The following is a 54,659-nucleotide window of genomic DNA, read 5'->3' on the forward strand; positions in this document are numbered from 1 at the left end:
TTGAGGCCGAGCAGCAGCTTCTGGGCGCGATTCTGACCAATAATGATCTCTATGATCGTGTCGCCTCGATCATCGGGGCCGAGCACTTTTTTGACCCGGTCCACTCACGGATCTACGAGGTGGCGGCCGCACGCATCGCCAAGAATGCGCTGGCCTCACCCGTAACCCTGAAATCCTTCATGGCCGATGATGATGGCCTGAAGGAACTGGGTGGTCCTGCCTATCTGGTCAAACTGGCCGGGGCTTCGATCAGCGCCTTTGCGGTGCATGATTATGCCCAGATGATCTATGACCTGGCCATCCGGCGCGAGCTGATCCGGCTGGGCCGCGACATCTCGGACAAGGCGGCGCGGGTCGATGTCTCCAGCGAGCCGAAAGAACAAATCGTCGAGGCCGAGCAGCAGCTTTATCAGTTGTCCGAGCAGGGCCAGACCGAACAGGGGTTTCAATCCTTCCTCAAGGCGGTCACAGAAGCCGTCAACGTCACCAACGAGGCCTACCAGCGCGGTGGCGGCATGGCGGGGATTTCCACCGGTCTGGCCGACCTGGACAAGCAATTGGGGGGCCTGCATCCGTCTGATCTGATCATTCTGGCGGGCCGTCCCTCGATGGGAAAAACCTCGCTTGCAACCAACGTGGCGTTCAACGTGGCCAAGGCTTATAAGCGCGGCCAAAAGTCGGACGGAACCGAAGGCGCAGTAGACGGCGGCGTCGTTGGATTCTTTTCACTGGAAATGAGCGCCGAACAATTGGCAGGCCGGGTTCTGGCCGAAGCCTCTGAAATTTCCTCTCACAAAATCCGTCAGGGTGACATGACCGAGGCCGAGTTCCGCCGTTTTGTGGACGCTGCCAAGGAATTGGAAGCCTGCCCGTTATTCATAGATGACACCCCCGCCCTCCCGATCTCTCAGCTCGCCGCGCGTGCGCGGCGGCTGAAGAGAACGCACGGGCTGGACTTGCTGGTCATCGACTATCTGCAGCTGTGTCGGGGGATGTCCGACAATCGCGTTAACGAGATCGCCGAGATCTCGATGGGCATGAAAGCGATTGCCAAGGAACTCAACATCCCGGTTATCGCCCTGTCCCAGCTGTCGCGTCAGGTGGAGAATCGCGACGACAAACGCCCGCAGCTATCCGACCTGCGGGAATCGGGCTCGATCGAACAGGATGCCGACGTCGTAATGTTCGTGTTCCGCGAGGAATACTATAAAGAGCGCGAAAAGCCCGGCGATCACGAGCTGGAGAAGATGGAAGAGTGGAAACAGGCCATGGAGCGCCTGCATGGCAAGGCCGAGGTCATCGTCGGCAAGCAGCGCCACGGCCCCATCGGCACGGTCGAGCTGTCGTTCGAGGCGCAGTTCACCCGCTTTGGCAATCTGGTCAAGCCATGGCAGCAAGAAGGTCATATCGAAGGGTATTGATTGGTCGGCAACTGCCTATAATTGTTTGAAATTGGTTCATTGGGGGTTCATCTCGTCTGTGTTAGGATTTGATGAACCCGTACAGGCCAAGGCCCTGATCCATTGACCGCAATCATCTCTGAAATCAGATATCGAAATGGTCCGGGTTTCCAGCCCAATCAAGACTACATTGAAATCCGCGTTCCTACAGGTGACGATGTTTCAGGCCTGTCGGTGGATGTGTATAACACCAACGGATCCCTGCGCAGTTCGACGGATTTGAGCAACGCCACGATGACCACGGTTGGCAATTTCGACTATTACGTGGTCACGGCCCCCATCAACAGATTCGGCGCTGTCTCGCTGACTGAAAACGGCAATGTGCTGAGCTTTGTGTCCTTCGACCGGGAAGTCACCGCCAACGAAGGCGCTGCAGACGGGCTGACATCGACCCAGGTCGGAACGAACGGAAACGATTCAACCTCGTCCCTCAGTTCAAGGGACGGTGTGAACTTTTTCGTCGATCCAAACCCCAACCCCGGTGCGCCCTGCTTTACCACCGGCACCCGCATCATGACCGATAAAGGCGAGGTTCCCATCGAAGACCTGCAACCCGGCGACCGCGTACTGACCCACAACGGACGCTATGAGGAACTTAGGCTGGTATTGTCTCGGACGCTGCGGACATCGGAATTGATGAAGATGCCGAAACTGCGGCCCGTGCGTATTCTGGCCGGAGCACTGGGGCAGGACCTGCCCCGCCGGGATCTTTTGGTGTCGCGGCAGCACAGGATGCTGACAAGTTCGCCCATCGCGCGCCGCATGTTCGGCGAAGACACCGTCCTGATATCAGCCATCCACCTGACCGCCCTACCCGGTGTTTGTCTGGATGACCAGTTGCCCAGCATCACGTATTACCATCTGATCTTTGAAACTCATGTCGTTTTGTTCGCGGAAGGCGCACCCAGTGAAAGCCTGTTTCTGGGCCCGCATGCCCTGGGCACCTTGCCGCGTGAAGCGCTGCAAGAGGTTCTGACGCTTTTCCCTGATCTGTCCGAGAACAGCACGATGCCATCGTCCTGCCACATCCCCAGCAACAAGCGTCAGAAGAAACTGATCGCCCGTCATGTCAGCAACAATAAACCTTTGTTATGTCGGGCTTCTGCGCGAAACTCAGAGCTTCTCGATCAAAACAGGTAAACGATGCGCGTTCTGTACCTGATTTATGTTTCAGCTCGACACAATTAGGATCAGCTTTTTCAGCAGGTAACGCGCACCGAAAGCCCTGATTTTATATCATACCAGCCAAAATCTGCCGGAACATCGGCATATGATTGCGGGTAAACGCAAGGTTCCTCTTGACCTTGTGCGGCGCAATGGCATGAACGGGATCATGAGTACCGCACGTCTAACAATCAACCTCCACGCACTGACGCAAAACTGGCAGGCGCTGGATGACAAAACCAACGTCGAGACAGCCGCCGTGGTCAAGGCGGACGCCTATGGGCTGGGCTCCGAACCGGTGTCTCGTGCGCTGGCCGAAGAAGGTGTGCAAAAGTTTTTCGTCGCGGTTGCCGAGGAAGGCGTGACAGTACGCCGGGCGGTCGGGCCCGAACCCTCGATCTTTGTGTTCTCGGGCCACATGGAACAGGACGCGGACCTGTTGACAGCGCATAACCTGATCCCGCTGATCAATTCGGGCCCGCAATTTCAACGCCACATGCAGGCATTGCCAGATCATCCGTTCGGCATTCAGCTGGACACCGGCATGAACCGGCTGGGCCTGGAACCCGCAGACTGGGCCGAATTGCGCAGCAAAGCTCTGGCGGCGAACCCTGCCGTCATCATGTCCCATCTGGCCTGTGCGGATGAACCCGAGCATCCGATGAACCGTCAGCAATTGCTGACCTTCCGGCAGATGACTGACGGTGTGACTGTTCCCCGGTCACTGGCGGCGACCGGCGGCACCTTGCTGGGTCCGGAATACCATTTCGATTTCTGCCGTCCCGGCGTTGGCCTCTATGGCGGGATGCCGTTTGCCGGGGCAAGGCCCGTGGTCACTGTTGATCTGCCGGTGATTCAGATTCGTGACGTTGCCGTAGGTGAGACCGTCGGTTACGGCAACAGCTGGTCAGCGCGCCGCCCGTCGCGCATCGCGACCGTGGCGGCGGGGTATGCCGATGGCCTGCATCGCGCAATCGGTGGCGGAATTGATGCATTTGCAGGGGATATGCCCTGCCCCGTGGTCGGACGTGTCTCAATGGACCTGATTACCATTGACGTCACCGACCTACCCTTTAATCCTGAAAGCCTGCGCATCCTCAACGGACACCAGACCGTCGACGATCTGGCCGAGGCCGCAGGCACGATCGGGTATGAGGTGCTGACCTCTTTGGGCAGTCGTTTTTCGCGGGGCTACGTTGAATGAACCCTCTTGATATGCTGGGCGGGCTGGGACGCGCCGTCCTGACCCTGCTGGCAACGTTCGGCCGCGTCGCGCTGTTTGCGCTGGACGCGGTTTCGCATATTTTTCGCCCGCCCTTCTATCCGCGGGAGTTCGCGGTTGCGCTATTGAATGTCGGCTGGCTGTCCTTGCCCGTTGTCGGCCTGACCGCCATCTTCACCGGCGGCGCGCTGGCGCTGCAGATCTACGCAGGCGGCGCACGTTTCAACGCCGAGGCCGTGGTGCCCCAGATCGTCGCCATCGGCATGGTACGTGAACTGGGTCCGGTTCTGGTCGGCCTGATGATCGCCGCGCGCGTGACCTCGTCAATCGCCGCCGAGATTGCCACCATGAAAGTGACCGAGCAGATCGACGCGCTGGTCACCCTGTCCACCCATCCGATGAAATACCTGACCGCCCCCCGCGTTCTGGCGGCGCTGATCACCGTGCCGCTGCTGGTCGGGATCGGAGACATCATCGGCATTGCAGGCGGCTATGTGGTGGCGACCCAGAACCTTGGGTTCAACCCGGCGACCTACCTGCTGAACACGGTCAATTTCCTCGAAATGCGGGATATCGTCTCTTCTCTGGTCAAGGGCGCCGCATTTGGCCTGATCGCGGCCATCATGGGCTGCTTTTACGGCATGGACTCGGGCCGGGGGGCGCAGGGCGTGGGGCGCGCCACCAAATCCTCGGTCGAATCCGCCGCAATCCTGATTCTGGCCGCCAACTTCATTCTGACAGGGGTGTTCTTCTCGCTATGATCCGGATGGAGAACGTACATAAGGCCTTTGACGAGAACCACGTCCTGCAAGGCATGAACCTTGAGATTGCAAAGGGCACCTCGATGGTGATCATTGGCGGGTCGGGCACGGGCAAGTCGGTTGCGCTGAAATGCATCCTCGGCCTGATCAAGCCCGACAGCGGCATGATCTATGTCGATGGTAAAGACGCCAGCAAAGGTGACCGGGATGCGTTTCTGGCACGGTTCGGGATGCTGTTTCAGGGCGCGGCGCTGTTTGACTCGCTGACCGTCTGGCAGAACGTCGCCTTCCGCCTGCTGCGCGGCTCGCTGAAACGCCCTGCGGAAGAGGCGCGCGAAATCGCCATCGAGAAACTGCGCCGCGTTGGCCTGAAATCCGACGTTGCCGACCGCTTCCCGGCCGAGCTGTCCGGCGGTATGCAAAAACGCGTCGGCCTCGCCCGTGCCATCGCCGCCGACCCCGAGATCATCTTTTTCGACGAGCCCACCACGGGGCTTGACCCCATCATGTCCGGCGTCATCAACGACCTGATCCGCGAAATCGTGACCGAGATGGGTGCCACCGCGATGACCATCACCCACGACATGAGCTCGGTCCGCGCAATTGCCGACAACGTCGCCATGCTGCACGGAGGCGTGATCCAATGGACCGGGCCTGTGGGACAGATGGATGCGTCTGGTGATCCTTATGTGGAGCAGTTCATTAGTGGGAGCGCAGAAGGGCCGATCGAGGCGGTGCGGTAACGGACACCATGGCAGTTTTAGAGTTTTCAGCAATTATTAAAGAGTTGGGCTTTTACTACTTTGCGGGAATAGGTTTTGTTCTGTCCGGAATGTTCCCCAGTCTTGGACGGGTCTCCGAAAGCGGAGAAACGTATTCGCAAGCCATTGCATCCTTTCGAAAGCAAAAATTTGGATGGGGCGCGGAGACAAGATACGAAGAAGCAACAACGACCGACACACCTCTAAGGAATATTTTGTCATTGCTAGTGATCGGTGTGATGGCAGTAATCGCGTGGTTTGTGTTGAACAGGCTTCAGAACCCAGTCGCAAGCATTGTGATTGGGTGTTCCTTTTTTCTATTCGGCTTCAAAGTTCGAAGTAATTTCAGAAAACACTGGTCTGGCAGTGCGCTTGAATTCGATTTCGGATGTGTCGCTATGGCCCTACTTCTGTATCTTATCAGTCAAGGATAAATGACCCTCCGCCTCGCCACCCTCTCCCTCCTGATCCTCTACCCCATCGCGTGGTTCGCCCCGCTGATGCGCGCAGGGCTCCTCCCGATCTTCGGCCTCAGCGAAATAAGCGTCATCACTGGGCTCCAGTCCTTGTGGAAATCCGACATTTTCCTCGCGCTGATCGTCACCATCTTCGCCCTCTTCGCGCCCTACATCAAAACCATCGGCACCGCGCTGGTGCAATGGAACCTGCTGGACCCGCGCGTGCAGCCCGCTCTGAATGTGCTCGGCAAGCTTGCAATGGCCGACATATTCCTCATCGCGCTTTACATCACGCTGGCCAAGGGCATCTCATACGCGACTGTCGAGACCGCATGGGGTCTCTACCTGTTTACCGGCTGTATTTTGGCCTCGCTGGCCTTGGGTCATATTACAGAGATGACATTCGGTTCACGAAAAGCTCAGACCTAATTGATTGAAAACGCATTTCTAAGTATCATTTAGATATTTCGAGCAGCAACGTGTTTGTAGTTCACCGGTCCGCAGCGGATCATATCGTGCTTGATTGTCCTCTGCTTTGACCCGGTTTTATTTCGGTTGAAGAAGGAGATCGATGATCATGGCCGCCCTTCATAGAGTTACTCTGCAATTTCAGAACATCTTTCTGAAACTAACCTTTTTCCTGATCTGCGCGGCGGCTTTGTTCGCAGTGACGACCACCGCATTGGCTGCCGCCGGCGTTCTGCCATGGTTGTCAATGCAGGCAGGGTTCGCAAATGGCAGCGTCATAGATGCCGGAATTTACGTTCAATCAGGACTGACCGCGCTGGTCGTTATGCTTGCCTTCTACCTGCCGTCCAACGCACGCATGATGGCGCTGGAGAGTACCCATCGCAAGTTTACCATGAACATGCAGGACGTGGCCGGAGCGTACCAGTTGGCCCATGCCGCCGACCGCAGCGGGGCTTTTGCCCTGTCATCCGAGTTCGATGCGGTCAAGGAGCGTATGGCTTTTCTGCGCGATCATCCCGATCTGCAAGCGCTCGAGCCGCAGGTTCTGGAACTGGCTGCGCAAATGAGCCAGATCAGTCAGGAACTGGCGGATACTTATGGTGACGCCAAGGTCGATCGGGCGCGTGCTTTCCTGAAGCAACGTCAAGAAGAGGTCGAGCAGTTCCAGGCCCGGATCGAGGACGCTCAGACCGTTCAGCACGAGCTGCGCCAATGGACCCGCGATATCGAGATCGAGGAATCCATCGCCAAATCTCAACTGGCCCGGCTGCGCGACGAGCTGTTCGACCTGCTGCCTGAACTGTCGGCCCAACTGCAAAGTTCGTCAGATGACACCGAATCCGGAACGCACAGTGTCATTGCAATGTCTCCCCCTCGCGCCGCCGAATAGGCGCACCAGCGCCCGCCGCCAACGAGGGCCCATCAGGGCCCGAGGCGGCGGCCACCACCGGCGGAGATGAATGCCCGCAAGGGCTTGAAGAACCGCCCGACCTGAGGCACCAAGTGCCGCATGGCAAAGACGAACACTTTCTCCTGCACGGCCTGCGGCGCCTCACATACCCGATGGTCCGGTCGCTGCGACGCCTGCGGTGAATGGAACACGATCGCACAGGACGTCCCGCTTTCAGCCGGGCCCGCCAAGAAATCCCTCGGTGGCAAGCGGGGCCAGTCCATCACACTCACGGACCTGTCCACCGAAGAAACACCCCCGCCCCGCACCCTCTGCGGCGTCGAGGAATTGGACAGGGTGCTGGGCGGCGGCCTCGTCCCCGCCTCTGCCCTGCTGGTGGGCGGAGACCCCGGGATCGGCAAATCCACCCTTCTGCTACAGGCCGCCGCCCGCTTTGCCCGCAATGGCATCAAGACCATCTATGTCTCGGGCGAGGAAGCCAGCGCACAGGTGCGGATGCGCGCGCGCCGATTGGGATTGGAAAACTCTCCGGTCCAACTGGCGGCAGAAACCAATCTGCGCGATATCCTCACCACGCTTGAGGCCGAAAAACCCGGCCTCGCGATCATCGACTCGATCCAGACCATGTGGGCCGACAATGTGGACAGCGCACCGGGGTCGGTGTCACAGGTCCGGGCCGCAGCCCATGAATTGACCACGTTTGCCAAACGTCACGGGGTCTCGATCATCATGGTCGGTCATGTCACCAAGGAAGGCCAGATCGCGGGCCCTCGTGTGGTTGAGCACATGGTTGACACCGTGCTCTATTTCGAGGGCGAACGCGGTCATCAGTTCCGCATCCTGCGTGCCGTCAAAAACCGCTTTGGCCCCGCCGATGAGATCGGTGTGTTTGAAATGACAGGCAAGGGTCTGGCGCAGGTCACCAACCCCTCGGCCCTGTTCCTGTCGGAACGTGGCACACCCAGCCCCGGCTCAGCCGTGTTTGCAGGTATCGAGGGCACCCGTCCGGTATTGGTCGAATTGCAGGCCCTCGTTGCCCCGTCACCCCATTCTCAGCCGCGGCGAACAGTCGTTGGCTGGGACAACGGACGCCTCGCGATGATCCTCGCGGTGCTTGAAGCCCGTTGCGGGATACCCTTTGCGGGGCTCGACGTGTATCTGAACGTGGCCGGTGGCCTGAAAGTATCCGAACCCGCCGCCGACCTCGCCGTGGCCGCAGCGCTGCTCAGTGCCCGCGAAGACACTGCCCTGCCCGCCGACACCGTGGTTTTCGGAGAAATCTCGCTGTCCGGGGCACTTAGACCCGCCCCGCAGACCGAAAACAGGTTGAAAGAGGCGCAAAAACTTGGTTTCACCGCGGCAATTGCTCCGGCGGGTGGCAAAACCGGCACTGTGGCAGGTCTGACACTCACCCGACCCTCTGATTTGGTGGGGTTTGTTGGCGAAACCTTCGGAGCAGGTTAAGGTCGCGCCCCGAGGGGCAGAAAAACAGGCGAGGGCCATGGAAGGTTTTACTATTATTGACGGGGTCGTTGCCCTGATCATCGTGCTGTCGGGCATTCTGGCCTATTCGCGCGGTTTCATGCGCGAGGTTCTGGCCATCGCGGGCTGGGTCGCGGCCGCTGTGCTGGCCTTCATCTTTGCCCCACAGGCTGTGCCTCTGGTCAAGGAAATCCCGGTAGTCGGAGAGTTCCTGCGCGACAGTTGTGAATTGTCGGTTATCACCGGCTTTGCTGCAGTCTTTGCCATCGCGCTGATCGTGGTCAGCATATTCACTCCGCTGTTTTCCTCGCTGGTCCAGCGATCAGCTTTGGGCGGGCTGGATCAGGCGCTTGGGTTCTTCTTTGGAATAGCGCGCGGTATTCTTTTGGTCGCGATCGCGTTCTTTGTCTACGACACGGTGATGACCGGTCAGTCGTACACGCTGGTCGATGAAAGCCGCTCGGCCAAGGTGTTCGAGCAATTCAGCGGTCAGATCGAAGAGCAGAACCCCGAAGCCGCGCTGGGTTGGGTCACCGCACAATATGAAGAACTGGTTGCCAGCTGCACCGCCGGAACCGAAGGTTAAGACCTATAAAGACATGATGGACAGGAAAGCCCGGTCTAGCCGGGCTTTTTCGGCTTTTGGGATCAGATGAACCCTTCACCGCCGCACACTGTGCAGCGCGTGTTTTTCAGCCCGAAACAACCGTCACACCGGCTTGAGATCGGCTTGCCATATTGATCGCGGCTCTTGATCAGCTCACCGCTGCCTTTGCAGATCTCGCAGGGCGCACGTCCGGCCCCGCGGCAACGGTGGCATCGGCGTTTATGCGGTGTCTCTTTCTTTTTGTTGACCTTGTGTTGCCACATGGGGGCATCCAATCTGGTTACTGGTACGCAACAGGAAACAAACTTACGTAACGACAGCACACGCACTCCGGTTTGTCACCTGCTGCGACACAAAATCCCAAAATCAATCAGCATGTGCTCAAGAATGTGATCCTTTGATGACACACGCTGCGTTAGGCATTATGTGAAGGCCGAACCGACATGGAATCGGAGCTGCCGATCTTGCTGTATCTGTTGTGTCTTGTGCTGGCTGTCTTGTCACATGCGGTTTTGTGCCGTCTGGACGATCTGCGACAGACCTCTCAGGTGTCCACATATTGTCAGTCCGGTCTGTTCCATTGAACGCTCTCACCGCCATAACGTCATAGAAATTGGAGCCCGTACATGTGTGGGATTTTGGGGATCGCAAGCAGAACGCATGATGTGTTTGCGGAAATCTATGACGGGCTGCTGATGTTGCAGCACCGGGGACAGGATGCCTCGGGGATCGTCACCTATAATGGCGAATACTTTCGTGAGAAAAAGGCCAACGGTCTGGTCAAGGATGTCTTCAACGCGCAGGACGCCGAGACCCTGTTGGGCAAGGTCGGCATGGGCCATGTCCGTTATCCCACCGCGGGCTCGCTGAGTGCTGCCGAAGCGCAGCCGTTTTTTGTGAACGCGCCTTATGGCATCTATCTGGTCCACAACGGGAATATCACCAACACCGCGCAGCAGCGCGAGAAAGTGACCGGCAAATACAGCCGTCACCTGCGCACCACGTCCGATTCCGAGATTCTGCTGAACGTTCTGGCGGACAAGGTCGCCGATGCGATCAAGGTCAATGGCAACGCGGACCCGATCCGTAACATCTTTGCCGGCGTGAAAATGACCATGGAACGTGTGCAGGGTGCCTATTCCGTCATCTGCCTGATCGCAGGCGTCGGGATGCTGGCCTTCCGCGATCCGTTCGGCATTCGCCCGTTATCCGTGGCCATGCGCGAAAATGACGGTGCCGGGGCGGATTATTCGTTTGCGTCCGAGGATGTAGCCTTTGGCATCAACGGGTTCGAGAAACTGCGCGACCTGCGCCCCGGCGAGGCGATCCTGATCGACCTTGACGGCAAGATGCACGAGTTTCAGGCCGTTGAAGGCAGCCTGACACCTTGCATCTTCGAATATGTCTATCTTGCGCGGCCGGATTCACTGCTGGACGGTGTATCGGTCTACAAGACCCAGATGCGCATGGGTCAAACACTGGCCAAACAGATCGAAGACTCCGGGCTTGAGATCGACCGGATTATCCCCGTCCCCGACAGCGCCCGCCCCGTCGCGCTTGAGGCCGCCAAGATTACCCGCATTCCCTATCGCGAGGGTCTGGTCAAAAACCGCTATGTCGGGCGCACGTTCATCATGCCCGGTCAGGCCGAACGGCAGAAATCCGTGCGCCGCAAACTGAACGCGGTGCCGCTGGAATTTGACGGGCATAACGTGCTGTTGATCGACGACTCGATCGTCCGGGGCAATACGATCAAGAAGATCGTACAGATGTGCCGCGAGGCGGGGGCCAAGAAAGTTTATATCGCCAGCGCCTCGCCGCCGGTGAAATATCCCAATGTCTACGGCATCGACATGCCCACCAAGCATGAACTGATCGCGAACGGCAAAGAGATCGAGGAGATTCGGCAGGAACTGGGGGCAGATGCCCTGTTCTATCAGAATCTGGACGATCTGATCTGGGCGGCCAAGGAAGGCAACCCCGAGATCGAAGCCTTCGACTGTTCATGTTTTGACGGGAAATACATCACTGGCAGCGTCAGCGAGGATTATCTGGAAAGCCTGGAAAACAGCAACCGGGTCAGCAAGAAAAGGCAGGACATGCAGGTTCCCGGAGGGTCCTGGAACGCTGCAAAGCTGGCATCAGGTTAAGGGCTCAGGCTGTGTGGACCCTGCGAATCAAGTGACCTTCAGCGCGGCGATATTGTTACCATCTGCGCGATCCTGACAGGCACCCGAACCAAACCGGTGGAATTCCGCGCACAACTTCGCGGAGAAGAGGATGTGATCGCAAAGAGTTCGCCGGGGCGTCCTGCACATGACCCAACGCGACCGGACGACCGGCTTTTGTTTCCGGATCGCGTTTGATAGCCCCGCGCCTGACCAACCACTCACTACAAGGGGTCGGGCGCTCAGCTCTGACCACAGATCATGTCCAATGCAACTGTCGAAAGCGCGGCCACGCAACGGCGCGCGCTCAAGAGGAATTCATTGTCTCTGCTTGGAGTCTTTGGCCCCAAAACCGAGATGCGCGCATTAATCCGTCTGGCATCGGGGCGCGTGAAAGAGGTCGGGCCCGGCAGCCGGGTGTCTTCAGGCTCGGTCATTGCCATCGATGCAGAGGGCGTGATGCTGCGACAAAGCGGCCAGACCCGGCGGATCACCATCCCCGGCAGCTAATCCTGCCTTGACGCCTTGCGCGCGGCGGGTCAAACCGCAGTCATGACCGATCAGACCAAAATTGCCCTTGTCACCGGGGCGTCCCGTGGGTTGGGTGCCGCACTGGCCGAGGCGCTGGCCCCTGAGTATCATATCGTCGCCGTCGCCCGCACCACAGGTGGGCTGGAGGAGCTGGACGATCGCATTCAGGCCAAAGGGGGCGCTGCCACACTGGCCCCGATGGATATTGCCGATCCGAACGCCATGGCCACCTTGTGCCGCGGGATTCACGACCGATGGGGCAAGGTTGATTTGTGGCTGCATACCGCCATTCACACCTCGGCCCTGACACCCACGCATTTCATTGATCCCAAGGAATGGGCGAAGGCGGTAAGCACCAATGCCACAGCGACCTCGATTCTGATTCCCTATGTCGCGCCCTTGCTGGGAGAAACCGGCCACGCAGTGTTTTTCGACGATCCGAAAGCCGGCGAGAAGTTCTATGGCATCTATGGTGCCACCAAGGGGGCACAGATGGCTTTGGCCCGCAGTTGGGCTGTTGAAACCGAACGAACCGGGCCCCGGGTCTCGATTGTTGAGCCCGCGCCGATGCCCACTGCGGTACGCGCCCGGTTTCACCCCGGCGAGGATCGGGATGTGTTGACCAGCCCGACGGATGAAGCCATCCGGATTTTGGCCCTGCTGTAAGACTGGCCCTTACCGGGCCAGGCCTCCGGCGGGAGTATTTTGGAAAAGATGAAGCGGGCCGATCAGGCGATATGGGTGCCGTTGCGCCCGGCCAGATCGACGACGAACTGCCACGCAACCCGTCCCGAACGTGCGCCGCGAGTGGCTTGCCATTCGATAGCCTCGGCCCGCAAGATGTCGGGGTCCACCGAGACTTTGTAGGCAGCGCAATAGCGATCGATCATCGCCAGGTATTCATCCTGATCGCAGGGATGGAAGCCCAACCACAGGCCGAACCGGTCCGACAGTGAGACTTTTTCCTCGACCGCTTCGGACGGGTTGATGGCGCTGGAGCGTTCGTTTTCGATCATGTCCCGGGGCATCAGATGACGGCGGTTCGAGGTGGCGTAGAACACGACGTTTTCGGGGCGGCCTTCGATGCCGCCGTCCAGAACCGCCTTGAGCGACTTGTAATGCTGGTCATCGTGGCTGAACGACAGGTCATCGCAAAACAGGATAAACCGATGCGGCGCGGCGCGCAGGTGGTTGAGCAGTCGCGCGACCGAACCCATATCCTCGCGTTGCAATTCAACAAGCTTCAGATCGGGATAATCCGAATACAGAGTCCCGTGCACGGCCTTGACGAGGCTGGATTTGCCCATGCCCCGTGCCCCCCAAAGCAACGCGTTGTTGGCCTTGTAGCCCGACGCGAAGCGTCGCGTATTGTCCAGCAGCGTGTCCCGGGACCGGTTGATCCCCACCAACAGGTCCAGATCGACACGATTGACCTGCGTCACCGGCTCCAGCCGGTCCGGGTCGACATGCCAGACAAATGCCGGCGCTACATTGAAATCCGGGGTCGCCAGAGGCGCGGGTGCGATCCGTTCGAGCGCGTCGGCGATACGGTTCAGGGCCTCTTCATTCATATTTGCCTCCGGTCTGCACATGCGCTTTTCAAACCATTTTCCCGCAGTCTCAACAAGGGCGCGGCACGAAAAAGGCGCGCCCGATCCCGGGCACGCCTTTTCGTTTCAGCCGGGCTGGATTACTTTCCGTCTTCTTCCTGCATCATCTCGGCATCGGCTTCGGCTTCATCATCGTAATAGCCGTCGGCGCGGAGTTGTTCCTCGCGCTTTTTCTCGACCCGGGCGACGAGGAAGATGGACACTTCGTAAAGGCCGTAGACCACCACAAACAGGATGATCTGCGTGATCACATCCGGCGGGGTGACGATGGCGGCGAGCACCAGGATGCCAATCACCGCGTATTTGCGAACTTCGCCCAGACCCTGCGCGCTGACCAACCCCGCTTTACCCATCAGGGTCAGCAGCACCGGCAGCTGAAAACACAAGCCAAAGGCGACAATGAACTTGATCGTCAGATTCAGATATTCCTGTGCCGAGCCCTGAAACACCACGCTCAGCGGCGCGGCAGCGGTGCCGTCGGTTACGGCCTCTCCTTCGGCTCCGAATTGCTGGAAGCCCAGAAAGAAATCATAAGCCAGCGGCGTGACCACGTAGAAGGCAAAGCTCGCCCCCAGAAGAAACATGAAGGGCGAGGCCAGCATGAACGGCAGGAATGCATTCTTCTCGGACTTATACAGGCCCGGCGCAACAAAGCGCCACATTTGCATCCCGATATAGGGAAAGGCCAGAATGAAGCCACCCAACAGAGAAACCTTGATCGCGACAAAGAAGCCCTCTTGCGGCGAGATGAAGATCAAACCGCAATCCTGGCCACGCTCTGTAAGAACTTCGCATAGCGGTTGGGTCAGAAAGTTGAACAGCGGCGTGGCCACCGAAAAACAGATGATCATTCCGATCAGAAACGCCACGACGCAGTGAATCAACCGGGACCGCAGTTCCGCCAGATGCTCGATCAAAGGGGCCGAGGAATCCTCGATCTCGTCCGTTTTGGTCATGTCTTGCTTTCAGTGTTCAACGCCGCTTCGGCCTCTTCCGCTTTGGTCAAGGCCTCGGCTGCTTCCTTGGCCTTGCGCTCGGCGGCGGCCCGCGCCGTCGTGGCTTGTATCTTCTTGGCTTGCTCGGCGCGTTCCGCAGCCAGCTTTCCGGTTTCGCTATCCGGATCAAACTTGGTCGGATCAAGCGACTTGGCCACATCGCGCGCGGCCTCGTTCACACCTTCCATAGCCGTGCTGACAGGGTTGGTCGCAGCGTTCAGACCTTTCTTGATCTCGTTCACACCCGCCTGATCGGCAGCTTCATTCATGGCGCTGCTGAATTCGCGCGCCATGCCGCGGGCCTTGCCGACAAAACGCCCGACATTGCGAAACAACACGGGCAGGTCTTTTGGACCCACCACAATCAATGCAACGATTCCGATGACCAGAAGCTCGGTCCAGCCCAGATCAAACATCTATGTTCAGACCTTGTCTTTCTCGGTCTCGGGCGTGACGTCCTTGGCCAGCTCCGATGCGTCCTGTTCCAGCTCTTCCGATCCGTCTTTGACGCCCTTCTTGAATGCGGTGATGCCCTTACCCACTTCGCCCATGAGCGAACTGATCTTGCCGCGGCCGAACAGCACCAGTACCACAACAGCGATCAGCAGCAGGCCGGGAAGGCCGATATTGTTAAGCATGTCTTGTCTCCTTCTGCGTCGGCGCCACGCGCCGGAAATATGATCTGGCCCCGTGTCTACGCCCGGACGGCGCCCGGAGAAAGTGAGACAGATCAAATCCACCATCAAATTCCGGCCAAACCCGCAATTTTTGAGGACTCGCTTTTCTCAACTGACAGGTTTATGTCAGTTGGGAACCGCTAGGAACAGGGCATCAAACCCTGATCAACGGAGACTCAGATGACCCATGTCGCAGAAATCGTCACGTTCACCCTGGCGAATGGCGTAATGCCCGAAGAGTTCGTGCAACTCAGCCAAACGACCGAAGCCTTCGTCCGCGCCGCGCCCGGTTTCGCCCATCGTCAACTGAGCCAAGGCGCGGATGGCCGCTGGACGGATTATGTCATCTGGACCGACATGAAATCCGCAGAAGAAGCCGCCGCAGCCTTCATGCAGCAGGATTTCGCGCCCGCCCTGATGGCCGCGATCAACCCCGAAAGCGCGCAGATGCGCCATGAGACCGTACTATGGAATATGATCGCCTAAACGCGGATCAGGCGGCGTGTCATGCGCCGCACTGACCGCCTGTTCGACATCATCCAGATCCTGCGTGACGGCAAACTGCACCGCGCGCAGGACATTGCGGATCGGCTCGAAGTGTCGGTCCGCACCATTTATCGCGACATGGATACGCTGGTCGCCTCAGGCGTCCCGGTCGAAGGGGAACGCGGCGTGGGCTATATGGTGCGCGAACAGATCACCCTGCCCCCGCTGAACCTGACGCCGACCGAACTCGAAGCCCTGAACCTCGGCATGGCTATCGTGGCCGAGGCCGCCGACCCCGAGCTCAAATCCGCCGCCCAATCCCTGGCTGACAAGATCGACGCGGTCTTGCCGACACAGGTCATTTCCGAAGCTGACACCTGGAAATTCGCCGTCTACCCCTTTGCCGATGCTGCCCGCGGACTGGCCTATATGGCCCCGATCCGCGCCGCCATCAAATCCCGCCAGAAATTGCAGCTCAGCTACCGGCGGATCGACGGCACCCTGACCGAACGCATCATCCGTCCATTGCATATGGAATACTGGGGCCGGGTCTGGACGCTCACCGCCTGGTGCGAATTGCGCGCAGGTTTCCGCGTGTTTCGCATCGACCTGATCGAAGCGCTCTCACCCATACCCGAGATTTTCGCCGATGAACCCGGCAAACGCCTCAGCGATTATACCCCAAACGGCTGACCCGCTTCATCTTTTCCAAAATACTCCCGCCGGAGGCATGGCCCGGCACGGGCCATTTCCGGGTCATTTCAGGAACGGCTCGGGATCAACGGACTCAAACCCTTTGCGCACTTCGAAATGAACATAGGCGTTATCGCCATCCCGAAGCGCTGCAATCTTCTGGCCCCGGCGGACACGGTCGCCTTTCTTGACAGTGATATCGTCGACGTTGGCATAGACTGTCAGCAAATCGTTCTGGTGCTTGACCACGATGATGGGCACCTGATCCGCGTCTGCTGTGATGGCCGCAACGGTCCCTGCCTCGGCCGCCTGCACCGGTGTTCCGGGTGAGGCGGCGATGTCGATCCCCTCGTTCTTGCCTTTGTCATAGGTGCGAATGATGGTCCCGCCGACCGGAAAGGCCAGCGCAGAATTACTCTGATTGGTAGGCGCATCCGCAGTCACATCCGGCGCTGGCGGCGGCGGAGTGATCTCTTCATCCGGCAATGGCTGGGTCGCACTGGGCGGCGTGGGTGTGGGCGAACCCTCACCGGGCTGCGTGACGTTGGTCGCAGGAACAGCGGCGGTCTGGACCGGTGCGGGCTGGTTTTTGATCGGGATCAGCAGAAACTGACCCTCGCGCACCACGAAATCCGGACCCAGCCCGTTCCATTCGGCCAGCGATTCAACCGGCACATCATAGAGCCGCGAGATCGTAAAGGCCGTCTCGCCCCGCTTGACCTTGTGGCGGATCGGCTCCGGCCCCGAAGGTGCGGGCGCGGGCGCAGGTTTGGCCGGCTCCAAAGTCGAGGTCTGAACCGACCCGGTGCTCGGCGCTCCATCAATCGCCGAGCCCGCAAGGGCGGCAATATCAACATTACTTGTCCCACCCACCGAACGCGGCAAGGCAATGACTTCACCGTCCCGCAACGGGTCGCTGATCTGCAAGCCGTTGAAACGGGCCAGTTCGGTCGGGGGTAACCCGACACGCGTGGCGACATCTGTCACCGTGTCGCCGCGCTGTGCGACCGCGACCTGATAGTTTGGATAGGAAATCACCCCCCGCGCATCAGGCACCGGACGATTGGCCGTCGCATTCTGCACCGCATCCGTGGTGGAAAATCCACCCACCTGACCGCGCAAGTCATAATCCAGCGGTCCTTCGCAGGCAGCTAGAACCGCCAGCGCCGCACCACATGCCGCAAATCGACCCAGAGGGAATTTGGAAACTGCTCTCATTTTACTGTCCTCAACACCTGCCCCTGTTTGATCGGGGTTCCAGCGCTTTTCACCGAGTATACCTTTAATTGCCGTCCTTTCCCAGACCTTCCAGCAAAGGAACAAATCGAACGGGTAATAATTCATCATAGTCCAGGCCGGTTTCAGTGCGCGTCACACGGATCAGCGTCTGAACGGCATCTGACTGTCCCACCGGCAACACCATGATACCGCCGATTTTCAACTGCGCCAAGAGTGGCCCGGGAGGGTCCTCGGCGGCTGCGGTCACAATGATACGATCAAACGGTGCCTGTTCCGGCAACCCGAAGGACCCGTCCGACAGCATGGCGGTGACATTGGTCAGACCCAGTTGGCGAAACAACTGCCCGGTTTCCTGAACCAAACGCTTGTGACGCTCGACTGTGTAAACCCGCCGGGCCAGTTTGGACAAAACCGCGGCCTGATAGCCCGAGCCGGTGCCGATCTCCAGAACCGTATCCCGCGCACGGACCTGCAGCGCCTGCGTCATCAGCCCCACGACCGACGGCTGGCTGATCGTTTGTCCGCAGGCGATCGGCAGCGGCGTGTCCTCGTAGGCACGATCCGCAAACAGCCCTTTGACGAATTGCCCCCGGTCAATCTGCTCCATCGCGGCCAGAACGCGCGCATCCGTCACCCCGCGCGAACGCAGGGCAAACAGGAATTGCATGGTGATTTCGGGCGTCAGTCCGGTCATTCGACTACCTTCAGCGCCTCCAGCGCGTCGTGGGCGGTCAGATCGGCGCGCATCGGCGTGACCGAGATGTAGCCTTCCAGATTCACCGCTGCATCGGTGCCAGGGGCAGTCGGGTTGTGCTGATATCCGCCCTTGATCCACAAAAACCGCCGCCCCGAAGGCGAGCTGTGAGGTTCAACGCCAAAATGCGTGTCACGGCGGAACCCTTGCGGGGCCACGCGCCTGCCCAGAACCTCATCTGCAGGAACGGGCGGAAAATTGACGTTGTAAAACAGTTTATAGTCACCCTGTTGGGCCGGGCTGGCCGCGAGAATGCGGCGAACCACGTCGGCACCAAAACGGGTCGCGGCCTCAAACGGATCTTCCAGACCCAGGTTGCGAGGGCCGAAATACTGGGACAATGCAATTGCCGGCACGCCTTGCAAGGCTGCCTCCATCGCGCCCCCAATGGTCCCGGAATACAGCGTATTCTCTGCCGAGTTATTGCCCCGGTTCACGCCGGACAACACCAGATCCGGCGGTGCGTCCTTCATCACGTCATGTAAACCCGCCAGCACGCAATCCGCAGGCGAGCCTTCGGCGGCAAAGCGGCGATCGTCCAGCTTGGCGACCATCATCGGATGGGTGTAGCTGATACAATGGCCAACCCCGGACTGCTCGAAGGCGGGCGCGACGATCCAGACCTCGCCATCCGGGCCCGCCACGTCCTGCGCGATATGCTGCAGCGCGATCAGCCCCGGCGCATTGATCCCGTCATCATTTGTCAGAAGAACTCGCATGCCCGCTCCACCCCCGCGTTTTGCCCTTGATAGACCCGCCCCCGCGCTGCGGCAAGCAGCGGGCGCGCTCAATCTGCGGCATTCGCGCACCACTTTCCCGCAAAGTGCCAGCAATCAAGACGGAAAGACAAAGCACCGGTCACGGCGGATGGTCAGCCACATAACTCGTCCGGGCGCGGGCACAAAAACGTTTGGAACCGTCGCCTTGAGTATTGAGCCGTTGTAATCCATCCGAAACTCGACAAGGCTTTCATTGCCCAAAAAGCGCGCCCGCTCGACCACGCCGCGCGCGGCAACACCATCCGTGGGCGTGGGTGACGGACCTTTGCCGTTGCGGTCAAAATCCAGTTTGACGTGCTGAGGGCGAAAGACGATATCGACATCGGTTCCGTCCGCAATCCCCGGTGCCAGAAAACGCCCGAATGGTGTATGCGCCAACGCTCCGTTAACTTGTGCCTGCAATACGTTGACATCGCTGAAAAAAGCAACTGCAGCCTTGTCCGCTGGTCGAGTATAGACATTATAGGGCGCGCCCTGCTGCACGATCTTGCCACGCCGCATGAGCGCGATTTCGTCTGCCATGCGCATGGCCTCTTCCGGCTCATGCGTGACCAGCAAAACGGCAGCATCTTCTTCCTTGAGGATCGCCAACGTCTCATCCCGGATCCCGTCGCGCAAACGGTTATCAAGGCCCGAAAACGGCTCGTCCATCAGCATGATCCGCGGTCGCGGGGCCAACGCGCGCGCCAATGCAACCCGCTGCTGCTCACCGCCCGACAATTGATGCGGAAAGCCGTCAATGAACCGCATCAGGTCCACCTTGTTCAACAGTTCCTCGACACGGGTCCGCTTTTCGTCTTTGCTGCCTTTCAGGCCAAAGGCCACGTTGTCAGCAACGCTCAGATGCGGAAACAGGGCAAAATCCTGAAACATCAGCCCGATCTCGCGCCGTTCCGGCGGAACACGAAACACCGTGTCACAGATCAGCTTGCCGTCGACGAATATCTCGCCCGAGCTTTGCATCTCGACGCCCGCAATCATGCGCAGTGTCGTCGACTTGCCGCAGCCCGAAGGGCCCAGCAGACAGGTCACCTGCCCGGCAGCAACAGCCAGCGAGACATCATCCACTACGGTTCGGCCACCAAAACGGGCAACCAGATTGCGAATTTCAAGCCGAGGAGGAACTGTATTCACCGCCAATTAAGGACCCCATTGCCTTTTCCGATCAAATTCATCGGGCTTGGCGGGGATAGCAACCCCACCCATCAGGCGCAAGAGATCAGCAGCATCCACCCGTTACGGCTTCGCCGGTTGCTTCAAACGGGCTTTCCCCGCCGCAGCCTTCGAAAATGCCGTAATGGGTCGAGAAGTCGCCAATAAAGTCGAAATGCCGCGCAAACCGAGTGTCTTTCAGCATCATCCACGTGTTGCCGCAAACCGGAAAGACCTTGCCTGCCTCGATCGCGTGATGGTCATCCAGTTCAAACAGGTGAGGAGCGTTAGGTATGGTGCCCTTGTAGATCACCGCTTGCCCATAATCCTCGCAGGCCGGTTCCAGGGCAGGCAGTTTGAACAAGCGATAAGTGGCCGAAAGGAACTTGAGCGGCGCAACGCGGTCTTCCAGAACCGGGTTCTCGATGGTCAGAGGTCGATGTGTGACCCGGCGCGGATCGCCGAACCCGGCCTTGCGTGACATCGACAGGAAGTCATTCCAATAGAGCGCGCCGGACAAGCATTCGCCATACAGCACCTCATCTTCGGCCATAGCCTGCGGCACCCGGCGGTCCGCGTAGACATCCGAGAAATACATCTCGCCGCCATCCTTCAGCAACCGATGCGCGCCGCGCAGAACGGCCTCTTTGTCCGTGGCCAGATTGATCACGCAGTTTGAAACGATGATGTCGAAAGACCCGGGTTCAAGGTCAAGCTCATCCAGCTTTTCGATATAGCCGTGATGGAATTCCACATTCGACGCGCCGTGACCAAAGGCCTGCGCGTGATATTCCTGATGGGCACGCGCCACATCCAGCTGTTCCGGTGTCATGTCCACACCCACAACGCGGCCCGTTTCTCCAACCATGGCTGACAGCGCATAGACATCGCGCCCCGCCCCACAACCCAGGTCAAGGATGCTCATCCCCTCCAGATCCAGTGGCGCAATCAACCCGCAGCCATAATAGCGGGTCAGAACCTCGTCATGCACTTTCGAGAGGATCTTTTTCACGTGATCCGGCATGTCATCCGGCGTGCAGCACGCATTGGTCTGCAAATCCGCGCTGCTTTGAAGGACATCGCCGTAGTAATTCTGCACTGATTCATGCTTCATCGAAACTATCCCCTGTGTCTGACTTTGGGTCAGCTAATGCAGCCCCGCCCTTTGCGCAATCCACTCCAGCGATACTTTACAAAAGCGTTACTTCAGCAATTCGAAATCCACACCTGCCCGCACCCGACCGTTTACCTGAATCTCCAACCGATGGGGACCCGGCACCAGCTTGAACGTCGTCGCATTGCCTTTCAGCTTGTGCACCTTGCCAAGGTTTAGCGCGCCTTCCTTCAATGTGGTCTGTTTCAACTTATGCACCTTGGCGGATTTTTTACCGCCCGGACGTCGAAAATGCACGATGTAATCGACCAGCACTGGCTGATCCCCCAAGCCTTCCAGCTCAACTTCGAATGCCAGCGCGCCACCAATGCGCGCCTCACCCGTCACCTTAATCGCTGCCGATATGTCAGCGTCGGGGTCATAGCCCAGCATCTTCATCGCGCCCGGATGGCCAGACTTGACCAACCCGCGCAACGTGTGGGCCGTCATCCAGCGCAATTCCGCCGCATCCTGCGCCCGATCTTTGGACCAGTTGTGCAGCCGGTCCAGCACGAGATCCGGGTCTTTCTTGGTGATATCGTTCAGATGGTTGGCCACCGACCGCGTCACATAGCGCGTCCGGTCAGCGTGCAACCGATCCAGCAGCGGCAGAGGGTCCGTCAACTGCAATCCAACCGCTTGCCCCCAGGGCAAACGCGGTCGGGTCCCTTCGCTGACCAGACGGCGCACGTGATAGCTGTCGTGGTCGCACCACGCCTCCATACGCGCCAGCACCCGATCTGGGTGACGGTTCAGGAACGGACGAATTGCCCACTCCATCGAAAACCGCTGAGTCAGTTCCTCAAACAGGTCCAACGCCAGATCGGGTTGATCCAACCCAACGTCAGCAACCCAGTCTCCCAAAGGCGCAAAGATGAAATCACCAAAATCATCGTCGCTTTTGGTGGGATCAAGCGGTGGAGGAAGAGCGCGCAGGATCACCGGTGCAACGTCTGACAAATTGCCGGGGACCGCGTCTTGCAGGCAAGTGGCGATCCACGCCATCCGCTCTTTCAACTCAAGCTCAGGCAGGCGCGACATCACCCGTTTCCCGAACACGCCCGCATCAAAAGATGGTTCAGATTTTGCGAATAACACACTGAGATAACGAACTTTTTCTGCGTTGAACAACTGATCCTTGAGTGAGAACCCCTGCGCCATCTCTACATCGTCAGGTTCGTGCTGCCGCCGTCCAGCAGGATGTTCTGCCCAACGATAAATCCTGCATGTTGCGAACACAGGAAGGCGCAGGCCGCCCCGAATTCCTGCCGTGTGCCATAACGGCGAGCTGGAATTGTAGCAGCACGTTCTGCACGGGCATCCTCAATCGAGATGTTTTTCTGCAGCGAAACTGCACCATCCAGCGAATCCGCACGGTCAGTCGCGTGGATACCCGGCAACAGGTTGTTGATGGTCACCCCATGCGGCGCAACTTGCCGCGAGGTTCCGGCCACATAGCCGGTCAATCCCGTCCGCGCGGCATTCGACAGGCCTAGAACCGCAATCGGCGAACGCACGGATTGCGAAGTGATGTTGACCACACGTCCCCAGCCCTTGTCCATCATCCCCGGCAACAGCGCCTTCATGAAGGCAATCGGGGTCAACATGTTGGCGTCCAGCGCCTTGATGAAATCGTCGCGATCCCAGTCCGACCACATGCCCGGAGGCGGCCCCCCGGCATTTGTCACAAGGATATCAACACCCTGCGCGGCCTCTATCACCTGCGCCTGTCCGTCGGCAGTCGTGACATCGCACGCCACGGTCTGCACGTTCACACCGTGGTCCGAGCGCAGACGCGCCGCCGCGGCTTCCAGTATCTCGGCCCCGCGCGCATTCATTACCAGATCGACGCCCGCCGCCGCCAAAGCCTCGGCACAGCCCAGACCCAAACCTTTGCTGCTGGCGCAGACCAGAGCGCGTTTTCCCTTGATACCCAGATCCATGTGATCCTCCCCGTCTATTGTTGCCGCCATGTCTAGCACCGGCCAGACGGGGAAGACCAGAATTCAGAGCGCGTTAATAAAAGAACTCTTCCCGCACGATCTTTCCATCGGCAACGTGGTAGACGCCAACCTCACGCATATCAAAGGCTTCTCCGGACTCTTTCACCTTGCCTTGCACTTCGAAGATCACGGCAAAGCGGTCTTCGCCATGCGGGAACGGGTCGCTGACAGATGCGCCAGAGACTTCATGCGCCCCTTCCCACCATTCATGTTTGCCCCGGATCGCATCCCTGCCGTGCGTTTCGCGGCCCATGCCCTCAAAATCCTGCGACTCGACCGAAACGGCATCTTCCGCATACAGCTTCTCTAAATTCTCTTTCGCGCGATCCTCACGGCAGCCTGCCACCAGTTCGTCGGCAATCTCTTTCAAATTCATAGGTCCTCTCCATTATTTGTTCACTATATGTTCTTATTGCCATAGCGACACGATTCGAACCAGCCCCTTTATCTTGCCTCGGCAGGATTCCCCGCCTATACGCCCGAGCATGCTTGATACCTCGAACCAACCCTCTCTGCCGCCCGAGATTGCCCGGCGCCGGACATTCGCCATCATCTCGCACCCCGATGCGGGCAAGACGACGCTGACCGAAAAGTTCCTGTTGTACGGTGGTGCCATCCAGATGGCCGGTCAGGTCCGCGCCAAGGGTGAGGCGCGGCGCACGCGGTCAGACTTCATGCAGATGGAGAAAGATCGGGGTATCTCGGTTTCTGCCTCGGCGATGTCGTTCGATTACGGGAATTTCCGGTTCAATCTGGTGGACACGCCCGGCCACTCGGACTTTTCCGAGGATACCTATCGCACGCTGACCGCCGTGGACGCCGCCGTGATGGTGATCGACGGTGCGAAAGGCGTGGAAAGCCAGACGCAGAAACTGTTCGAGGTCTGCCGCCTGCGCGATCTGCCGATCCTGACCTTCTGTAACAAGATGGACCGCGAAAGCCGCGATACGTTCGAGATCATCGACGAAATTCAGGAGATGTTGGCCATTGACGTCACGCCCGCCGCGTGGCCGATTGGCGTGGGGCGCGATTTCATCGGCTGTTATGACATGCTGCGCGACCGGCTGGAACTGATGGATCGTGCCGACCGCAACAAGGTGGCCGAAAGCGTCGAAATCAATGGCTTGGACGATCCAAAGCTGGCCGAACACGTCCCGGAACATTTGCTAGAGAAATTGCTGGAAGAGGTTGAGATGGCGCGCGAATTGCTGCCCAAACTCGACCCGCAGGCGGTGCTTGAGGGGCATATGACCCCGATCTGGTTCGGCTCGGCGATCAACTCATTCGGTGTTAAGGAACTGATGGAAGGTATTGGCGCATACGGCCCGCAGCCGCAGGTGCAGTCGGCCGAACCGCGTCAGATCGCACCCGATGAAAAGAAGGTCGCCGGGTTTGTCTTCAAGGTGCAGGCCAATATGGATCCCAAGCACCGTGACCGGGTGGCGTTTGTCCGTATGGCGTCGGGCCATTTCAAACGCGGCATGAAGCTGACCCATGTGCGCACCAAGAAACCAATGGCGATCTCGAACCCGGTGCTGTTTCTGGCATCCGACCGCGAACTGGCCGAGGAAGCCTGGGCCGGCGATATCATCGGCATCCCCAACCACGGGCAATTGCGCATCGGCGACACGCTGACCGAGGGCGAGGCGATCCGGGTCAAGGGCATCCCGTCCTTCGCGCCCGAACTGCTGCAAGGCGTCCGCGCGGGCGATCCGATGAAGGCCAAGCATCTGGAAAAGGCGCTGATGCAGTTCGCCGAAGAAGGCGCGGCAAAGGTATTCAAACCCTCAATCGGATCGGGTTTTATCGTCGGCGTTGTTGGCGCGCTGCAATTTGAAGTGCTCGCCAGCCGGATCGAGATGGAATACGGCCTGCCGGTACGGTTCGAGGCGTCTCAGTTCACCTCGGCGCGCTGGGTCAACGGGGAAAAGGCCGAGGTCGAGAAGTTCGTCAACACCAACAAACAGCACATCGCCCATGATCATGACGGCGACATCGTTTACCTGACGCGCCTGCAATGGGACATCGACCGAGTGGTGCGCGATTACCCGGCTCTGACCCTGACGGCGACCAAGGAAATGATGACGTAACACCCCGCGCGCGATCCGTCGCGCGCACCACGCGACAACGACTTTGGACATCTGATGAGCGACATCAAGCCGACCTGGGGAATAGTCATGACCACCCGGGCTCCGCTTGACGAGATTCTGCGTTTTGCCGCCCATCACATCGATCTCGGTGCGGACCGGCTGCATCTGTTTCTCGATGACTCCAACCGCCGCGCGGTCCGAACCCTGCGCGGGCATCCCAAGATCGACATTCGGGTCTGTAATGATGCGTATTGGGCTCGCCGTGGGCGGGAAAGACCTCAGGCGCATCAGGTCCGGCAATCCTTCAACGCAAACTTCACCTATCGCCAAACCGAACTGGATTGGCTGGCACATATTGATGTGGATGAGTTTCTATGGCCGATGGCCCCGATTCCCGACCTGCTGGCGGGTGTGCCGGATGACATCCCGGCGGTACGTGTTCGCCCCATCGAGGCGCTGGCCGGAGGTCACGATCTTTATAAAGCGTTCATCCCGGCCGGTCCTGATCGCAACAGGCTGGTCGAGGCAATCTATCCAAACTACGGCGCTTTTCTGCTGGGCGGGTTCCTAAGCCACGTTCAGGGCAAATTGTTTGTGCGCAGGGGTTTACCAAATCTCAGCGACCGGATTCACAACCTGTTTCAGAACGGGGCGCTTTTGCCTGTAGCAACCGAAATCCCCGAGATCGACCTGTGCCATCGCCACGCCCCGAATTGGGAGCATTGGCTGGCTCATTACCGTTTTCGGATGGAACGCGGGTCCTATCAAGCCACCGGAACCCCCAACAGAGCCCGCGAGATCGGAGGGTTGAATAAGTTCGAACTGCTCAGCTGGATCGAACAGGAATACGGCGAACCGGGCTTGCAAGAGTTCTATGACGAAATCAGTGGCATCGACACCGAGGTCCTAAATCGTCTGGAAGATCATGATATGATCCGGCACAGACCGCTGTGTCTGGATGAGAAGGTGCAGAAACACTTTCCCGGAACCATCTGAATTGTTGCCGAAAATCCAGAGCGCCCCAGGATGGCAAATGATTAAACCCTCTTCATTTGACCCTGCCCTACGATTTTGTTATGTCCCCGTCCAAGCCGAAATGCGCACGAAGCGCATGGCCATCCGGGCCCGGCATATTTCATACGCGCGGGCCAGGTACACGTGTCCGCATGAACCGGACATACATGACAAAGTTTAACGAACTGAACCTGAACCCCAAGGTCCTCAAAGCCATTGAGGAAGCTGGCTACGAAACCCCGACACCAATCCAGGAAGGCGCGATTCCACCCGCTTTGGAAGGGCGCGATGTATTGGGGATCGCCCAGACCGGCACCGGGAAAACCGCCAGCTTTACGCTGCCGATGATCACCCTGCTGGCCCGTGGCCGCGCGCGTGCGCGGATGCCCCGGTCATTGGTGTTGTGCCCGACGCGGGAACTGGCCGCACAGGTGGCCGAGAATTTCGACACCTATTCCAAGCACCTGAAACTGACCAAGGCGCTGTTGATCGGTGGTGTCAGCTTCAAGGAGCAAGACGCTCTGATCGACCGAGGCGTCGACGTTCTGATTGCCACTCCGGGCCGGCTGCTGGACCATTTCGAACGCGGCAAACTGTTGCTGACCGGCGTGCAGATCATGGTGGTGGATGAAGCCGACCGGATGCTGGACATGGGTTTCATCCCCGATATCGAACGCATCTTTTCACTGACACCCTTCACGCGACAGACCCTGTTTTTCTCGGCCACGATGGCGTCCGAGATCGAGCGGATCACCGACACATTCCTGTCGGCCCCGGCACGGATCGAAGTCGCTCGTCAGGCCACCGCCTCGGAAACCATCGAACAGGGTGTTGTCCTGTTCAAAGGCGGCCGTCGCGACCGCGAGGCCAGCGCCAAGCGCAAGACACTGCGTGCACTGATCGACGCCGAGGGCGAGGCATGCACCAACGCTATCATTTTCTGCAACCGCAAGACGGACGTGGATATCTGCGCCAAGTCGCTGAAGAAATACGGCTATAACGCCGCCGCCATTCACGGCGATCTGGATCAGTCCCAGCGGATGAAAACGCTGGACGGGTTCCGCGACGGCAGCTTGCGTTTGCTGGTTGCGTCGGACGTGGCCGCGCGGGGGCTGGATATCCCTTCGGTCAGCCACGTGTTCAATTTCGACGTCCCCGGCCACCCCGAGGACTACGTTCACCGGATCGGTCGCACCGGGCGTGCCGGGCGCGACGGCAAGGCGATAACAATCTGTTCGGGCCGCGATGAAAAAGCGCTGGCCGCGATCGAGACCCTGATCCAGAAGGAAATCCCGCGTCTGGACAATCCGATGCCGGTCGAGGACCCCAAGGCCGAGAAGCCAAAAGCCGAAAAACCTTCCAAGTCCTCGGACAGCAAGAAGACTGAGCCCAAAAAAGACAAGGAACCCAAGGGGCGTGGACGCGGTCGCAGCGAAAACAGAGGCTCTGCCGTTGTTGGTATGGGTGATCACATGCCCAGTTTCATCGCGCTTAGCTTTGATGAGCGTCGCGCGGGCTAGATCGACAATACCAACGCCAGAATCGACGCACCCAGCAATGTCATCCCGGCGATTTCGCGCCGGGTGATGCGTTCGCGGAAAAACAGGATCGACGCAAACAGGCTGAAGATCAGCTCGACCTGCCCCAAGGCTTTAACATAGGCCGCATTCTGCAGCGTGAACGCAAAGAACCAGCAGAACGAGCCACACAAACTGGTCAGACCGACAAACATGCCCGTCCTGCGCGTGTCCCAGACCGCGCGCAACTCGGCCCGGTCACGCCACAGCAGCCACGCGCCCATGCTCAGAAACTGGAACGTGACCACAAAGGTCAGTGTGACCAATGCCCTGAACCAGGCGTCGATATCCCCCAGTTCCAGCGAAGCGCCGCGATACCCGACCGAAGAAAAGGCAAACAGCACGCCCGACCCAAGCCCCAAGCGCGAGGCACGGTTGCTCAGGTGTTTCCACCATGCACCTTCGCCGCCGGGGTTTTTGGACAACAACAGGACAGCGCACAGACCCAGCAGAATGGCTACAAGTGCACCGCCGGAGACCTGATCCCCCAGAACGAGAAACCCGACAATGGCAGTTTGAATGACTTCTGTTTTCTTGAACGTGATCCCGACCGCAAAATTCCGCTGTTTGAACAAAGCGACCACACAAATAGTCGCCAGGATCTGCGCCGTTCCCCCCACAATCGCATAAAGCCAGAACCAACCGGTCAAAGACGGCACGGAAAACCCAGTCAGCCAGATTGCGGAAATCAGTGCGACCAGGACCAGCGGCAGGGAATAGGCGAACCGTGCAAAGGTTGCGCCCGCCGCCGACAATTTCACGCTGCTCAACGATTTTTGCAGCATGAATCGCACGGTCTGAAACGTCGCGGCCGCGATTGTGACGGGAATCCAAAGGCTCATAAGAACCCTTGTGTCGTGAAATCAGCCCTTTGGCCAGAGAGGATGCGCCACCGGATCCTTGGCGCGCCAAAAATAAGCCCGAAAGATCTCACCGTATGAGCGGTAGACATAGCCCTCGTTCAAGGTCAGATATTTGTCTTTGCCGTCCCGATACAAGGCTGGCAGCCGATACCAGGGTGCGCTTGGGTTCATGTGATGAACGACGTGCAGGTTATTGTTCAGAAACAGAAAAGCAAGAAAACCACGATCTTCGATAATGACTGTTCTGGCCCCAGACTTGTCATGTGCCCGATGTTCCAGAAACGTTCGGATTTTGACCAGAGCTAACCCCATATAAGCGGACAGAACATAGGCCCAAACCGGCGTTCCCGATTGGGTGACTGCAAAAAGAACGCCGACAACACCGATCACATGCATAGCCCATGCGCGCAGCACTCTGCCTTCACCACGTGCAATCTCGCGCGCCTCAGCTTTCAGGAATACAAGCTGACCAATGGCCGGCCCGAGAATGATACGACCCAGCAGAGTGTTATTGATGCGCAGCAGTCGTCTCTGCCAATTGCGCAAGCTTTGCCAAACTGCAGGGTCCTGATAGTTCGATTCGGGATCGTCATATGGATCAGTCAGGGTCGCATCACGATGATGGGCCAGATGCAGGTCCCGGAACCGCTGGTATGGGATGAACAGGGTCAGCGGCAGCGCCATCAGCGCCTCGTTCAACCATCGTGCGCGAAAAGGATGCCCGTGCAGCGCCTCATGGGTCAGGGACGAATGCAGGGCTGCCACCATCCCCATGATCGGGATCATCCATAGAACCGGAAGACAGAATATTGCCAGCAGCCACGCCATGTAGCACAGGATGATCAGAGCAAACGTGCCCCACTCCGGCCCGGCGCGCTCAGACATTTCGGCCCCAGGCCACTCCGGCCCAGAAACGTTCGTACACCACATAAAGCGTCAGACCGATGGCCGTATTCACCACGGCAAGCGTTCCCCCAATGGCTGTCGATCCGGTTGTCACTCCACCCACCAGAGTCCACACCACCGCAATCACGACCGATCTGCGCCGCGTTTCCATTCCGTCACCCGTTTTGTTGTTATTATTCAAGACGTACGCGCGGTGCAGAGCGTTGAACATTCTGTATGTAGTTAACAAGATTCACATAATGTGATATATCACAACAAATGTTGGGAAAAATCGACAAACGCGACCGCGCCGCTGAGTTCCGGTATCGCCTCGCCCAAGCGATGGAGGGCCGTCAAATCAGTCAGAGCGCGCTGGCACGCGGTATCGGCGTGGATCGTTCGACCGTATCCCAGCTTCTGACAGGTGACGGCGCGCGGTTGCCCAACGCTCATGTCGTCGGCAGTTGTGCCTCGGCGTTGGGCGTTTCAGCCGATTGGTTACTCAGCCTGTCTGACCGGCCTGAAAGCGCCGCTGAACTTCTGGCCAGTTCCCTGACGGTGACCGAAGCGCCACGCGCACTTGTGGATGAACGAATTTTCGCGTGGCACAAAGAGGCTGCAGGTTACAAAATCCGTTATGTTCCGGCCACTTTGCCTGACATGCTCAAAACACGGGCGGTGCTGGAATGGGAATATGCGCCTCATTTGGGGCGCAGCGCAGATCAGGCGATTGGAGCGTCCGCCGACCGCCTGACATGGATGCGTGCGGCACAATCCGACTATGAAATCGCCATGCCGCTTTATGAAATCGACAGTTTTGTTGCCGCCACCGGGTATTATGAAGGGCTGGCCTTGCCGACACGGCTGGCGCAGATTGACCATCTGCTAACCCTTTGCGATCAGCTGTACCCACGGTTGCGTATCTACCTGTTTGACGCCAAACGGCTTTACTCCGCGCCGGTGACGATCTTTGGTCCATTGATGTGCGTGTTTTATGCCGGAAGTCACTACATGGCCTTCCGGGATCGAGACCGGATCGAGACTTTTACAAGGCATTTCGACCAGTTGGTCCGCGAAGCTGATATCACCGCGCGGGATTTCCCCGCACATCTTGAGCATATGCGCAAAAAGATGCGCTAGGGCCCAGGCTGTGGTATCGTCCAAAGGCGCGAACTTTCAGGCATTCCGACCAATGACGGAGGACCACAGGAATGGACGCATTACAAACCGCTCAATACGCCCGCGCGCTATACTCGGCACACGGAGATCGGGCCGAGGCTGAAGCTGCCAAGAAGATGCGCGAATGCGAGGCCGCCGGACAGGCAGAACAGGCGCAGGATTGGCAGGCCGTTCGTCAGACCATCCGCCAGATTCGCGGCCCCAATCAGGGTTGATCACACCTTTGGGTCGGGGTTGACGGTGTGCCCATCCACGGCAATGACTTGCCCCGACACCAGCCGCGCCGCGTCCGAGGCCAGAAACACGGCCATGTTGGCAATATCACTGGCCTCGACGAACCGCCCCATTGAGGTGCCAGAAGCATAGCCGTTGTAAACCTGATCGCGACTCATGCCCTTGGCCGCGGCTTCACGCTGCAGAACCCCTTCCATGCGCGGACCTTCGATCGAGCCCGGGCAAATGATGTTGCAGCGAACACCGTATGGGCCCAACTCCATCGCAAGCGTCTTGCCCAACCCGATGACGCCCCATTTAGCGGCCGCATAAGGCGCGCGATTGGGATAGCCGAACTGACCTGCGGTCGAGGACGTGATCAGGATCGCCCCGCTACCCTGCTGCTTGAGAATAGGGGCGGCGTATTTCGCGCATAGAAACGTGCCCTCAAGGTTCACCGACAGGCAGTTCCGCCAATCATTCAGCGCCACGTCCTCGACCAAAGCCGTCGGCCCAGCGATGCCGGCATTTGCGCAAAGCGTATCCACCCCGTCCCATTCTGCGGTGACCTGGGCAAACATGGCGGCCACATTGCCCTCGTCTGCGACATTGACATGCGACGTGACCCAATTCGCGGGACATTCCGACAAGGCCGCCTGATCCACATCAGCCACCCAAACCCGCGCACCCGCCGCATCAAACGCCTCAGCCATGGCGCGCCCGACGCCAGCGGCTCCGGCCGTGATCAGTACCCGCCTGCTCATACAGGCTTGCGGATCGCGGCACCCGCGCCTTCGGGATAGGGCAACCCGGCTTGCGCCTCGGCGATCCGCGCCATCGCCGCCTCGATCTGAGGCGCAGGGGCGCTGGGGCGCCGGGTGTCCAGGCTGACATGCAACAAAAAGCTCTCGCCCGTGGCCAGCAACTTGTCGCCTTCATACATGCTATGAAACACATGCAGTTTCTTGCCCTGCCCCAGCAGCATCTGCGTCCGGCATTCAATACGCGCACCCGCATGCGTTTCATGTATGTATCTGATGTGATTTTCTGCGGTGAAATAGCTGCCACCGGTGGCGATATAGTCCATGTCACATCCGATGATCTCCATGAACCGGTCGGTGGCCGCGGCGAAAGCCTCAAGGTATTTCGCCTCATTCATGTGTCCGTTGTAATCGGTCCAGTCCAGCGGCACTGCACGGGCCAGCGTCAGGATCGGCTGGCTCAAATCCGCCTGATCCAATGTCGGCAGCGCGCCGGGTTTCAAAACCGCATCATGCTGATTCAGTACTGCCCCGGCACCATAATCCTGCGCCTTCAGCGCCCGCATCATCCCGACAAGATTATTGTCGCGGATGCGCTCCAATTCCCGAATCGAATGCATGCCCGACTGCGCATCCGACTGCTCCGCTATCATATCGACCAGTTCGTCTGTGAAATCCGGCACATCCATAAGTTTGGTCCAGGGCCATTTCAGCGCAGGCCCGAACTGCGCCAAAAAATGCCGCATCCCGGCCTCGCCCCCGGCTACGCGGTAGGTTTCAAACAAGCCCATCTGCGCCCAACGGATACCAAAGCCCATGCGAATGGCCTCATCGACCTCTTCCGTCGTGGCGATTCCGTCCTTGACCAGCCACAACGCCTCGCGCCATACCGCTTCAAGAAACCGGTCTGCAATATGCGCATCGATCTCTTTTCGCAGATGCAACGGAAAGAACCCGAGCGATTTCAAAAGCTCCTGCGCCCGAGCGACCATTTCCGGCGGGTTTTTATCGGTGGGCACCAACTCAACCAGCGGCAACAGATACACCGGGTTAAACGGATGCGTGACCACAATCTGCTCAGGCCTCAACGCTCCTTGCTGCAGTTCCGATGGCTTGAACCCACTGGTCGAGGACCCGATGATCGCCTCCGGATCACAGGCCTGCTGCAAACCCTTGTAGACCTTTAGCTTCAGATCCAGGCGTTCCGGCACGCTTTCTTGAATCCAGACGGCCCCCCGCACGGCTTCGCCCATCTCGTCATGAAAACTCAGCGCCCCCTCAGGCGGCAAAGGTACATCACACAACCCCGGCAGCGACCGCCGTGCATTGTCCAGAACCTCACCAATCTTGCGCTCGGCTTCCGGGTCCGGATCAAACACCCGCACATCCCAGCCGTTCAGCAGGAACCGAGCGGCCCATCCGCCGCCAATAACCCCGCCACCGATAATCGCCGCTGCTTTCATCTCAACACATCCCAAACTTCATCTGGCCCAAAATATCCCGGGGGTTTGGGGGCTGGCCCCCAATCCACCCTACCCTCACGGCGCCACCGGTGCCCGTTTCACCAACCCCAACTTCTCACGCACCGCCTCGGGTCCGATCACGCGCGCCCCCATGTTTTCAATGATCGTTCCCGCACGTTCTACCAACTGCCAGTTCTCGGCTAATACGCCCTTGTCCAGCCACAGGTTGTCCTCAAGCCCGACCCGTACGTTACCCCCCGCCAGCACGGAGGCCGCGACATAAGCCATTTGACGCCGTCCCAAGGCAAAAGCACTGAACGTCCAGTCATCAGGCACATTGTTAACCATCGCCATAAAAGTGTTCAGATCGTCCGGCGCACCCCACGGCACCCCCATGCACAGCTGCACCAGAGCATCCGGTTCCAGCACGCCCTCTTTCACCAACTGCTTGGCAAACCACAGATGACCGGTGTCAAACGCCTCGATCTCGGGCTTCACCCCAAGATCGGTCATCATCTGTCCCATCGCCCGCAACATGCCGGGCGTGTTGGTCATCACATAATCAGCCTCGGCAAAGTTCATCGTGCCGCAATCCAGCGTACAGATCTCGGGAAGACACGCGGCAACATGCGCCACGCGCTCACTCGCCCCGATCATGTCGGTCGCGGCCTCGTTCACCGGAAACGGGCTCTCGACGCCGCCGAACACGATATCCCCGCCCATCCCGGCCGTCAGGTTCAAAACCACATCCACATCCGCATCGCGAATCCGCTCAGTCACCTCCCGATACAGGCCCAAATCGCGCGAGGGCGCGCCGCTCTCCGGATCACGCACATGGCAATGCACCACCGCCGCCCCCGCCTTTGCCGCGGCAATCGCGCTTTCAGCAATCTGAGCAGGCGAGCGTGGCACATGCGGACTGCGATCCTGCGTCCCGCCCGAGCCGGTCACGGCACAAGTAATAAAGACGTCGCGGTTCATTTCCAAAGGCATGGCGTTTTCCCCAGTTTATACCGGCTTGTGCCACGGGTTTTCCCCAGACTTCTCCCCGGTTATCGATTTGCGTTGTTCCCAAGTCTGACGCAGCCTTGAGGAAACACTTGCCAGAATGCGAATCGAACTTGATGAAATCCGCAAAAAACATCCTCCAGCCTGAACATCGCGCCCTGAAAACGGCGGTGCTGGTGCTGGATGAGTGCAACACGCTCAGCTTTGCCGCCGCCGTCGATCCGATGCGCGCCGCCAACCGGCTGGCCGACCGCCCGGCCTTTGACTGGGATTATGTGACCGCCACCTCCGAACCCGCGCTGCTGACCAGCGCCCTGACCGTCCCGGGCATCCCGCTGGCCCGTCTGCAAAGTTGCGACCTGATGATCGTCGTCGCGGGCTTCCAACTCGCCCGCCACGCCACACCCAGCCTGCTCGGGGGCCTGCGCCGCGTTGCTGCAACTGGCGCCACCATGGCCGGCATCGACGGAGGCCCCTGGCTGCTGGCCGAAGCCGGTCTGCTCGACGGCCACGCCGCAACCACCCATTGGGAGGATCTCGAAAGCTTCGCAGCCCGTTTCCCGGCCGTGGACGTCCGCCCGGATCGCTTCACCGTTTCCGAAAACCGCCTGACGTCTGGCGGAGCCGTCCCGGCTGTGGACATGATGCTCCACATCATCGCCGCGCGCCACGGCGCAGGGTTCGCAGCCCGCGTCTCCGGCCTGTTCCTCTACGAAGGCACGTCCGCGCCATCAAAGCCCCAAAGCCGCACCGGCGCACCACTCCGCCACACAACACTGACCGCCAAAGCAAATGCATTGATGGAATCGTCCCTCGACACACCCTTGCCTCTGGCCGACATCGCCGAGACGCTGGGCACCAGCCCGCGTACCTTGCAGCAACAATTCCGCCTGCGTCTGAACACCACGCCACAGGACCACTACCTGCAGCTCAGACTGGCCGAGGCCCGCCGTCTGGTGACCGACACCGACCGGCCTTTGATGGATGTGGCGCTTGCCACAGGCTTTGCCTCGCAATCCAGCTTTGCCCGTGCTTTCCGCACCGCCCATGGGCAATCCGCACGCGACCTCAGGCTGGAACGCACCCAGCCTACGCCCCACTGATCTTCATCTTTTCAAAATACTCCGGGGGAGCCGCGCGCGCCCCGCGCGGCCGGGGCAGCGCCCCCTAATACGGCATCGGATACGCGCGATGCGCCGCGTTGATCTCGTTTACAACATCCTCGGGCAGCCGTAAGTTGCGCCCTTCCAGAATATGTTCCAACTGCGCCACTGTCGTTGCGCCAAAAATGGCCGACATCATGAAAGGACGCGTCCGGCACCAGGCCAGCGCCATGTGAATCGGATCCAATCCATGCCGTTGGGCAATCTCCAAATAAGCTGCCACAGCATCGAAAACCCGCTCGGATTTGCGCCCTCCCATCTCGGCATTGATCGACATGCGCGATCCGTCCGGCACCGCTCCGCCCTGGTATTTACCGGTCAGAAAACCTGCACCCAAAGGTGAAAAGGCCATCAGACCCACATCCTCGTGCACGCAAAGTTCGGCCATATCCGTGTCGAACAACCGGCACAGCAACGAGTATTCGTTCTGAACAGAAGCGACACGGGGCGTACCCGTCGCTTCGGCCAAACGCACCCATTGCGCTGTCCCCCAGGCACTCTCATTCGACAGCCCAAAGGCGCGGATATTGCCCTTGTCCACTTGCCCCTGCAGGGCCGCCAGACATTCGTGCATATTGTCCAACACGTCCTGCGTGTCCTGCCCCGATGGTGCAAAATCCCAGTTCTGCCGAAACATATAGCTGCCGCGGTTGGGCCAGTGAAACTGGTACAGATCGATGCAATCCGTCCGCAATCGCCTCAATGAGCCCTCAATCGCATCCGGGATCGTCGCGCCCGAGATGGGCGCCCCGTCGCGCGCATGTGCCATCCCGGCCCCTGAATGCTTGGTGGCCAGCACATATTTGTCCCGGCGCGCAGCGTTGGCGGCGTTCCAGCTGCCCAGAATCTCCTCGGTGCGTCCGATCGTTTCCCTGGCAATGGGATTGACCGGGTACATCTCGGCGGCATCTACAAAATTGATCCCGGCTTCCAGCGCCATATCCATCTGGGTATGCGCCTCGGTCTCCGAGGTCTGGCTGCCAAACGTCATTGTCCCCAGACACAAATCCGTCACCATGATTCCGGTGCGGCCCAAAGGCTTCATCTCCATCCGTCGCTCTCCTGAAATGCACCGCCGAGCGGCTTACGCCTCGGCCTTCTTTTCCCAACGACCCGATTCCTCGGACCAGTATTGTGCCGAACACCCCGCGCTGGTCAGAGCCTTCCACTGCCCGCGCGCATGCTGAACCGCGGCGGCGTCATTGCCATCAAACAGGATACATACCCGTTCCAGACCATTCACCTCATCCGGTGCAACGCTTGCCCCGTCCACCGACATCAGGCAGGCCGGGTTGTTGCCCGCTTCGGCCTCGCCGGTTGTCAGCAGGATCGGCTGAGCTGCGTCATGCGGTCCTCCGGCACGGCCATGCGGCAGGAACCCGTCCTCGGGCCCCAGCCACAGTTTTTCGTCCAGCCAGTCCATCCGTGCGGACTCCGTTCCGCGCACGGCAATCCTCCACCCGGCCTGCCGCGCCTTGTCCAGCAACACGGGCAAAGTGTGCTCCAACGGACGTTGGGTCAGGTGATAGAAATAGACAGCGCCCATAATACGTTACTCGAAATTGTCCTGCACAAACCGGCTCAGCGCGCGTACGCCCCACCCGGTTGCCCCCTTCGGCGCATAAGAGGTCTCGGCAGCGACCGAGGCCACACCCGCGATATCCAGGTGAATCCACGGCGTGTCCTCTTTCACGAACCTTTGCAGGAATTGTGCGGCCGTGATCGATCCGGCAGGCCGTCCACCCACATTTTTCATATCCGCGATCCGCGATTTCAGCATCTTGTCATATGCGTCGCCCAAGGGCATCCGCCATGCGCCCTCGTCTTCGGCCTTGGCCGACTTCAGGAAGGCTTCGCAGAATGTGTCATTGTTGGAAAACACACCTGCATTCTCATGCCCCAGCCCGATGATGATGGCACCGGTGAGCGTCGCCAGATCGACCATGCCCACCGGGCTGAACCGCTCCTGCGCGTACCACATCACGTCACACAGCACCAAACGACCTTCGGCATCGGTGTTGATGATCTCGACCGTGTCACCCTTCATCGACTTCACCACATCGCCCGGGCGCGTGGCATTGCCCGAGGGCATGTTCTCGACCAGCCCGACCAGCCCCACAACATTGGCCTTGGCTTTGCGCTTGGCCAGCGCCCGCATGGTCCCCGCGACGACACCCGCACCGCCCATATCCATGGTCATGTCTTCCATGCCACCGGCCGGTTTCAGCGAGATGCCGCCGGTGTCAAACACCACACCCTTGCCGATCAAAGCCAGCGGCGCGTCATCGGTGTCCCCGCCTTTCCAGTGCATGACCACCACTTTCGAGGGGCTGTCCGACCCCTGCCCGACGCTTAGCAGCGTTCGCATGCCCAACTCGGCCAGCTTGTCCTCTTCCAGAACCTCCACCTCAAGGCCCAGGTCCTGCATCTCGGCCAGACGGTCGGCGAACTCGGTCGTGGTCAGGATGTTGGCCGGTTCGTTGGTCAGGTCGCGGGTCATGCGTACGCCGTCCGCCACTGCATAAAGGGGGGCAAACATGGCTTCAGCCTCATCCGATTTCGAATGGCTGATGACCACCTCGCCCATCGGGTCCGAGTCCTTGGTCTTGTGCGCGTCGAAATCATAGCTGCGTAGCACAATCCCAAGTGCCAGATCCGCGACTCTCACCTGATTGGAGGCCATGACCAGAAGCGCCTTGCCGCCAGACAGTTTGGCCAGCGCGACCCCTGCCTTGCGGGCTTCATCCGCATCGGGACGGCGCGGCAGAACCAGCACATCCAATGCCTCGGCAGCCATCCCGGCGGGCCACGCCAGCGAGATCACGTCGCCGGTTTTGGCCTTGCCGAACCGGTCACTTTCGACAAGGCGTGCCACTGCGCCCTTGGTCAGCCGGTTCGCGCGCCGCGCAGCGGGGTTCATCTTGCCATCCTCGGGGATGATAATGGCCACACGACCTTCGGCCGCAGCCATTGCATCCAGATCAAAGGGGGTAAAACGGACCGGTACCAAACTGCTCATGCCATGCTCCTGTTCAATGCGTTCCCCAAGACCTAGCCCGCAAGGTCGCAGTTGACCAGATATCAGTTTTCCAAGCGTCGCAATTGCAGTAAGGTCGCCGGAAAATAACCGGCAGGCATCGGGGGAAACATCTTGGCAGTATTCGGCAGGAATAGGCCGTCGCGTATGTTATTGCGCGGTGACGCGGCTTATGTGATTCTCTACGATCACGCACACCCCGGAGCGTCCGCGTGATCCTAGACCGATACTTTGCCCGGCGTTTTATCCAAAGCTTTGTTGTGATCGGCGGGATTTTTCTGACGCTGATGATCCTGATCGATCTGATCGAACAGGTCCGGCGCTTCGATGACGCCAAACTGTCGTTCGGGCAACTTTTGCAACTGACGCTGCTGAATACACCTGCCGCAATTGGTGAAATGCTGCCTCTGCTAACCATTCTGGCGACGATTGCCCTGTTCGTCGGATTGGCGCGCAGCTCGGAACTGGTGGTAACGCGGGCCATCGGACGCTCGGGTATCCGGGCCTTGGTCGCCCCGTGCTTTCTGGCGCTTATCATTGGGGTTCTGGCCGTGGCCCTGCTGAATCCGATCTCGGCGGCGACTTCGGAAGAGTTCCAGCGCCTGTCAGATGATTATCGCAACAATGGCAGCTCGACCCTGTCCATCAGCCGCGAAGGGCTTTGGCTGCGGCAGGGATCGGCCGCCGGACAGTCCGTCATCCATGCCACCGGCACCCTCAACGGCGACAAGCTGGGGCTGCGCGATGTCACGATCACGACCTTTTCGGCGGATGGCAAACCCAACGAGCAGATTTCGGCGAAGACGGCCCAGCTTGAGAACGGACACTGGGCGCTGCATCAGGCCAAGGTCTGGCCTATTCAGGACGATTTGAACCCCGAAGCCAACGCCATCAGCCACGAGGTTCTGAACCTACCGACAACGCTGACGCGCGACCGGATTCTTGACACGCTGGGCAAACAGGAATCGGTCTCGGTCTATGACCTGCCGCAGCTGATCCGCGACCTGCGCGAAGCGGGGTTTTCCACCAAGCAATATGAAGTCTGGCTGCAGGTACAGCTGGCCCGCCCGCTGTTTCTGGTATCGATGGTCCTGATCGGAGCCGCCTTTACCATGCGCCATGTGCGTTTCGGCGGCACCGGCATCGCGATCCTGACAGCCGTTTTGCTGGGGTTCGGTATCTATTTCGTGCGTAACTTCGCGCAGATTTTGGGGGAAAACGGACAGCTGCCCATTCTGGTCGCTGCCTGGGCGCCGCCGTTTGCCGCCATCATGCTGTCGCTCGGCCTTTTGCTACATGCGGAGGATGGCTGATGCGCAGTTTGCTTCCTCTGGTTATGCTTGGCGCGCTGGCACTGACCGCGCCCGAGGTCATGGCTCAGTCGAACCCGACCGCCCCGGAACCGCCCGCGGATGCCGCCCAGCAGGACCAGCCGGCTCTGCTGATCGCGGACAAGATTTTCATCACGCCCGACCGCCTTCTTGTCGCCGAAGGCAATGTCGAAGCCTATCAGGGCGATACCAAGCTGACGGCAAGCCGTGTAACCTTTGACCGCGACACCGGAGAGCTGAACCTGACCGGTCCGATTCGTATCGATCAGGGCGGGCAGTCCACTCTGCTGGCCGATTCCGCGCAATTGGACAGCGGCATCCAGAACGGGTTACTGACCGGAGCGCGCATGGTGTTCGACCAGCAAGTGCAGGTCGCATCGGTTCAGGCCAACCGGGTGTCGGGGCGGTATACGCAGTTCAGCAAAGTGGCCGCGACCTCGTGCCATGTCTGCGCCAATGGCAGGCCCCCGCTTTGGCAAATCCGTGCCCGCAAGGTCACCCATGATCAGCTTGAGAGGCAGCTGTATTTCGAAGGCGCGCAGTTCCGCATTCTTGACCTGCCGGTTTTCTACTTTCCGGTCCTGCGCCTGCCCGACCCGACTCTGGACCGGGCAACCGGTTTCCTTGTGCCCTCGATCCGGACCACCTCGCAGCTGGGAACCGGCTTGCAAGTGCCTTATTTCTTCAAGCTTGGGGATCACAAGGACCTGACGCTGACGCCGTATCTTTCGCCCAACACACGCACTCTGGGCTATCGGTATCGGCAAGCCTTCAAAAACGGACGCATTCGCTTGCGCGGCGCTCATACCCGGGACGACCTGCAGGAAGATCAGGATCGCGGGTTCTTCTTTGCCGACGGCTATTTCCTTCTGAAGAACGATTTCCGGCTGACCTTTGATATCGAGACCGCCTCGGACGACGCCTATCTGGCCGATTACGGGTTCGGAAACCCCGACCTTGACCGCCTGCGCAGCGAAGTCGCGCTGGAACGGATCAATCGCGATACCGCGTTTCGGACCAGCTTCATACATTTCAAAACGCTGCGCGACAGCGAGGATCAGGATGAAATCCCCTCGCGCGTGTTCGATATCGACTATCGAAAACGGTATTTCCCCAAGTCCATCGGCGGCGAGGTTGAACTGGCCTTTATCGGGCATACCCATCATCGCACCAGCAGTCAGGACGTTCTGGGCCGCGACGTGGCGCGTGCAACGGCAGATGCTGAATGGTTGCGCGGCTGGACCTTTGCGACCGGCTTGCGGGCACAGGCGCAACTGGGGGCGTCGGTCGACACGTTCGACATCCAGAATGACAGCGAATTTCCCAACCAGATCACCCGGGCAACGCCACGCGCCGCCTTTACCCTGCGGTATCCGATGGTCCGGCGCGAACAGGGGGGCGCCACCCAATATCTGGAACCCATCGCTCAGTTGGGATGGACTCATGTGACCAACACGGATGTTCCCAACGATGAAAGCACCTTTCAGGAATTCGATCAGGGCAACCTGCTGTCCCTGTCCCGCTTTCCCGCCGAAGACCGCAGGGAAGACGGCACTGCTGCCGTGTTTGGCCTGAACTGGGCCCGATTTGCACCCGGCGGCTGGCAGGCGCGGGCAACCGTAGGACAGGTGTTCCGCAGCGACTCAGACCCCGATTTCACACTGACCTCGGGCTTGCAGGGATCCAAGTCGGACGTCCTGCTGGCCGGGCAACTGCAGAATGGCAACGGGCTGTCTCTGGCCGCGCGGGGTCTTCTCAACAGTGATTTCAGCTTTACCAAGGCCGAAATTCGAAGCGCTTGGTCACAGGGTGAAACACTGTTGACCGGTAGCTATGTCTGGCTGGAACCCGATGAGGCGGAAACCGGTGGCGACGAAATCTCCGAGATATTGCTGACCGGGCGTCATGCCATCGACCAAAACTGGCTGACCCGCGCAAGCTGGCGCTATGATGTGAGCGAAACTGAACCCTTGCGGTATGGGTTTGGCCTCACGTACAGAAACGAATGCGTTCAGGTTAACATGTCTGTCAGCCGACGCTTTACATCGACATCAAGTATTGAGCCTTCGACAGAATTCGGCTTTACCGTAGCTCTCACCGGGTATTCTGTCGCAGGCGAAGGCAAGAAGTTCAAAAAGACATGCAGCTGATCTCAGGACTCACCACCTTTTTCCGTTCCGGCCCCTGTAAGGCCGTTCTGACCGCGGCAGTGCTTGCCACCTCTGCCCCGCAGGCATTTGCGCAAAGCCTGTTTTCGCCGGCTGTGCGAGTCAATCAGGACATCGTCACCTGGTACGAGCTGCAGCAACGCCAGCAATTCCTCGACCTGCTCGGTGTCCCCGGCAGCTCGGAAGACGAAGTGCGGCAGGCTCTGATCGACGACCGGTTGCGCAAACAGGCGATGCAACAGGCCGGAATCTCCGCCTCGCCCGAGGATGTTCAGGCCGGGATCGACGAATTCGCGTCTCGCGGCCAACTGACCACCGAACAGTTCCTGCAAATTCTCGGCGAAGCCGGCGTGGATCAGGAAACCGTACGGGATTTCATTGCCGACCAACTGGCCTGGCGCAACTATATCAGCGCCCGCTTTCTGTCGCAGGCCCGTCCCAGCGAAGACGAGATCAATCGCGCGCTCGGGCAAGGCGGCGGGGGCGGTTTGCAAGTTCTGCTGTCGGAAATCATCATCCCCGTGACCCCGCAAACATTGCCGCAAGCTCAGGCCCTGGCGGATGAAATCGCGCTGCTGACAGGGCAAGAGGCGTTCTCGTCAGCAGCTACACAGTATTCAGCGGCAGCCACACGTGACAATGGCGGACGGCTGGAATGGCTGCCCTTGAGCAACCTGCCCCCGGCCCTTCAACCGGTCATTCTGGGTCTGGAAAACGGCCAGATTACCGAGCCGATTTCCCTGCCCAACGCCGTGGCCCTGTTCCAGATGCGCGGGTTGCGCGAGGTTGCGGCAGGCACGCCGCAATATTCCGAGATCGACTACGCAGTATACCTGCTGCCCGGCGGGCGCAGCGCAGAAACCCTGTCTGCCGCCGCTCAGCTGACTGAAAACGTGGACAATTGCGATGACCTCTACGGGATCGTCAAGGATCAGCCTCCTGAAGTACTGGAGCGGACCACGGCAAGCCCGGCCAACATCCCCCGCGACATCGCACTGGAGCTTGGCAAGCTGGATCCCAATGAGGTGTCCACCGCGCTGACGCGCAACAACGGACAAACTCTGATGTTCCTGATGCTGTGTGGACGCACCCGCGATTTGGGCGAGGACACATCGCGCGCGGATGTGGCCAACGCGCTGACACAACAACGGCTTCAGGCGTTTTCCGACAGCTTGCTGGAACAGCTCAGAGCCGACGCCGTCATCGTCGATCAATGACCGCGCCAATTGCGCTCAGCTGCGGCGATCCGGCTGGAATAGGACCTGAAATCGCCGCAAAAGCCTGGGCCGCGCTGCGCGAGGATTGCCCGTTTTTCTATATCGGTGACGCAGACCACCTGCCAAAAGGCACGCCAACCCAACAGATCGACGATCCGTCAGCAGCATCATCCATCTGCGCCCATGCGCTGCCGGTCCTGCAGCTCGACTTCCCATCCAAGAACGTGCCGGGCCGCCCTGATCCGCAAAATGCAGCACAGGTCATTCAGTCCATCAAGGACGGCGTGTCTCTGGTCACATCCGGCAAGGCCGCAGCCCTGTGTACCGCGCCGATCCACAAGAAGGCCCTGATCGATGGTGCCGGGTTTGCCTATCCCGGTCACACTGAATTTCTGGCCGCGCTGGCAGGCCGAGATCGGGTCGTCATGATGCTGGCCAGCGACCAGTTGCGTGTGGTCCCAGCGACGATTCACATCCCTCTGTCTCAGGTTCCCGCAAAACTGACGGCGGATCTGCTGCGGGAAACCATCGAGATCACAGCCCGCGGCCTTCGCACCCAATTCGGCATCGCCACGCCCCGGATCGCTATCGCCGGTCTCAACCCCCATGCCGGTGAAGGCGGCAAAATGGGCTCTGAAGAGCTTGACTGGATCAACGATCTGATCACCAGCCTGAACCCTGATACCTACACACTCACCGGGCCCCACCCGGCGGATACCTTGTTCCACGCGGCTGCACGCACGCGGTACGACGCGGCCATTGCCATGTATCACGATCAGGCGCTGATCCCGATCAAGACGCTGGATTTCGACCGGGGCGTGAACGTGACGCTGGGCCTGCCCTTCATTCGCACCTCGCCCGACCATGGCACTGCGCTGGACATCGCCGGACAAGGCATTGCCAACCCGACCAGCCTGATCGAGGCTCTGAAACTCGCCCGACGTATGGCACAAACCCCTTGATGCTTCACCTGGCTGAAAATATCCCCGCCGGAGGCAAAAAACCTCTGGCGCTGCCCGGCCAAAACGCGCCACGGTGATTGGATCATGAGCGCCATCGACACCCTTCCTCCGCTGCGTGAAGTCATCGCAACCCACCAGCTTTCAGCCCGCAAATCGCTGGGCCAGAACTTCCTCTTGGATCTCAACCTGACCGCCAAGATCGCGCGTCAGGCCGGGGATCTGACGCAATGCGACGTTCTGGAAATTGGCCCCGGCCCCGGCGGTCTGACCCGGGGGTTGCTGTCCGAGGGTGCGCGCAAAGTTGTGGCGGTGGAAAAGGACACCCGCTGTATTGCCGCCCTGACCGAGATCGCAACTGCCTATCCCGGACGTCTGGATGTCATCAACGGCGATGCACTGGAAATCGACCCGCTCAGACATCTGACACCGCCCATCCGGGTGGCTGCCAACCTGCCCTATAACGTGGGAACCGAACTTCTGGTGCGCTGGCTAACGCCGCCCGAATGGCCGCCGTTCTGGCAAAGCCTGACCCTGATGTTCCAGCGTGAAGTGGCTGAACGTATCGTGGCACAGCCCGGCAGCAAGACCTACGGCCGCCTTGCCATCCTCGCCCAGTGGCGGGCCGAGGCGCGCATCGCGATGTCGTTGCCGCCCGGGGCCTTCACCCCTCCACCAAAGGTCTCAAGCGCCGTGGTCCACCTGACCGCTCTGCCCCAACCTCGCTTTCCAGCCGATGCATCCACGCTGTCTCGCGTCGTCGCAGCCGCTTTCAATCAAAGACGCAAAATGCTGCGCGCGTCGTTGAAAGGCGTCGCCCCGGATATCGAAGACCGTCTGTTGGCCGCGGGTATTCAACCGACCGAGCGCGCCGAGCAGGTCCCGCTCGAGGCGTTCTGCGCCCTCGCTCGCGAAGTTCAAAACCTCTGAATCGAAAAACCCCGAAGCGCGGGCCTCGGGGTTTGCAAAATCGATCGCTCAGGGCTTACTCAGCCGCTTCCGGCGCATCACCCTTGTCCTTGGCGGGATCCTCGGCTGCAGGCTTGGGCTTGCGGGCGCGGGGTTTGCGTGCCGGCTTTTCCTTTTTCTCCGGTGCGGCAGGCTCTGAACCTTTGCTTTCCGGCGTCTCGACCAGACCACTTTCCGGCGCGACATCGGGCGTGAAACCCATCACATCCGGCTGTGGTGCTTCCGCCGGGTCAGCCTGGCGCGCGGCTTCGCGTTCCTGACGCTCGGCGCGTTCACGGTCACGCTCGGCCTGGCGTTCGCGGTTCTGCCGCTCCTGCTCTTCCCGGCGCGCTTCCATTTCACGCTGCGCCTCACTGAGCAAGCGCAGGTAATGCTCGGCGTGCTGCTGGAAGTTCTCAGCCGCCACACGGTCATTGGAAAGCTGAGCATCGCGGGCCAGCTGGTTATACTTGTCTATGATCTGCTGCGGCGTGCCACGCACCTTGCCTTCGGGACCCGAGCTGTCGAAAACCCGGTTAACGACGTTGCCGCCAGAAGGGCGATTGCGGTTATTCTTGGCCCGCGAGCGGGATTTGGAAGATCTCATCTTACTTTACGTCAGCCTTGTCTTACACTGTCGATCCGTCCGCGTCTTACACTGCTCAAAGGCCTTAGATGTGACACGGTGTCGACGTTTTTGGGCTTGGCGTCAGGGGCCCGCTGAGACAGCGTCAACCTCTCCGACTAATCCTGAGTAAACACGTCCTGAGGCCTCAGACAAGAGCTTTGTCCCACAATTCGCAGCTTTTTTACATTGATCGGCGTTTTTCAGCCTCAAAACGCCCGATCAAAGGGGCATTCGGGCAAAAACGACGCGATCACGACCGTCCAGATCTGGGATAATCCGCGTATCGCACAACCCGGCCGCATCGAACAAGGCACAGACCTGCACGCCCTGCGTTGGGCCAATTTCCACCAGCAACCGCCCGTCAGGCATCAGAAAATCCGGCGCGCCCGCCGCGATCCGGCGATATGCCCCCAAACCATCCCCTTCGTCGGTCAGGGCCAATCTGGGCTCATGTTCGCGCACTTCCGGCGACAGAGCCTCCATTTCATCAATCGAAATATATGGCGGGTTGGAGACAATGAGGTCAAATCTACCATCAATGTCGCCAAACCAGTCGGATTTCCGAATTTCCAAACGCGTCTGCACCTGATGCTGGACGGCATTGGCGCTGGCCTGCAGGCAGGCCGATTCGCTCAGATCAATACCCAGCCCCGAGGCGCTTGCCCGTTCCGCCAGCAAAGTGATCAGGATACACCCCGACCCCACGCCCAAGTCCAGTACATAATCGAACGGCTCACTCAACGCCGCCTCGATCAGCGTCTCGGTCTCGGGGCGCGGATCCAGCACATCGCGGCTGACCTTGAAGCGGCGGCCGTAGAATTCGCGCTCTCCCAACAGATGCGAAACCGGCACCCGGATGGCGCGCAGCGATATCAGCTGGTCATAGCGCTCTGCGATATCGACCGGCAGTTCCTCGGGCGCGATCAGCGTCACCCGGCTGGCTTCGATCCGTGCCGCATGGGCCAGCAAAACCCGTGCGTCCCGCGCCGGATCGGGTACGCCGGCCGCTCGCAAACGCGCTGTTGCGGCCACCATGGCCTGAGCCGCTGTCAGCGCCGCGATCATTGCGCCATCTCCGCCAGCAGCCGGGCCTGATCATCTGCGGTCAATGCGTCAATCACCTCATCCAGATCGCCCTGCATCACCTGATCCAGCTTATACAGCGTCAGATTGATACGGTGATCGGTCATCCGCCCTTGCGGGAAATTATAGGTCCTGATCCGTTCCGACCGGTCGCCCGAGCCCACCTGACTGGCGCGATCGGCGGACCGTTCACTGTCGATCCGCTGCCGTTCCAGATCATAAAGGCGCGTTTTCAGCACTTGCATCGCAATCTCACGGTTGCGGTGCTGGGATTTCTCGGAACTGGTCACCACGATCCCACTGGGAAGGTGCGTGATCCGCACCGCCGAGTCGGTGGTGTTCACATGCTGCCCACCTGCCCCCGAACTGCGCATCGTGTCGATACGGATATCATTTGCGTCGATCTGAATGTCCACATCCTCGGCCTCGGGCAGCACCGCCACCGTCGCGGCGGAGGTATGTATACGTCCGCCGCTTTCCGTCTCCGGGACACGCTGCACGCGATGCACGCCGGATTCGTATTTCATCCGCGCGAAAACGTTATCGCCCTTGATATGCGCCACGACCTCTTTGATGCCGCCCAGATCCGAGGCTTGTTCCTCGATGATCTCAAACTGCCAGCCGCGCGCTTCGGCATAGCGTTGATACATGCGCAGCAGGTCTCCGGCGAATAGGGCCGCCTCGTCGCCACCTGTCCCGGGGCGAATTTCCAGCATCGCCGGGCGCGCGTCGGCCGCGTCCCTGGGCAACAACGCCAGTTGCAGCGCGTGTTCAGCCTCGGGGATTCGGGCCTGCAGGTCGGGGATTTCCTCTTCCGCCAGCTCTTTCATGTCCGGATCGGCCAGCATCGCTTGCGCCTCGGCCAAATCGGCCACCAATTGGCGCCACCCCATGATCTGATCGACCACCGGCTTGAGGTCGGAATATTCCTTGGCCAAAGCCGCAATATCCCCGCCCGAAGCCCCATCGGCCATGGCCGCTTCGAGGTACTGGAATCGCTGTGTTATCTGTTCAAGGCGTTCTTCGGGGATCATCCCGGCGGTGTCTATCATCCCGGAGCGTTGGTCAAGGCCCCAGCATATGCTAAGCTAACCGTCATGAAGGGGTTGTTTTTCGTTTTTTCGCTGATTGTCACACCTGCGATGGCAGATTATGTCGGTCCGGATGGCAAGGTTCGCGATTGTTATTGCACGGATAAATCCGGCTCGCGCATCGAGTTGGGCGAGATGATCTGTTTGCAGGTGGACGGACGCATGTTTATGGCGCAATGCCAGATGTCGCTAAACGTGCCGATGTGGCGCGAGGTTCAGGACGGCTGCTTATCCTCAGGATTGGAGGGCGACGAGCCATCCTTCAACCCGATCACGATTTACCCCAAAATCTGACCGTCCAAACCGCAGACGGGCATGAATGCGCAGCGTATCACCGTCTCGCAGCACGGTCGTATAGTCGGGAAACCCGAACACCTTGGTGCGGGTGACATAGGTGATCATCCCCTCTTCCACCGACCCGGCCAGCACCGCGGTTCGCGGAGTCGCGCGCGCAAGTGTGTCGAGCCGGGCCAACCCATCCGGACCGATTTCGACAACGCGGACAACACCGCCCCGCATGTCCAGATCGGTCGTTGCGTCAGGTGCGACATGCCATTTAACAGGATCGGACGGAGCCATGCGAATGTAGGCCCCGGCCAGGACGACCAACGCAACCAGCACGAGCAGAACCATCTTTTTCATCCCGAACCTTTCGTTTCGCTCAAACTATTCGGATCACCCTGTCAGGCAAGACCGGAACAGCCTCGCTACCGTGACGTCACACCGGGCAGGATGCACAACATTTCGAACAGCAGGTTCGCCGCCGTCAGCGCCGTGTTACCGGACGGATCGTAAGGCGGAGAGACCTCGACCAGATCGCAACCCACCACCTTCAACCCCTGCAGCGCATGGATCAGTTGCAAAGCTTGCGGGGTGGTCAGACCTCCGATCTCGGGCGTGCCGGTTCCGGGGGCGTAAGCCGGATCAAGGCTGTCGATATCGTAGGTGATATAAGTCGGGTGGTCGCCGATTGTCTTGCGGATGCGGGATCCGATCTCGGTCAGGTTCTGCTGCCACAACTCCCAGGCCGGGAATTGCTGGAAACCCCAGCCTTGCGCTTCGGAAAAGTCGCTGGCGGCATAGCCCGAGCCGCGAATACCGATCTGGAAGGTCTTGTCGGCGACGATCAGCTTTTCCTCATAGGCGCGACGGAAAACGGTGCCGTGGGTTTCCTTCTCGCCGAACATCTCATCATTGACGTCGGCATGGGCGTCCACATGAACCAGCGCCATCGGGCCATGTTTCTCGGCAATTGCCCGCAGGATCGGCAGGGTGATTGAATGATCGCCGCCCATCGCCACCGGGATCACATCCTGCGCCAGAATACCGTCATAGCTGTCCTTGATGATCTTCAGGCTGTCTGCCAGCGAGAAGGTGTTGATCGCAAGATCACCGATATCGGCAATCTGCAGATTATCGAACGGAGCCGCTCCATTGGCCATGTTATAAGGCCGGATCATCGCGCTTTCGCTGCGGATCTGCTTGGGTCCGAACCGCGTGCCCGACCGCCATGAGGTGCCGATATCCATCGGAATGCCCAGCACCGCCACATCCAACCCGTCCAGCGAGGCCGCCTGCGGCAGCCGCATGAACGTATTCGGCCCCGAGAACCGCGCCAGATCGTTGCCGCCAATCGGTTGGTTGTATTGGGTCATGTGTTCTCTCCGATCTGGTGCCTCATCCAGCAGATACCGGAATTATGCCTAACCAAAGGTTAAGGCCTCAGCTTGTTCCAGCCCAACAGGCAAATGATCTGGGTCGCAACATGGGCCCCCGCAATCGCCGTCGCGCCGGAGGTGTCATAGGGGGGAGACACCTCGACCACGTCGCCGCCCTTGATGTTGATCCCGGCAATGTCGCGCAGGATGATCTGCGCCTGAATGGAACTCAGCCCACCCCAGACCGGTGTGCCGGTGCCGGGGGCAAAGGCGGGGTCCAGACCATCAATGTCAAAGCTCAGGTACACCGGGCTGTCGCCGAGGATACCCTTGATCTTCTGCGCCACGGCGGCGGGGCCGGATTCGTAGACCTCGCGCGCGTCGATGATGTTGACGCCCAGCGTGTCCTCATTGGTCGTCCGTATCCCCACCTGAACCGAGCGTTTGGGGTCCACGATCCCCGATTTCACCGCCTTGTAGAACATCGTCCCATGATCCACGCGGGACATATCGTCATCGGCCCACGTATCCGTATGCGCATCGAATTGCAGCAAGGACATCGGCCCGTATTTCTCGGCATAAGCCTTGAGGATCGGGAAGCTGATATAGTGATCCCCCCCCAGCGCGACCGAGGCGACATTGGCCTTCAGAATGGTACGGATGTGATCGGTCAACGTGTCGGGAAAGGCCGGGATATTGGCGTAGTCATAGGCCAGATCGCCATAATCGACCACTGCCAGCTCATTCAGCGCCTTGAACGGCCAGCCATAGGGTTCATCGGGCGATTGCAGCGCACTGGCCTCGCGGATCGCGCGGGGGCCAAGACGGGTGCCGGGGCGATTGGTCACCGCCTGATCGAACGGAATACCGGTCACCGCGATATCCGCGCCTGTCAGGTCCTTGGTATAAAGGCGCCGCAGGAACGACGTTGCGCCGCCAAAAGTGTTTTCATACGAAACACCTTTCAGCTCGGGGTTGGTGAACGCCTCGTCGACGTAGTTCTTTGAATCTTCCAGTGCCATGTCTTGTCCTCATCAGCCCAAGGGCTGCGCCTTTTCGACGATCCGCGCAAAGAAGGAGGCGCCAACCGGCGCGACATCGTCATTGAAGTTGTATTTTGGATGATGCAGCCCCGCGCCCTCGCCCTGCCCCATGAACAGATACGCACCGGGGCGGGCTTGCAGCATGTACGAGAAATCTTCGGCCCCCATATCGCGGCCCATATCGTCGACCACACGCTCTGCGCCGGACACCTCGCGCGCGACGTCTGCCGCGAACGCCGCCTTCTCGGCGTCGTTGATCGTCGCCGGATAGCCCACCTGATAGTCCAGCCGCGCCTCAACCCCGTAGGAAGCCGCCTGCCCCGCCACGATCTGCTCCATTCGCTCCATCACCATCTTCTGTACCGACGGGTCAAACGTGCGCACCGTGCCGTTCAGATAAGCGGTGTCGGGGATCACGTTGTTCACCGTCCCGGCGTGGATCTGCGTGACCGAGACCACCAGGTCCTCGACCGCATAGTGATTGCGACTGACAATCGTCTGGATCGCCTGCGCAATCCCGCAGGCCGCCATCACCGGATCCTTGGTCTGATGCGGCATGGCCCCATGGCCGCCGACCCCCTGAATATGAATCTCGAACGTGTCCACCGCCGCCATGATTGGCCCGGGTGTTGTGTAAAACGCGCCCTCAGGATTCCCCGGATCGTTGTGGATGCCGTAGACCTGAGAGATATCGAACCGCTCCATGATACCCTCTTCGACCATGACCCCTGCGCCACCGCCCTCTTCCTCGGCAGGCTGAAAGATCAGCGCCACGCGGCCCGCGAAATTCCGCGTCTCAGCCAGATAGCGCGCGGCCCCCAGCAGCATCGTGGTATGCCCGTCATGCCCGCAAGCGTGCATCTTGCCGGGATTGGTCGAAGCGTAGTCCAGCCCCGTCTCCTCGGTGATCGGCAGCGCGTCCATATCCGCCCGCAGGCCGATGGTTGGGCCGTCCGCCTGCCCATTGATAATCGCGACCATGCCCGTCTTGGCGATCCCCTCGTGCAGCTCATCCACCCCGAACTCGCGCAGCCGCTCGGCCACAAAAGCGGCGGTCTCATAGCATTCGAACTCCAGCTCGGGGATCGTATGCAGGTGCTGGCGCCAAGCGGCCATATCGGCGGCGTAATCGGCAATTCGGTTGACGACGGGCATCTGGGGTGGACTCCTGATCGGGACTGCGGGATGGATGGCATCTGACACCGGAACGAAAGGGTTCGCAATGGCCGAAAATCCTCTGATCCACGATACGGACGCAGGCATTGAACGCCTGCTGGAAATCATGCGCCGCCTGCGTGACCCGCAAACCGGCTGCCCATGGGACATCGAACAGGATTTTGCTACCATCGCCCCCTACACGATCGAAGAAGCCTATGAGGTCGCAGACGCCATCGAACGCGAGGCCTATGACGAGTTGAAAGGCGAACTCGGCGACCTGCTGTTCCAATCGGTCTTCCACGCGCAAATGGCTGAAGAAGCTGGGCATTTCACTTTTCAGGACGTGGTCCGTACCATGTCTGACAAGATGGTCGCCCGCCATCCGCATGTGTTCGGCGACGAGTCCCGCGACAAGTCCGCCGACCAGCAAACCCGCGATTGGGAAACCATCAAAGCGGCTGAGCGCGCAGGCAAAGAACAGAAAGGTGCGCTGGACGGTGTGGCCGCCAACCTGCCCGCCCTGCTGCGCGCCCACAAGCTGCAGAAACGCGCCGCACGCGTGGGGTTCGACTGGCCCGACGCCAGCCATGTGCTGGCCAAGATCACCGAAGAAGCCGCCGAGTTGGAAGAAGCCCGCAATGCCAAGGATGCCGACGCGCTTGAGGACGAATTCGGGGACCTCCTGTTCGTCATGGTCAACCTCGGCCGCCATCTGGGCATCGAACCCGAGGCTGCCCTGCGGCGCACCAACGCCAAGTTCACCCGCCGTTTTGAGAAGGTCGAAGCCCGGCTGGCAGAACGCGGCAAAACCCCCAACCAAAGCGATCTGGCCGAGATGGACGCGCTGTGGGATGAGGTGAAGCTTGAGGAACACCGCGCTAACGGCAAACTCCCGCCGGTGGATATCGTTGCGGACAACTAAAACGGGTAGACAAGCGTCGCCACACTTGCGAGTGTCCGACCTTCACCACCCCCGGAGACGACCATGCCCCCCCGCAAGATCATCATCGACACCGACCCCGGTCAGGACGACGCCGTCGCCATTCTGCTGGCGCTTGCCAGCCCTGAAGAGATCGAAGTTCTGGGCATCACCGCCGTCGCCGGAAACGTGCCACTGGAACTGACCGCCAAAAATGCCAGGACTGTCTGCGAATTGGCCGGCCGCACCGAGATCCCCGTTTATGCCGGATGTGACCGCCCACTGAACCGCCCCCTTGTCACGGCCGAGCATGTGCATGGCAAAACCGGGCTGGACGGCCCCGACCTGCCGGACCCTCAGATGCAACTGACCACAGGTCACGCGGTTGATTTCATCATCGACACCCTGCGCGCGCATGCGCCCGGGACCGTGACCCTCTGCCCGCTGGGGCCGCTGACCAACATTGCCACCGCCTTCCAAAAGGCCCCCGACATTGTAGACCGGGTGCAGGAGATCGTCCTGATGGGCGGCGCCTATTTCGAAGTTGGCAACATCACACCCACGGCGGAGTTCAACATCCACGTCGACCCCGAAGCCGCTGATATCGTATTTAAATCCGGCAGGCCTGTCGTCGTCATGTCGCTGGATGTCACCCATAAAGCGCTGGTGACCAAACCCCGCAACGACGCCTTCCGCGCGCTTGGCAACCGGGTCGGTATCGCCGTGGCTCAGATGACTGATTTCTTCGAACGGTTCGACAAGAACAAATACGGCTCGGAAGGCGCACCGCTGCACGATCCCTGCGTCACCGCCTATCTGATCAGGCCAGACCTGTTCTCGGGCCGCTTCGTGAATGTCGAGATCGAGACCCAGTCCGAGCTGACCATGGGGATGACCGTCGCCGATTGGTGGGGCGTCACCGATCGTGCACCCAACGCGACCTTCATGGGGGATCTGGACGCCGACGGCTTCTTTGCCCTTCTCACCGAACGGCTGGCATTGCTATGAGCGCCGCCCTTCGCCTTGCCCGCCCCGAAGACCTGGACCGTCTGATGATGCTGGTCGCTGCATTTCATTCGGAAGAAGGGATTACGCAGGATGATGATGTGCGTCGTAACGCTTTGTCCCCCTTGCTGGAGGGGATACCGCATGGTTGCATCTACCTGATCGGCCCCGGACGTGCGCCGTTGGGTTACATCATCCTGACCTTCGGCTGGTCCGTCGAATTCGGCGGCATGGATGCTTTTGTTGACGAGATCTATATCCGCCCTGCCGTACGCGGCCGCGGCATCGCAACCGAGGTTCTGCACGATCTCCCCAAAGCCCTGGCCGGAGCCGGGCTGACGGCGCTGCATCTGGAAGTAGATCGTAACAATGAGGCCGCGCAAAAACTCTATCTGCGGTCAGGGTTCAGGCTGCGCGACCAATACGCATTGATGAGCAAAAGGCTCTAGCGTGATTCTCCGCGGAAAATCAGGCCCGGATTATACATCTCTTTGACAGGGTCATTCTGAGACACTTCCATGCCCGTTACCGGATAGGTGCCAGGCTCGGAGCATGCGGCCAGAAGACCGGCAGAAAGCATTGAAATTACGAGTACAAATCTGGAAACAGACATAACGTTCTCCTCTCTGCTATGGGATCAGAGTAAGAGGAAACCGGCGTTG

General features: G+C 59.7%; 59 protein-coding genes (1 of these 59 running past the window's edge). 31 read left to right on the forward strand and 28 right to left on the reverse strand.

The window, feature by feature from the left end; translation table 11 throughout:
• The 14 genes from ACRZ9X_RS00540 to ACRZ9X_RS00605 form a co-directional block, all read left to right on the forward strand.
• A protein-coding gene (locus ACRZ9X_RS00540; protein WP_480515149.1) for a replicative DNA helicase crosses the window boundary here: on the forward strand, window positions 1–1,421 show its 3' portion. The gene continues 70 nt to the left of window position 1, outside the view; only the last 1,421 of its 1,491 coding nucleotides appear in the window; the start codon falls outside the window, past its left edge; it ends in the stop codon at window positions 1,419–1,421.
• A 102-nt stretch (window positions 1,422–1,523) separates the two neighbouring features.
• Window positions 1,524–2,600, forward strand: coding sequence for a Hint domain-containing protein (locus tag ACRZ9X_RS00545; protein WP_480515151.1), 1,077 nt, complete (start codon window positions 1,524–1,526; stop codon window positions 2,598–2,600).
• Between the two features lie 193 nt (window positions 2,601–2,793).
• Window positions 2,794–3,828: an alanine racemase gene (gene alr, locus ACRZ9X_RS00550; RefSeq protein ID WP_480515153.1), complete on the forward strand. Its 1,035-nt coding sequence runs from the start codon at window positions 2,794–2,796 to the stop codon at window positions 3,826–3,828.
• Window positions 3,825–4,607 carry an MlaE family ABC transporter permease gene (locus ACRZ9X_RS00555; protein ID WP_480515155.1) on the forward strand — a complete coding sequence of 261 codons (783 nt, stop codon included), beginning with the start codon at window positions 3,825–3,827 and terminating at the stop codon, window positions 4,605–4,607. Before alr ends, ACRZ9X_RS00555 begins: the two co-directional genes overlap by 4 nt.
• Window positions 4,604–5,350 (forward strand): ABC transporter ATP-binding protein, encoded by a 747-nt coding sequence (locus ACRZ9X_RS00560; RefSeq protein ID WP_480515157.1) that lies wholly within the window; start codon window positions 4,604–4,606, stop codon window positions 5,348–5,350. Before ACRZ9X_RS00555 ends, ACRZ9X_RS00560 begins: the two co-directional genes overlap by 4 nt.
• A gap of 8 nt (window positions 5,351–5,358) precedes the next feature.
• The gene (locus tag ACRZ9X_RS00565) at window positions 5,359–5,802 is read left to right on the forward strand and encodes a hypothetical protein (RefSeq protein WP_480515158.1); all 444 of its coding nucleotides are present in this window, start codon (window positions 5,359–5,361) and stop codon (window positions 5,800–5,802) included.
• The gene (locus tag ACRZ9X_RS00570; RefSeq protein ID WP_480515160.1) at window positions 5,803–6,255 is read left to right on the forward strand and encodes a paraquat-inducible protein A; all 453 of its coding nucleotides are present in this window, start codon (window positions 5,803–5,805) and stop codon (window positions 6,253–6,255) included.
• A 148-nt stretch (window positions 6,256–6,403) separates the two neighbouring features.
• Window positions 6,404–7,186, forward strand: a complete 783-nt coding sequence (locus ACRZ9X_RS00575) for a DNA repair protein (protein ID WP_480515162.1) — start codon at window positions 6,404–6,406, stop codon at window positions 7,184–7,186.
• A gap of 120 nt (window positions 7,187–7,306) precedes the next feature.
• Window positions 7,307–8,671 (forward strand): DNA repair protein RadA, encoded by a 1,365-nt coding sequence (gene radA, locus ACRZ9X_RS00580; RefSeq protein ID WP_480515164.1) that lies wholly within the window; start codon window positions 7,307–7,309, stop codon window positions 8,669–8,671.
• Between the two features lie 37 nt (window positions 8,672–8,708).
• Window positions 8,709–9,275, forward strand: coding sequence for a CvpA family protein (locus ACRZ9X_RS00585; RefSeq protein ID WP_480515166.1), 567 nt, complete (start codon window positions 8,709–8,711; stop codon window positions 9,273–9,275).
• A gap of 464 nt (window positions 9,276–9,739) precedes the next feature.
• Complete coding sequence (locus ACRZ9X_RS00590) at window positions 9,740–9,880, forward strand: hypothetical protein (RefSeq protein WP_480515168.1); 141 nt, start codon at window positions 9,740–9,742, stop codon at window positions 9,878–9,880.
• A gap of 42 nt (window positions 9,881–9,922) precedes the next feature.
• Window positions 9,923–11,446 carry an amidophosphoribosyltransferase gene (purF, locus tag ACRZ9X_RS00595; RefSeq protein ID WP_480515170.1) on the forward strand — a complete coding sequence of 508 codons (1,524 nt, stop codon included), beginning with the start codon at window positions 9,923–9,925 and terminating at the stop codon, window positions 11,444–11,446.
• A 339-nt stretch (window positions 11,447–11,785) separates the two neighbouring features.
• Window positions 11,786–11,974, forward strand: a complete 189-nt coding sequence (locus tag ACRZ9X_RS00600) for a hypothetical protein (RefSeq protein ID WP_480515171.1) — start codon at window positions 11,786–11,788, stop codon at window positions 11,972–11,974.
• Between the two features lie 42 nt (window positions 11,975–12,016).
• Complete coding sequence (locus ACRZ9X_RS00605; RefSeq protein WP_480515173.1) at window positions 12,017–12,661, forward strand: SDR family NAD(P)-dependent oxidoreductase; 645 nt, start codon at window positions 12,017–12,019, stop codon at window positions 12,659–12,661.
• 62 nt (window positions 12,662–12,723) lie between these two features.
• Here ACRZ9X_RS00605 and ACRZ9X_RS00610 read toward each other — a convergent pair whose 3' ends face one another.
• The 4 genes from ACRZ9X_RS00610 to ACRZ9X_RS00625 form a co-directional block, all read right to left on the reverse strand.
• Window positions 12,724–13,566, reverse strand: coding sequence for an ATP-binding protein (locus tag ACRZ9X_RS00610; RefSeq protein WP_480515175.1), 843 nt, complete (start codon window positions 13,564–13,566; stop codon window positions 12,724–12,726).
• Window positions 13,567–13,685: 119 nt separating this feature from the next.
• Entirely contained in the window at window positions 13,686–14,561 is an 876-nt protein-coding gene (tatC, locus tag ACRZ9X_RS00615) for a twin-arginine translocase subunit TatC (RefSeq protein ID WP_480515177.1), read from the reverse strand.
• Window positions 14,558–15,016 carry a Sec-independent protein translocase protein TatB gene (gene tatB / locus ACRZ9X_RS00620; RefSeq protein WP_480515178.1) on the reverse strand — a complete coding sequence of 153 codons (459 nt, stop codon included), beginning with the start codon at window positions 15,014–15,016 and terminating at the stop codon, window positions 14,558–14,560. Before tatB ends, tatC begins: the two co-directional genes overlap by 4 nt.
• A 6-nt stretch (window positions 15,017–15,022) precedes the next feature.
• On the reverse strand, window positions 15,023–15,238 hold the full coding sequence (locus tag ACRZ9X_RS00625) for a twin-arginine translocase TatA/TatE family subunit (protein ID WP_117868756.1): 216 nt from the start codon (window positions 15,236–15,238) through the stop codon (window positions 15,023–15,025).
• Between the two features lie 219 nt (window positions 15,239–15,457).
• On the opposite strand from ACRZ9X_RS00625, the gene ACRZ9X_RS00630 reads away from it, so the two are divergent.
• Window positions 15,458–15,763: a hypothetical protein gene (locus ACRZ9X_RS00630; RefSeq protein ID WP_480515180.1), complete on the forward strand. Its 306-nt coding sequence runs from the start codon at window positions 15,458–15,460 to the stop codon at window positions 15,761–15,763.
• Between the two features lie 21 nt (window positions 15,764–15,784).
• Window positions 15,785–16,456: a helix-turn-helix transcriptional regulator gene (locus tag ACRZ9X_RS00635; protein ID WP_480515181.1), complete on the forward strand. Its 672-nt coding sequence runs from the start codon at window positions 15,785–15,787 to the stop codon at window positions 16,454–16,456.
• A gap of 63 nt (window positions 16,457–16,519) precedes the next feature.
• On the opposite strand, the gene ACRZ9X_RS00640 is transcribed toward ACRZ9X_RS00635, so the two are convergent.
• The 8 genes from ACRZ9X_RS00640 to ACRZ9X_RS00675 all read right to left on the reverse strand — a co-directional run bounded on the left by ACRZ9X_RS00640 (window position 16,520) and on the right by ACRZ9X_RS00675 (window position 23,912).
• The gene (locus ACRZ9X_RS00640; RefSeq protein ID WP_480515183.1) at window positions 16,520–17,674 is read right to left on the reverse strand and encodes a peptidoglycan DD-metalloendopeptidase family protein; all 1,155 of its coding nucleotides are present in this window, start codon (window positions 17,672–17,674) and stop codon (window positions 16,520–16,522) included.
• Between the two features lie 64 nt (window positions 17,675–17,738).
• Window positions 17,739–18,389 (reverse strand): protein-L-isoaspartate(D-aspartate) O-methyltransferase, encoded by a 651-nt coding sequence (locus tag ACRZ9X_RS00645; protein WP_480515184.1) that lies wholly within the window; start codon window positions 18,387–18,389, stop codon window positions 17,739–17,741.
• Window positions 18,386–19,168, reverse strand: coding sequence for a 5'/3'-nucleotidase SurE (gene surE, locus ACRZ9X_RS00650; RefSeq protein WP_480515186.1), 783 nt, complete (start codon window positions 19,166–19,168; stop codon window positions 18,386–18,388). The genes ACRZ9X_RS00645 and surE overlap by 4 nt, the downstream gene beginning before the upstream one ends.
• Window positions 19,169–19,282: 114 nt before the next feature.
• A complete protein-coding gene (locus ACRZ9X_RS00655) occupies window positions 19,283–20,368 on the reverse strand; it encodes an ABC transporter ATP-binding protein (protein ID WP_480515188.1) in 1,086 nt (361 codons plus the stop codon).
• A gap of 79 nt (window positions 20,369–20,447) precedes the next feature.
• A complete protein-coding gene (locus ACRZ9X_RS00660; protein ID WP_480515190.1) occupies window positions 20,448–21,494 on the reverse strand; it encodes a methyltransferase domain-containing protein in 1,047 nt (348 codons plus the stop codon).
• An 87-nt stretch (window positions 21,495–21,581) separates the two neighbouring features.
• Complete coding sequence (locus ACRZ9X_RS00665; protein WP_480515191.1) at window positions 21,582–22,694, reverse strand: hypothetical protein; 1,113 nt, start codon at window positions 22,692–22,694, stop codon at window positions 21,582–21,584.
• A 2-nt stretch (window positions 22,695–22,696) separates the two neighbouring features.
• Complete coding sequence (locus tag ACRZ9X_RS00670) at window positions 22,697–23,476, reverse strand: SDR family oxidoreductase (protein WP_480515886.1); 780 nt, start codon at window positions 23,474–23,476, stop codon at window positions 22,697–22,699.
• Window positions 23,477–23,549: 73 nt separating this feature from the next.
• The gene (locus tag ACRZ9X_RS00675) at window positions 23,550–23,912 is read right to left on the reverse strand and encodes a SnoaL-like domain-containing protein (RefSeq protein ID WP_480515193.1); all 363 of its coding nucleotides are present in this window, start codon (window positions 23,910–23,912) and stop codon (window positions 23,550–23,552) included.
• 109 nt (window positions 23,913–24,021) lie between these two features.
• Here ACRZ9X_RS00675 and ACRZ9X_RS00680 point away from each other — a divergent pair, with 109 nt between their 5' ends.
• The 3 genes from ACRZ9X_RS00680 to ACRZ9X_RS00690 all read left to right on the forward strand — a co-directional run bounded on the left by ACRZ9X_RS00680 (window position 24,022) and on the right by ACRZ9X_RS00690 (window position 28,160).
• Window positions 24,022–25,626 (forward strand): peptide chain release factor 3, encoded by a 1,605-nt coding sequence (locus ACRZ9X_RS00680; protein ID WP_480515195.1) that lies wholly within the window; start codon window positions 24,022–24,024, stop codon window positions 25,624–25,626.
• 54 nt (window positions 25,627–25,680) lie between these two features.
• Entirely contained in the window at window positions 25,681–26,622 is a 942-nt protein-coding gene (locus tag ACRZ9X_RS00685) for a glycosyltransferase family 2 protein (RefSeq protein ID WP_480515197.1), read from the forward strand.
• Window positions 26,623–26,807: 185 nt separating this feature from the next.
• Window positions 26,808–28,160 carry a DEAD/DEAH box helicase gene (locus ACRZ9X_RS00690; protein WP_480515199.1) on the forward strand — a complete coding sequence of 451 codons (1,353 nt, stop codon included), beginning with the start codon at window positions 26,808–26,810 and terminating at the stop codon, window positions 28,158–28,160.
• On the opposite strand, the gene ACRZ9X_RS00695 is transcribed toward ACRZ9X_RS00690, so the two are convergent.
• From ACRZ9X_RS00695 to ACRZ9X_RS00705, 3 genes are read right to left on the reverse strand one after another with little or no spacing between them, the layout of a single operon-like run.
• Window positions 28,157–29,059, reverse strand: coding sequence for an EamA family transporter (locus ACRZ9X_RS00695; RefSeq protein WP_480515201.1), 903 nt, complete (start codon window positions 29,057–29,059; stop codon window positions 28,157–28,159). The genes ACRZ9X_RS00690 and ACRZ9X_RS00695 overlap by 4 nt on opposite strands.
• Window positions 29,060–29,080: 21 nt before the next feature.
• The gene (locus tag ACRZ9X_RS00700) at window positions 29,081–29,965 is read right to left on the reverse strand and encodes a fatty acid desaturase (RefSeq protein ID WP_480515203.1); all 885 of its coding nucleotides are present in this window, start codon (window positions 29,963–29,965) and stop codon (window positions 29,081–29,083) included.
• Entirely contained in the window at window positions 29,958–30,137 is a 180-nt protein-coding gene (locus tag ACRZ9X_RS00705) for a DUF2061 domain-containing protein (RefSeq protein ID WP_480515205.1), read from the reverse strand. Before ACRZ9X_RS00705 ends, ACRZ9X_RS00700 begins: the two co-directional genes overlap by 8 nt.
• 107 nt (window positions 30,138–30,244) lie before the next feature.
• On the opposite strand from ACRZ9X_RS00705, the gene ACRZ9X_RS00710 reads away from it, so the two are divergent.
• Window positions 30,245–31,105, forward strand: a complete 861-nt coding sequence (locus ACRZ9X_RS00710; RefSeq protein ID WP_480515207.1) for a helix-turn-helix domain-containing protein — start codon at window positions 30,245–30,247, stop codon at window positions 31,103–31,105.
• A 71-nt stretch (window positions 31,106–31,176) separates the two neighbouring features.
• Window positions 31,177–31,359: a hypothetical protein gene (locus ACRZ9X_RS00715; protein WP_480515209.1), complete on the forward strand. Its 183-nt coding sequence runs from the start codon at window positions 31,177–31,179 to the stop codon at window positions 31,357–31,359.
• Here ACRZ9X_RS00715 and ACRZ9X_RS00720 read toward each other — a convergent pair whose 3' ends face one another.
• From ACRZ9X_RS00720 to bcoG, 3 genes are all read right to left on the reverse strand, one after another.
• Window positions 31,360–32,121: an SDR family oxidoreductase gene (locus tag ACRZ9X_RS00720; protein WP_480515211.1), complete on the reverse strand. Its 762-nt coding sequence runs from the start codon at window positions 32,119–32,121 to the stop codon at window positions 31,360–31,362.
• Window positions 32,118–33,581 carry a carnitine 3-dehydrogenase gene (locus ACRZ9X_RS00725; protein ID WP_480515213.1) on the reverse strand — a complete coding sequence of 488 codons (1,464 nt, stop codon included), beginning with the start codon at window positions 33,579–33,581 and terminating at the stop codon, window positions 32,118–32,120. Before ACRZ9X_RS00725 ends, ACRZ9X_RS00720 begins: the two co-directional genes overlap by 4 nt.
• Before the next feature lie 75 nt (window positions 33,582–33,656).
• Complete coding sequence (bcoG, locus tag ACRZ9X_RS00730) at window positions 33,657–34,574, reverse strand: 3-dehydrocarnitine:acetyl-CoA trimethylamine transferase BcoG (protein ID WP_480515215.1); 918 nt, start codon at window positions 34,572–34,574, stop codon at window positions 33,657–33,659.
• Window positions 34,575–34,705: 131 nt separating this feature from the next.
• On the opposite strand from bcoG, the gene ACRZ9X_RS00735 reads away from it, so the two are divergent.
• Window positions 34,706–35,692 (forward strand): GlxA family transcriptional regulator, encoded by a 987-nt coding sequence (locus ACRZ9X_RS00735; protein ID WP_480515217.1) that lies wholly within the window; start codon window positions 34,706–34,708, stop codon window positions 35,690–35,692.
• Between the two features lie 64 nt (window positions 35,693–35,756).
• On the opposite strand, the gene ACRZ9X_RS00740 is transcribed toward ACRZ9X_RS00735, so the two are convergent.
• The 3 genes from ACRZ9X_RS00740 to ACRZ9X_RS00750 are packed head-to-tail and all read right to left on the reverse strand — an operon-like array spanning window position 35,757 to window position 38,771.
• Complete coding sequence (locus ACRZ9X_RS00740) at window positions 35,757–36,803, reverse strand: aldo/keto reductase (protein ID WP_480515219.1); 1,047 nt, start codon at window positions 36,801–36,803, stop codon at window positions 35,757–35,759.
• 33 nt (window positions 36,804–36,836) lie between these two features.
• Complete coding sequence (locus ACRZ9X_RS00745; protein ID WP_480515221.1) at window positions 36,837–37,298, reverse strand: DNA polymerase III subunit chi; 462 nt, start codon at window positions 37,296–37,298, stop codon at window positions 36,837–36,839.
• A gap of 6 nt (window positions 37,299–37,304) precedes the next feature.
• A complete protein-coding gene (locus ACRZ9X_RS00750) occupies window positions 37,305–38,771 on the reverse strand; it encodes a leucyl aminopeptidase (RefSeq protein WP_480515223.1) in 1,467 nt (488 codons plus the stop codon).
• A 230-nt stretch (window positions 38,772–39,001) separates the two neighbouring features.
• On the opposite strand from ACRZ9X_RS00750, the gene lptG reads away from it, so the two are divergent.
• From lptG to rsmA, 5 genes are all read left to right on the forward strand, one after another.
• Window positions 39,002–40,102, forward strand: coding sequence for an LPS export ABC transporter permease LptG (gene lptG, locus ACRZ9X_RS00755; RefSeq protein WP_480515225.1), 1,101 nt, complete (start codon window positions 39,002–39,004; stop codon window positions 40,100–40,102).
• A complete protein-coding gene (locus tag ACRZ9X_RS00760) occupies window positions 40,102–42,270 on the forward strand; it encodes an LPS-assembly protein LptD (protein ID WP_480515227.1) in 2,169 nt (722 codons plus the stop codon). Before lptG ends, ACRZ9X_RS00760 begins: the two co-directional genes overlap by 1 nt.
• A complete protein-coding gene (locus tag ACRZ9X_RS00765) occupies window positions 42,261–43,505 on the forward strand; it encodes a peptidylprolyl isomerase (RefSeq protein WP_480515229.1) in 1,245 nt (414 codons plus the stop codon). The genes ACRZ9X_RS00760 and ACRZ9X_RS00765 overlap by 10 nt, the downstream gene beginning before the upstream one ends.
• Complete coding sequence (gene pdxA / locus ACRZ9X_RS00770; RefSeq protein WP_480515230.1) at window positions 43,502–44,467, forward strand: 4-hydroxythreonine-4-phosphate dehydrogenase PdxA; 966 nt, start codon at window positions 43,502–43,504, stop codon at window positions 44,465–44,467. The genes ACRZ9X_RS00765 and pdxA overlap by 4 nt, the downstream gene beginning before the upstream one ends.
• 84 nt (window positions 44,468–44,551) lie before the next feature.
• Entirely contained in the window at window positions 44,552–45,394 is an 843-nt protein-coding gene (gene rsmA / locus ACRZ9X_RS00775) for a 16S rRNA (adenine(1518)-N(6)/adenine(1519)-N(6))-dimethyltransferase RsmA (protein ID WP_480515232.1), read from the forward strand.
• 55 nt (window positions 45,395–45,449) lie between these two features.
• Here the strand turns inward: rsmA and ACRZ9X_RS00780 are convergent, their stop codons facing one another.
• The 3 genes from ACRZ9X_RS00780 to prfA form a co-directional block, all read right to left on the reverse strand.
• Window positions 45,450–46,019 (reverse strand): DUF4167 domain-containing protein, encoded by a 570-nt coding sequence (locus ACRZ9X_RS00780; RefSeq protein WP_480515234.1) that lies wholly within the window; start codon window positions 46,017–46,019, stop codon window positions 45,450–45,452.
• Window positions 46,020–46,259: 240 nt separating this feature from the next.
• Window positions 46,260–47,105: a peptide chain release factor N(5)-glutamine methyltransferase gene (prmC, locus tag ACRZ9X_RS00785; protein ID WP_480515235.1), complete on the reverse strand. Its 846-nt coding sequence runs from the start codon at window positions 47,103–47,105 to the stop codon at window positions 46,260–46,262.
• A complete protein-coding gene (gene prfA / locus ACRZ9X_RS00790) occupies window positions 47,102–48,157 on the reverse strand; it encodes a peptide chain release factor 1 (protein WP_480515887.1) in 1,056 nt (351 codons plus the stop codon). Before prfA ends, prmC begins: the two co-directional genes overlap by 4 nt.
• 63 nt (window positions 48,158–48,220) lie before the next feature.
• On the opposite strand from prfA, the gene ACRZ9X_RS00795 reads away from it, so the two are divergent.
• Window positions 48,221–48,508: a hypothetical protein gene (locus tag ACRZ9X_RS00795; RefSeq protein ID WP_480515237.1), complete on the forward strand. Its 288-nt coding sequence runs from the start codon at window positions 48,221–48,223 to the stop codon at window positions 48,506–48,508.
• Here the strand turns inward: ACRZ9X_RS00795 and ACRZ9X_RS00800 are convergent.
• The 4 genes from ACRZ9X_RS00800 to ACRZ9X_RS00815 all read right to left on the reverse strand — a co-directional run bounded on the left by ACRZ9X_RS00800 (window position 48,449) and on the right by ACRZ9X_RS00815 (window position 52,070).
• The gene (locus tag ACRZ9X_RS00800) at window positions 48,449–48,856 is read right to left on the reverse strand and encodes a DUF1499 domain-containing protein (protein WP_480515238.1); all 408 of its coding nucleotides are present in this window, start codon (window positions 48,854–48,856) and stop codon (window positions 48,449–48,451) included. The genes ACRZ9X_RS00795 and ACRZ9X_RS00800 overlap by 60 nt on opposite strands.
• Before the next feature lie 65 nt (window positions 48,857–48,921).
• Window positions 48,922–49,869: an agmatinase gene (gene speB, locus ACRZ9X_RS00805; RefSeq protein ID WP_480515240.1), complete on the reverse strand. Its 948-nt coding sequence runs from the start codon at window positions 49,867–49,869 to the stop codon at window positions 48,922–48,924.
• A gap of 59 nt (window positions 49,870–49,928) precedes the next feature.
• Window positions 49,929–50,894 (reverse strand): agmatinase, encoded by a 966-nt coding sequence (gene speB, locus ACRZ9X_RS00810; RefSeq protein WP_480515242.1) that lies wholly within the window; start codon window positions 50,892–50,894, stop codon window positions 49,929–49,931.
• Between the two features lie 12 nt (window positions 50,895–50,906).
• Entirely contained in the window at window positions 50,907–52,070 is a 1,164-nt protein-coding gene (locus tag ACRZ9X_RS00815; protein WP_480515244.1) for a M20 aminoacylase family protein, read from the reverse strand.
• 67 nt (window positions 52,071–52,137) lie between these two features.
• On the opposite strand from ACRZ9X_RS00815, the gene mazG reads away from it, so the two are divergent.
• From mazG to ACRZ9X_RS00830, 3 genes are all read left to right on the forward strand, one after another.
• Window positions 52,138–52,995 carry a nucleoside triphosphate pyrophosphohydrolase gene (gene mazG / locus ACRZ9X_RS00820; RefSeq protein WP_480515246.1) on the forward strand — a complete coding sequence of 286 codons (858 nt, stop codon included), beginning with the start codon at window positions 52,138–52,140 and terminating at the stop codon, window positions 52,993–52,995.
• A 63-nt stretch (window positions 52,996–53,058) separates the two neighbouring features.
• Window positions 53,059–54,000: a nucleoside hydrolase gene (locus tag ACRZ9X_RS00825; protein WP_480515248.1), complete on the forward strand. Its 942-nt coding sequence runs from the start codon at window positions 53,059–53,061 to the stop codon at window positions 53,998–54,000.
• Complete coding sequence (locus tag ACRZ9X_RS00830) at window positions 53,997–54,446, forward strand: GNAT family N-acetyltransferase (protein ID WP_480515250.1); 450 nt, start codon at window positions 53,997–53,999, stop codon at window positions 54,444–54,446. Before ACRZ9X_RS00825 ends, ACRZ9X_RS00830 begins: the two co-directional genes overlap by 4 nt.
• The last annotated feature ends 213 nt before the right edge of the window (window positions 54,447–54,659 follow it).

The sequence above is a fragment of the Ruegeria sp. AL1 genome, assembly GCF_056540905.1.

Excerpts from the sequence above, each read along its gene's own strand:
- alr (WP_480515153.1), top strand. The coding sequence starts at position 2,794 with ATGAGTACCGCACGTCTAACAATCAACCTCCACGCACTGACGCAAAAC.
- ACRZ9X_RS00555 (WP_480515155.1), top strand. The coding sequence starts at position 3,825 with ATGAACCCTCTTGATATGCTGGGCGGGCTGGGACGCGCCGTCCTGACC.
- ACRZ9X_RS00560 (WP_480515157.1), top strand. The coding sequence starts at position 4,604 with ATGATCCGGATGGAGAACGTACATAAGGCCTTTGACGAGAACCACGTC.
- ACRZ9X_RS00565 (WP_480515158.1), top strand. The coding sequence starts at position 5,359 with ATGGCAGTTTTAGAGTTTTCAGCAATTATTAAAGAGTTGGGCTTTTAC.
- ACRZ9X_RS00570 (WP_480515160.1), top strand. The coding sequence starts at position 5,803 with ATGACCCTCCGCCTCGCCACCCTCTCCCTCCTGATCCTCTACCCCATC.
- ACRZ9X_RS00575 (WP_480515162.1), top strand. The coding sequence starts at position 6,404 with ATGGCCGCCCTTCATAGAGTTACTCTGCAATTTCAGAACATCTTTCTG.
- radA (WP_480515164.1), top strand. The coding sequence starts at position 7,307 with ATGGCAAAGACGAACACTTTCTCCTGCACGGCCTGCGGCGCCTCACAT.
- ACRZ9X_RS00585 (WP_480515166.1), top strand. The coding sequence starts at position 8,709 with ATGGAAGGTTTTACTATTATTGACGGGGTCGTTGCCCTGATCATCGTG.
- ACRZ9X_RS00590 (WP_480515168.1), top strand. The coding sequence starts at position 9,740 with ATGGAATCGGAGCTGCCGATCTTGCTGTATCTGTTGTGTCTTGTGCTG.
- purF (WP_480515170.1), top strand. The coding sequence starts at position 9,923 with ATGTGTGGGATTTTGGGGATCGCAAGCAGAACGCATGATGTGTTTGCG.
- ACRZ9X_RS00605 (WP_480515173.1), top strand. The coding sequence starts at position 12,017 with ATGACCGATCAGACCAAAATTGCCCTTGTCACCGGGGCGTCCCGTGGG.
- ACRZ9X_RS00610 (WP_480515175.1), bottom strand. The coding sequence starts at position 13,566 with ATGAATGAAGAGGCCCTGAACCGTATCGCCGACGCGCTCGAACGGATC.
- tatC (WP_480515177.1), bottom strand. The coding sequence starts at position 14,561 with ATGACCAAAACGGACGAGATCGAGGATTCCTCGGCCCCTTTGATCGAG.
- tatB (WP_480515178.1), bottom strand. The coding sequence starts at position 15,016 with ATGTTTGATCTGGGCTGGACCGAGCTTCTGGTCATCGGAATCGTTGCA.
- ACRZ9X_RS00625 (WP_117868756.1), bottom strand. The coding sequence starts at position 15,238 with ATGCTTAACAATATCGGCCTTCCCGGCCTGCTGCTGATCGCTGTTGTG.
- ACRZ9X_RS00630 (WP_480515180.1), top strand. The coding sequence starts at position 15,458 with ATGACCCATGTCGCAGAAATCGTCACGTTCACCCTGGCGAATGGCGTA.
- ACRZ9X_RS00635 (WP_480515181.1), top strand. The coding sequence starts at position 15,785 with ATGCGCCGCACTGACCGCCTGTTCGACATCATCCAGATCCTGCGTGAC.
- ACRZ9X_RS00640 (WP_480515183.1), bottom strand. The coding sequence starts at position 17,674 with ATGAGAGCAGTTTCCAAATTCCCTCTGGGTCGATTTGCGGCATGTGGT.
- ACRZ9X_RS00645 (WP_480515184.1), bottom strand. The coding sequence starts at position 18,389 with ATGACCGGACTGACGCCCGAAATCACCATGCAATTCCTGTTTGCCCTG.
- surE (WP_480515186.1), bottom strand. The coding sequence starts at position 19,168 with ATGCGAGTTCTTCTGACAAATGATGACGGGATCAATGCGCCGGGGCTG.
- ACRZ9X_RS00660 (WP_480515190.1), bottom strand. The coding sequence starts at position 21,494 with ATGAAGCATGAATCAGTGCAGAATTACTACGGCGATGTCCTTCAAAGC.
- ACRZ9X_RS00665 (WP_480515191.1), bottom strand. The coding sequence starts at position 22,694 with ATGGCGCAGGGGTTCTCACTCAAGGATCAGTTGTTCAACGCAGAAAAA.
- ACRZ9X_RS00670 (WP_480515886.1), bottom strand. The coding sequence starts at position 23,476 with ATGGATCTGGGTATCAAGGGAAAACGCGCTCTGGTCTGCGCCAGCAGC.
- ACRZ9X_RS00675 (WP_480515193.1), bottom strand. The coding sequence starts at position 23,912 with ATGAATTTGAAAGAGATTGCCGACGAACTGGTGGCAGGCTGCCGTGAG.
- ACRZ9X_RS00680 (WP_480515195.1), top strand. The coding sequence starts at position 24,022 with ATGCTTGATACCTCGAACCAACCCTCTCTGCCGCCCGAGATTGCCCGG.
- ACRZ9X_RS00685 (WP_480515197.1), top strand. The coding sequence starts at position 25,681 with ATGAGCGACATCAAGCCGACCTGGGGAATAGTCATGACCACCCGGGCT.
- ACRZ9X_RS00690 (WP_480515199.1), top strand. The coding sequence starts at position 26,808 with ATGACAAAGTTTAACGAACTGAACCTGAACCCCAAGGTCCTCAAAGCC.
- ACRZ9X_RS00695 (WP_480515201.1), bottom strand. The coding sequence starts at position 29,059 with ATGAGCCTTTGGATTCCCGTCACAATCGCGGCCGCGACGTTTCAGACC.
- ACRZ9X_RS00700 (WP_480515203.1), bottom strand. The coding sequence starts at position 29,965 with ATGTCTGAGCGCGCCGGGCCGGAGTGGGGCACGTTTGCTCTGATCATC.
- ACRZ9X_RS00705 (WP_480515205.1), bottom strand. The coding sequence starts at position 30,137 with ATGGAAACGCGGCGCAGATCGGTCGTGATTGCGGTGGTGTGGACTCTG.
- ACRZ9X_RS00710 (WP_480515207.1), top strand. The coding sequence starts at position 30,245 with ATGTTGGGAAAAATCGACAAACGCGACCGCGCCGCTGAGTTCCGGTAT.
- ACRZ9X_RS00715 (WP_480515209.1), top strand. The coding sequence starts at position 31,177 with ATGGACGCATTACAAACCGCTCAATACGCCCGCGCGCTATACTCGGCA.
- ACRZ9X_RS00720 (WP_480515211.1), bottom strand. The coding sequence starts at position 32,121 with ATGAGCAGGCGGGTACTGATCACGGCCGGAGCCGCTGGCGTCGGGCGC.
- ACRZ9X_RS00725 (WP_480515213.1), bottom strand. The coding sequence starts at position 33,581 with ATGAAAGCAGCGGCGATTATCGGTGGCGGGGTTATTGGCGGCGGATGG.
- bcoG (WP_480515215.1), bottom strand. The coding sequence starts at position 34,574 with ATGCCTTTGGAAATGAACCGCGACGTCTTTATTACTTGTGCCGTGACC.
- ACRZ9X_RS00735 (WP_480515217.1), top strand. The coding sequence starts at position 34,706 with ATGAAATCCGCAAAAAACATCCTCCAGCCTGAACATCGCGCCCTGAAA.
- ACRZ9X_RS00740 (WP_480515219.1), bottom strand. The coding sequence starts at position 36,803 with ATGGAGATGAAGCCTTTGGGCCGCACCGGAATCATGGTGACGGATTTG.
- ACRZ9X_RS00745 (WP_480515221.1), bottom strand. The coding sequence starts at position 37,298 with ATGGGCGCTGTCTATTTCTATCACCTGACCCAACGTCCGTTGGAGCAC.
- ACRZ9X_RS00750 (WP_480515223.1), bottom strand. The coding sequence starts at position 38,771 with ATGAGCAGTTTGGTACCGGTCCGTTTTACCCCCTTTGATCTGGATGCA.
- ACRZ9X_RS00760 (WP_480515227.1), top strand. The coding sequence starts at position 40,102 with ATGCGCAGTTTGCTTCCTCTGGTTATGCTTGGCGCGCTGGCACTGACC.
- ACRZ9X_RS00765 (WP_480515229.1), top strand. The coding sequence starts at position 42,261 with ATGCAGCTGATCTCAGGACTCACCACCTTTTTCCGTTCCGGCCCCTGT.
- pdxA (WP_480515230.1), top strand. The coding sequence starts at position 43,502 with ATGACCGCGCCAATTGCGCTCAGCTGCGGCGATCCGGCTGGAATAGGA.
- rsmA (WP_480515232.1), top strand. The coding sequence starts at position 44,552 with ATGAGCGCCATCGACACCCTTCCTCCGCTGCGTGAAGTCATCGCAACC.
- ACRZ9X_RS00780 (WP_480515234.1), bottom strand. The coding sequence starts at position 46,019 with ATGAGATCTTCCAAATCCCGCTCGCGGGCCAAGAATAACCGCAATCGC.
- prmC (WP_480515235.1), bottom strand. The coding sequence starts at position 47,105 with ATGATCGCGGCGCTGACAGCGGCTCAGGCCATGGTGGCCGCAACAGCG.
- prfA (WP_480515887.1), bottom strand. The coding sequence starts at position 48,157 with ATGATCCCCGAAGAACGCCTTGAACAGATAACACAGCGATTCCAGTAC.
- ACRZ9X_RS00795 (WP_480515237.1), top strand. The coding sequence starts at position 48,221 with ATGAAGGGGTTGTTTTTCGTTTTTTCGCTGATTGTCACACCTGCGATG.
- ACRZ9X_RS00800 (WP_480515238.1), bottom strand. The coding sequence starts at position 48,856 with ATGAAAAAGATGGTTCTGCTCGTGCTGGTTGCGTTGGTCGTCCTGGCC.
- speB (WP_480515240.1), bottom strand. The coding sequence starts at position 49,869 with ATGACCCAATACAACCAACCGATTGGCGGCAACGATCTGGCGCGGTTC.
- speB (WP_480515242.1), bottom strand. The coding sequence starts at position 50,894 with ATGGCACTGGAAGATTCAAAGAACTACGTCGACGAGGCGTTCACCAAC.
- ACRZ9X_RS00815 (WP_480515244.1), bottom strand. The coding sequence starts at position 52,070 with ATGCCCGTCGTCAACCGAATTGCCGATTACGCCGCCGATATGGCCGCT.
- mazG (WP_480515246.1), top strand. The coding sequence starts at position 52,138 with ATGGCCGAAAATCCTCTGATCCACGATACGGACGCAGGCATTGAACGC.
- ACRZ9X_RS00825 (WP_480515248.1), top strand. The coding sequence starts at position 53,059 with ATGCCCCCCCGCAAGATCATCATCGACACCGACCCCGGTCAGGACGAC.
- ACRZ9X_RS00830 (WP_480515250.1), top strand. The coding sequence starts at position 53,997 with ATGAGCGCCGCCCTTCGCCTTGCCCGCCCCGAAGACCTGGACCGTCTG.